This is a genomic window from Sodalis sp. dw_96 (genome assembly GCF_018449575.1).
Classification (GTDB): domain Bacteria; phylum Pseudomonadota; class Gammaproteobacteria; order Enterobacterales; family Enterobacteriaceae; genus Acerihabitans.
Genome location: NZ_JAAVUT010000004.1, coordinates 114,747 through 171,210 on the forward strand (window position 1 = coordinate 114,747; position 56,464 = coordinate 171,210).

Here is a 56,464-nt window from a genome sequence, read left to right on the forward strand (position 1 = left end):
TGGGTTAAAGGAGAAATGAATGATCAAGATCGGCATTGTTATGGACCCCATTTCGTCCATCAACATCAAGAAAGATACCAGTTTCGCCATGCTGCTCGAGGCGCAACGCCGCGGCTGGCAGATTCACTACATGGAAATGAGTTCGCTCTACCTGCGCGGCGGCGAAGCCCGGGCCACCACCCGGCTGTTGGCGGTAAAACAGGATTATGACGACTGGTACAGCTTTCACGACGAGCAGGACATTGAGCTGGGTTCCCTCGACGTCATCCTGATGCGCAAGGATCCGCCGTTTGACACCGAGTTCATCTATGCCACCTATATCCTGGAGCGGGCCGAAGACAAGGGCGCCCTGATTGTCAATAAACCCCGCAGCCTGCGCGATTGCAATGAAAAACTGTTCACCGCCTGGTTTGCCCGCCATACCCCCGATACGCTGGTGAGCCGCCGGGACGACCATATCCGCGCTTTTTGGCAGCAGCACGGGGATATCATTCTCAAACCCCTGGACGGCATGGGCGGTACCTCCATATTCCGGGTGAAACAGGAAGATCCCAATCTGACGGTCATCATTGAAACCCTTACCGGCTACGGCCAGCACTTTTGCATGGCGCAGAATTTCCTGCCGGCCATAAAGGATGGCGACAAACGGGTATTGGTGGTGGACGGTGAACCGGTGCCTTACTGCCTGGCGCGCATTCCTAAAACCGGTGAAACCCGCGGCAACCTGGCGGCCGGCGGCCGGGGCGAGGCCCGTGCGCTGACGGAAAGCGATTGGAAAATCGCCCGCGACGTGGGCCCGGTATTAAAAGAAAAGGGCCTGATCTTTGTCGGTCTGGATATCATCGGCGACAAGCTGACGGAGATAAACGTCACCAGTCCTACCTGCGTGCGGGAAATTGAAGCCGCATTCCCCATCTCCATCACCGGCATGCTGATGGACGCCATTGAAAAAAGGCTGGGCTAGGGAAAAAACTGATTTGCAGTCGGTCGCAAGAGGATTTATCTTGCGACCAGTGACTTATTGGCCATTTACCCGCATACTTGCTCTTCGCCTATTTATTACACTCTTCATATAAAAAAAGTCAGAATGAATTTACAGCATCACTTTCTTATCGCCATGCCCTCACTCCAGGATCCGTTATTCAAACGCTCAGTGATCTATGTCTGCGAACATAACGACGAGGGGGCCATGGGACTCATCATCAATAAGCCGGTGGAGCAATTCACCGTGGAAAGCGTGCTCCTTAAGCTAAAAATCACGCCGACGGACAGGGATCCCGCCATCCGGCTGGATAAACCGGTATTTGCCGGCGGCCCGCTGGCGGACGATAGGGGTTTTATCCTCCACACCCCTTGCGAGGGATTCGGCTCCAGTATCTCTATTTCCGAAGAGACCATGATAACTACCTCCAAAGACGTGCTGGAAACCCTCGGTACGGCCCAACAGCCGCAGGATGTGTTGGTGGCGCTAGGTTACTCCGGCTGGGAAAAAGGCCAGTTGGAAGAAGAAGTGCTGGAAAACGCCTGGCTGACCATCCCCGCCGACAGCGATATTCTGTTCCGCACCCCCATAGCGTCCCGCTGGCGCGAGGCGGCGCGAAAATTGGGTATCGATATACATAATATCGCCAACGAAGCGGGCCATGCATAATGTCCAGTCGAACCATGATGGCGTTTGATTTCGGCACCAAAAGCATCGGCGTGGCCATCGGCCAGGAAATCACCTGCACCGCCCGTCCGTTAACGGCATTCAAAGCGCAGGAAGGGGTTCCCGACTGGCTACAGGTGGAAAAATTGTTACATGAGTGGCAACCGGATGTGGTGGTGGTGGGACTGCCGTTGAATATGGACGGCAGCGAACAGCCGCTCACCCTGCGGGCGCGCAAGTTCGCCAACCGTCTGCACGGCCGTTTCGGCTACGAGGTTGTGCTGCACGATGAGCGGTTAAGCACCGTGGAAGCCCGCGCTGGTTTATTCGAACGCGGGGGATTCCGTGCCTTGAGCAAGGGCCGGGTCGATGCCGGCTCCGCGGTCATCATCCTGGAAAGCTACTTTGAACAGCAGATGACCGGGAACACCCCTCATTCCAGATAAAACACCGGTTTCAATTCCGCGCTCACCGGGCTGTCATCTTCGTTGGACGGCATCACGGCGGTCATGTATTTCCACCAGCGCCGGCATACCTCGGTTTGCGCCACTGCATTCCAGCGCTCCTCCGATTCCATTTCAACATAAGCAAACAGCAGGTGGCGTTTTTCATCCATAAAAATGCTGTAGTGATGAGCGCCGTGGGCCTTGAGGGTTTGCGCCAGCTCCGGCCAAATCGGGTTGTGGCGCTGTCGGTACTCCTCGTGGGCGTCCGGGTTCACCTGCATGATAAAAGCCTTTCTAATCATTTTGCACGTCCAACGCCGCCGCCATCGGGGTCACCTCGAACCGGCGGCCCAGGGCAATCAGTTCCTCCCGGCTGATAGTGTGTTTCTTCCCGCCCATGGAACGAACTTTCACCATGATTTCCGCTGCCTTTTCCGCGGTATCGATAAGCCCGAAAGCATCGTCAAGGGTGGGGCCGCTGGCGAAGATCCCGTGGAACGGCCACAAAACCAGCGGATGGGACTCCATTTGTTTCGCGGTGGCCGTGCCGATGCCGTCGGTGCCCGGCACCATCCACGGCACGATGCCCACGCCGTCGGGGAACACCACAAGGCATTCGGTGCTGCCTTCCCATAATTCGCGGGTAAAGCGGGCGCTGTCCAGATCCAGCACATAGCTCAGGGCAATAAGATTGGTGGCATGGCAATGCATGATCACCCGGTTGCCGCCCTTCGTCACCTGCATGCGCACCACATGGGACTGGAAATGAGACGCCAGTTCGGAGGTGGGCAAACCGCCGGCGGTCAGGCCCCAAAGGATACTGTAGCCGTTACCTTCGGCATTGACCTGCAGCAACACCAGATTGTCCGACGGGGATAACTGCACATTGCGCATAAACTTGCCCGAGCCGGTAACCAAAAAGTAGGTATTGGCCAATTCCGGCACTGCCTGGGTCAGGGATTCCTTACGCGGCTGGGGGCTGAATTCCGTGCGGTACGGCGCCACATCCTCCGGTGTCAGACGCAGGCTGACGTTACCGCCATTGCGCTCATCCCAACCTTTAAGCCACATGTCGGTGGTGGCTTTGACCATTCCCTGTACGAACCAGGAAGAAAGTATGGTTTGCATAACTCATTATCCTCAGCGTTTGCTTAATACGGAACCTTCATATTCACGGACCACCCGCAGCCAATCGCCGCCGACCGGTACGTCGTGAAGTTGGCAATATTTATCCCACACCGCCTGCCAAGGCAGTGATTTGGTTTCTTCCAGCAACGCCAGGCGCGCCGTGTAATCCCCTTGCTGCTCCAGTTCACGTAATTGCCCGGTGGGTTCCACCAGGGCACGCAAGAGCGCCTTTTTCATGTTACGGGTGCCGATGACCCAGGCGGCGATGCGATTAATGGACGCGTCGAAAAAATCCAGCCCGATATGCACGCGATCGAACAGATCGTGGCGGACGATTTCATGGGCTATGGCCTGGGTTTCATCATCCAGCAATACCACATGATCGCTGTCCCAGCGCACCGGCCGGCTAACGTGCAGCAACAGTTGCGGGACAAACAGCATGGCGCTGGAAATCTTGTCGGAAATGACTTCAGTAGGATGGAAATGACCGGCATCCAGGCATAGCGCGATACCGCGGCTACTGGCGTAACCCAGGCAGAATTCACTGGACCCGACGGTATAGCTCTCGGCGCCGATGCCGAACAATTTGCTTTCGACGGCGTCGATATGGTGGCGGCTATCCAGCTTTTCGGCTATGACTTCGTCCAATGATGCCAACAGACGCTGGCGGGGCGCCAGCCTGTCGATGGTAACATCCTTCATCCCGTCCGGGACCCAGATGTTCATCACCGACGGCGTACCCAATTCACGGCCGAAATAGGCGGATATCCGCCGGCTGGCCTGGCAATGTTCAATCCAGAAGCGGCGGATGCCGTCGTCGGCGTGAGACAGGGTAAAACCATCGGCACTAAGGGGATGTGAAAAACAGGTGGGATTGAAGTCCAAGCCCAAATCATGGCCGCGAGCCCACTCCACCCAGCGGGTAAAGTGCTTAGGCTCAATTTCATTACGCTCTACCCGGCCCTCGGCCTCCAGATAAATGGCATGGAGATTTAGCCGTTTCGGCCCTGGGATCAACTGAAATGCCAGCTCCAAATCCCCTCGCAGTTCCCGGGCATTACGCGCTTTACCGGGATAATTGCCGGTGGCCTGAATGCCGCCGGTGAGCGACCCTGTGGGGTTTTCAAAACCGGCCACATCGTCACCCTGCCAGCAGTGCATAGAAACCGGCAAGGTATCCAGTAATTTCAAGGCTGCGTCAACATCGACATTGATATCCGCAAAACGCTGCTTGGCCAATAACCAGGCATTTTCAATGGATTGACTCATATTAAGATTCCTCTGTCAGATGGACAGCGAGAATATTCCCCACGGCCATAACGATTATTTTCCTTATTTTATACGCTAAATAATTCAAGTTGCAGGAAGGCGGCAACGCAGCGAATCCCCAGGAGCTTACTTAAATAAGTGACTGGGGTGAGCGAGGACAAATCTGCCTGGAGCAGATTTGAACGCTGCTTGCAGCGGCCCCGAAGGGGCGAGGCCCATGGAGGGCCGAGTATTGCCAACGCACCTGCAACTTGAAATATGACGGGTATGGCTGGCAGTGTAAGAACTTTGTCCATTAATCACCTTCCGGTGAATGCCACCCCGGATGCCTCGGTGGCAGAATAGCGAAGATGAATGTGAAACAGATCACAAATATGGTAGGCAGCCCCTTTCCTGATGTAAAAAAATATATTGGCGGCTCATCTGTGATCCCCTCCGCAATTTTGATCTTACTATCGCCAATCTTTGAAAAATAACTCGAATGACACAGATGCCAGTCAATAATTTAAGGTTATATTTTAGTATCACGCCTTACTATAAAGTCCCTATAACGGTGAGGTACCGGCAATGACATTACTATGCGGTGAGGATTTTTTTATTTCAAAAGACGCGACGGTGGCCATTGAACCACGCTGGCCTCAGCCTGCATTCCCCGAGCACTACCATGATTTCTGGGAAATCGTACTGGTGGAAAAAGGATCCGGTATCCATGTTCTTAACGATCAGCCTTATGTGCTCGGCAGTGGTACGGTCTGTTTTATCCGTGCCGACGATCATCATCTGTTTGAAAACGTGGATGATTTGAATTTAATTAACGTGCTGTACCGTTCTCCCCACGGGTTTCGCTACCTGACTGATCTCAGCGATTTCTTGCCCTCCCGCGACCTGCCTGACGGCCAGCCGAATTGGCAAATAAACCATGCGCAGATGCAGCAGGCCAAACAGTATATTCGCGCCTTGAGCGATTTGACGGCAAACACCTCGCCGGAAAACATTGCCGCCAGCGAGGGACAGTTTTTGCAGCTGCTGATCATGCTGCGAAACGGCTGCTTCCAAAACCGGGGCGACGGCAACCGGGAGCAGCGCCTGCAAGGTTTGTTACGCTGGCTTCAGCATAACTTTTGCAACGATATCGACTGGATGGCCTTGGCGGAACAGTTCTCCCTGCCGTTGCGCACGCTGCACCGCCAGCTTAAGCAACAGACCGGTATGACCCCGCAGCGCTACCTTAACCGGTTAAGGTTGCTGGAAGCGCGCAAGCAGTTGCAGCAAAGCGATAAAACCATTACCGAAATTGCCCACGCCTGCGGCTTTAGCGACAGTAATCATTTTTCCACACAGTTCCGCCGGGAGTTTTCTTTATCCCCTAAAACGCTCCGAAATGGAGAGCATTGATTTAATGAGTTAACGGTAAATTATGGCAAATGACGCCCGACGCAATATATTGCTCTTTCATACGTGCGATTATTTCCCCTTTGTTTAGGTGCCGGGGAACGTCACGATGTCTAATCTGAAACTGGATACTACCGATTATTTCCTGTCAGATAAAAATGCAATCACTGTCGCGGACCGTCATCCCCAGCCGGCCTTCCCAACCCATTCCCATGAATTCAATGAACTGGTCATCGTCTGGCGGGGCAACGGCCTGCATATTCTTAACGATGTGCCCTATGCCATTACCTGCGGCGATCTGTTTTATGTTAACGCCGCCGACAGACATAGCTATGAGTCGGTCAACGAGCTGGAGCTGGATAACATCCTCTACTGCCGCCCGCGTCTGACGCTGTTTTCCGACTGGGACGCCCTGCTCCCGGGGGAAAATATCCAGCAGGCCCAGCGCTACTGGCGGCTAAGCACACCGGGCATGTCGGTCTTGCGCCGGGAAGTGGACGCCCTGGCACGGGAATGCATGAAAACCGATCCGCTGTCGATTATGCTCAGCGAGGCGCTGTTTCTTCAGGTGGCGCTGTTGCTAAAGCGGTTCCGTCATGCCCCGGACAGTCTGCTGCTTTCCGATGCCGAACAGCTGGATTTATTGCTGATGGCGTTACGCGTGAGCATCAATGAACCTTTCCGTATGGAAAAATTTTGCCAGCAACATCAATTAAATGCCCGCGGTTTGAAAGTGTTGTTCAAGCAGCAGACCGGCATCGGCGTTAACCAGTATTTGCGGCAATTAAGATTATGCAAAGCCATGGACCTGTTGCGTCACGGACAGCAAACCATCGGCGAAGTGGCCGCCCAGTGCGGATTTGACGACAGTAATTATTTTTCCGTAGTGTTTAATCAGTCTTTCGGTATATCTCCACGGCAATATCGCCAGCGATTTCAGAAGAAAAATAACCCATCGCTGAGGGACGGCTAACTTGAAGCATGCATATCTATCTTTAATGGAATAAACCCATCGTCGGTCACGCCGGTTTTCGTCCTCCTCCGTTTATACGGTTATTTCTCGCCATCAGGCAACTATAATAATTATTTTATTTAGAAACGTCCGGCAACATATTTACTGTCTTTATCGTGACAATAAATTGCAAATATTTTAAATAACAACATTTGCCAATATGTAAAAATTCAGCAGGCGGAAAACGCCGATATAAAATGATTTATAATATTGACGATAATATTGGTGACTTTCAGACCTTTAAACTTTCATAAAAAAACTCAGGAAGACGGGGCAGCAACGGTCCGTCGCCGCCCCGCTGGCGGTAACTCTGCTCAAAGGTCTGCATGCCCTGCCCTTTGCCGGTCTGCACCAGCCCCGGCAGCAAATGGGTTTTGCCGTCGCGGATAAGGTTACGCACCGCCGGGGTGGCCACCATCAGTTCAAACAGGCCCATGCGTCCCCCCTCATCACGGACCACCAATTTTTGCGCCATCACCGCCAGCAGGCTATCCGCCAGCACGCCGCGGGCAAAAGCGTGTTCCTGGGCGGGAAACGCGTCCAGCAGACGGTCCACGGCCTGGCAGGCGTGACGGGCATGCAGCGTCGCCAGCACCAGGTGACCGGTTTCAGCGGCGGTCAGCGCCAGCCGGATAGCGGCGGCATCGCGCAGCTCACCCAGCAGAATAACATCAGGATCCTCCCTCAAGGCGGCCTGCAGGCCGCCACTGAAATTTTGGCAATCATCGCCGATTTGCCGTTGCTGAATGAGGCAGCGATCCGAGCGATGGATGAATTCAACCGGGTCTTCCAGGGTAATGATATGTTGCCGGCAATGACGATTAAGATGATCCACCATGGCCGCCAGGGAGCTGGATTTACCGCTGCCGGTGGCGCCGGTCACCAGCAGCAGGCCCTGGGGCTTGGCCAGCAGTTCGGCAACCGTCGGCGGCGCGCCTAATTGAGATAGCGCAGGTATCTGTGAGGGTATCAGCCTGAAGGCGGCGGAAACGCCGCCACGCTGGCGGAAAAAGTGACCGCGCAGCCGCTGACCGCCGGCCAATACCGTCACGCCGTCCGCCTGGCCGAACAGCCTGAGCGCTTCACGGCCGCGAGCGCCGAGATAGCGCTCGCACCAGCCGGTAATAATATCTTCGCCAAGGGGTGGTAACCTCCCCAGTGAGCTCAGCTCGCCGTCGATACGAACGATGGGCGCCAAACCCGGACAAAGGTGCAGATCTGAAGCATTATGCTTTACACTATGGGCCACCAGTTCTTCCATATTCATACGACCTCCTGGAAACATGAACGCTATCGAACAGAATTTACAGCAGGTAACAGCACGGATCTCGGCTACCGCCAGGGAATGCGGCCGCGATCCCGGGGAAGTTTCTTTGCTCGCAGTCAGTAAGACCAAACCTGTGGAAGCGATCGAAGAAGCCATTGCCGCCGGTCAACGGGCATTCGGCGAAAATTATGTGCAGGAAGGCGTCGAAAAAATCCGTTATTTCCAGCAGCGGAAATTTATTCCGCCCCTGGACTGGCACTTTATCGGCCCGCTGCAATCGAATAAAAGTCGCCTGGTGGCGGAGCATTTCCACTGGCTGCACACCCTGGATCGCCTGCAGCTGGCACAGCGCCTAAACCTCCAGCGGCCGGCGGAATCGGCGCAGTTGAATGTGCTGATCCAGATAAATATCAGTGGCGAAGAGAGCAAGTCGGGTATTATGCCCGACAGGCTGCCGGAGCTGGCGGCGATGGTGACTGAACTGCCCCGCTTGCGGTTGCGCGGGCTGATGGCCATACCGGCGGTGGAAAGCGATTATCAGCGGCAATTGGCGGTGTTTCAGCAAATGGCGGCGCTTTTTAACGATCTGCGCCGGCAATTTCCCCATGTCGACACCCTGTCTCTCGGCATGACCGGCGATATGGCGGCGGCGATTGCGGCCGGCAGCACCCTGGTAAGAATCGGTACCGCTATTTTCGGCGCCAGGGATTACGGCGCACCCACAGCATAATCATAATGATGAGGAATAGCATGCAACAGCGCAAAATCGTCTTTATCGGCGCCGGTAATATGGCGCAGGCCATCATCTCGGGCCTGGTGGCGCAAGGGTATCCCGCCGGGCTTATTACCGTTTGCGCGCCGACGCCACAGCGTCGTGATGCGCTGGCGGAACGTTTTTCGGTGCACGCCTGCGCCGATAACAGCACCGCCGCCCAAGCGGCGGACGTGGTGGTATTGGCGGTGAAGCCTCAGTTGATGGCGGACGTCTGCCGTCAACTCTATGAGGACGTGAATTTTTCCGGCAAACTGGTGCTGTCCATCGCCGCCGGGGTGAACCTCAGCCGCTTCCGGGCGCTGCTGGGTGAATCCATTAACCTGGTGCGGATTATGCCGAATACCCCCGCGCTGGTGGGTAAAGGCATGAGCGGGCTTTACGCGCCGGAACAGGTAAGCCAGGCCGATCGCGACTTCACCGCCGGCCTGATGGAGGCGGTGGGTAAAACCTGCTGGCTGGGGAAAGAGAGCGATATCAACGGGGTGATCGCCGCCGCGGGCAGCGCGCCGGCCTATTTTTTCCTGTTGATGGAAGCCATGCAGCAGGAAGCCGTCAAGCAAGGGTTCGACCAGGAGACGGCGGCCATGCTGGTGAGGCAGGCGGCAAGCGGCGCCGCCGAACTGGCTGAAAAAAGTCCCCACATTCCCCTGGGTACCTTGCGGCAAAACGTCACGTCGAAAGGCGGCACCACCTACGCGGCTTTGCAGGTATTCGATGAACGACAGCTGGTGCAAACCGTTGCCGAGGCCATGCGGGCGGCGGTCAAGCGTGCGGAAGAAATGGAAAAACTATTTTGATATTTCGCTACTCCCTTTTTAACGTTATTAAGGACACTTTCTTCTTATGCTGACGCTGACGTTTTTGGTCACCACTTTGATTGACTTATATATCATGGTGTTATTGCTGCGCATCTGGATGCAATGGGTACGCTGCGATTTTTATAATCCGTTTTCACAATTTATCGTCAAAATAACCCAGCCGATTATCGGGCCACTGCGTCGTATCATTCCGTCACTGGGCCCCCTCGACAGCGCGTCGTTGCTGCTGGCCTATATCCTGGCCACGCTGAAATTTCCGCTGCTGATGCTTATTCAGGCCGGAGCCATAGCGGTGGATCCGCTGAATTTGCTGGTGGGGCTGCTGACGCTGCTGAAAGCCGCCGGGCAATTGGTGTTCTGGGTCATTATCATCCGCTCATTAATGAGCTGGGTCAGCCAGGGCCGCAGCCCGATGGATTACGTGCTGTTCCAGCTTAGCGAACCGCTGATGGCGCCGATTAGGCGCATTATTCCCGCCATGGGCGGAATCGACTTCTCCGCCATGGTGGTTATCCTGATCCTCTATCTGCTGAACTATCTGGGGATGGATCTGTTTCAAGGGTTGTGGTATCAGCTGTAAGCGGTAGCCGTGAGGGCCAAGAATATGCAAAAGATCGTATTGGCAACCGGTAATGCCGGTAAAGTCGCCGAATTGGCCGGATTGCTGGTGGATTTCGGCCTGGACGTGGTGGCGCAGACCTCGCTGGGGGTGGAGTCGGCGGAAGAGACCGGCCTGACCTTTATCGAAAATGCCTTGATTAAAGCCCGCCATGCCGCCCGCGTCACCGGCTTGCCCGCCATTGCCGACGACTCGGGGCTGGCGGTGGATTTTCTCGGCGGCGCGCCGGGGATTTATTCGGCGCGTTATGCCGGCCCGGATGCCGATGACCGGCAAAACCTGGATAAGCTGTTAATCGCTCTCAAAGGCGTACCGGAAAACCACCGCGGCGCCAGCTTCCATTGTGTGCTGGTCTATCTGCGCCACGCCGATGATCCCATTCCCCTGGTTTGCCACGGCGCTTGGCGCGGCGTTATCGGGCTTGATGCCGTGGGCGAAGGCGGGTTCGGTTATGATCCGGTGTTCCGGATCCCCGCGCTGGGCCGCACCGCCGCCGAATTGAGCCGAACTGAGAAACAGGGTTTGTCCCATCGCGGGCAGGCCCTGGCGATGCTGCTGGACGGCCTGCGCGATGCGTAGCCTGCCGCCCCTCAGCTTGTACATCCATATCCCCTGGTGCGTACAGAAATGCCCCTATTGCGATTTCAATTCCCATGCGCTGAAGGGCGACGTTCCTCATGAGGAATATGTCAATCATCTGCTGGCGGATCTGGAACAGGATCTGGGCTACACCGGCGGTCGCGACATCGGCACTGTCTTTATCGGCGGCGGCACCCCCAGCCTGCTCAGCGCCGCAGCCATGCAACGTTTGCTGGATGGCGTACGCCGGCGTTTACCGGTGCGCTCCACGGCGGAAATCACCATGGAAGCAAACCCGGGTACGGTGGAAGCCGAACGTTTTCACGGCTACCATCAGGCCGGTATAAACCGGATTTCCATCGGGGTGCAGAGCTTTAATGGCGAGAAGCTTCACCGTCTCGGGCGGATCCATAACGCGGAGGAGGCCCGTGGAGCCGCCCGTCTGGCCGCCGGCCTGGGCTTGCGCAGCTTTAATCTCGATTTGATGCACGGCTTGCCGGATCAAACGCTGGAACAAGCCCTGGACGATCTGCGCCAGGCCATAGCGCTCAATCCGCCGCATCTGTCCTGGTATCAATTGACCATTGAGCCCAATACGCTGTTCGGCTCACGTCCGCCGGTCCTGCCGGACGACGACGCATTATGGGATATCTTCGAGCAGGGAAACCGGCTGCTCGCCACCGCCGGTTATCGGCAATACGAAACCTCCGCCTATGCCAAAGCGGGTTTTCAGTGCGAACATAATCTCAATTATTGGCGCTTCGGCGATTACCTCGGCATCGGTTGCGGTGCGCACGGCAAGCTGACCCAGGCCGACGGCACCCTGCTGCGCACGGTTAAGACCCGCCATCCCCGCGGCTATATGCAGGGTAACTACCTGGAGAAACGCTATGGGGTGGAACCGGCGGATTTGCCCTTTGAGTTCTTTATGAACCGTTTCAGGCTGCTGGAACCCACACCCCGCCGGGAGTTCGGCGCATTTACCGGCCTGGATGAAAAGGTGGTCCGCCCCGCCCTTGATCAGGCGCTGGCGGGTGATTACATCACTGAGAACGACAGCTGCTGGCAGGTCACCGAGAAAGGCAAACTGTTCCTGAACCCGCTGCTGGAAATGTTTATGGAGTAAAACACGCGACCGTTTCTTGAACGGGCTCATGAGCTTTTTGACAGAGTGCCCGGTCAAGACAGGCTGCCAGATCGTAAACACGCCGTGAACCCGTCCCTGGGGGCTCGATCCGCGCCATCCCTGGCGCGGACGGTTTACTCTTCTGGCAGCCTGTCCCGCCTTATTGACTCCGAGTATGTTTGTCCGACGGTTTCTTGAACGGGCGCGTTGCGAGGTTTAAGGCAGGGATTTCATCAAATCGCCGCGCTGCTGCTCAAGCTGGGTCACCCGTTGACAAACCTGATGGCCGAACTGCTGGAAATCCTGATCCTGATTGTTCCATTCTTTCTGAATCGCCTGCTGCAAATGGCCCAGGTTACCCATGACCGCCTGCAATGGGCTGGCGCCGGAGGCGGCTTTCATGGTTTGCTGCACCCCCATCTCGTTCAGGCTGTCCTGCACCACGCCCCCCATGCTGTCCTGGACGATGCGACGCCCGTCCTGCTCAACCCGGGCAATGGCCTGATGATGGAAAGCCAGCCCTTCGGGGCGGTGTTCTATGATGCGGTTCATTTGCTGCTTTAACTGCTGGTCCAGCGTGGACAACCGCTCGCGCACATGGCTATCGCTGCCCAGCTGCTGCACGATAATCCGGTCCAGCGCAACGCGTCCCTTTTCCAAATGGCTGCGGGCGCCCTCGTCTATCCAGGGCAATTGCTCCCGCACCGACGCCTGATAATCCGCCGCCTGGCGCCGCTGTTCGCCGCTCAGGTTCAGCGGCTGTCCGTTACGCGCCACCTCGCCATCGGGAGTGATGGTGATATCGCCGTTGGCCCCCACCACTTTCACCTGCTGCGGGCTAATAAAAATATCGTCCTGCGGCTTAACCGGACACTGGTAATCCGCCTGAGCCTGCCAAGCCGTTAACATCAATAAACCCAGCACCATTTTACGCAACATACCTTCTCCTGAAAATCGACGGCGGAGGATCCCACCCGGGCAAAACACCCTATCAGACCACTTTTTCAAACATTAAATCCCACACGCCGTGCCCTAATCTTTGTCCCCGCTGTTCAAATTTAGTCAATGGCCTGAATTCCGGGCGCGGCACGTAATCATTTTGTGGCGAAAGATTGCGAAAAAGCGCCGCCTGATTCATGACATCAAGCATATGTTCCGCATAAGGCTGCCAATCGGTGGCCATGTGGAAGACCCCCCCGGTCCGTAATTTCCGCCCTACCCGCTCCACGAACGGCCCCTGCACGATACGCCGTTTATGATGCCGGGCCTTATGCCAGGGATCGGGGAAATAGAGCTGAACCAGCGCCAGGCTGTCATCGGGGATCATCTTTTCCAGCACCTCCACCGCGTCATGGCACATCACCCGCAAATTATCGATACCGGCTTCTTCAGCGCTCAGCAAACAGGCGCCGACGCCGGGCAAATGGACTTCGATGCCCAGAAAATCATGATCAGGATGCCCCGCCGCCGTCTGCACCAACGACGCGCCCATGCCAAAACCGATTTCCAGGGTTACCGGCGCCTCACGGCCGAACAGCGATGAAAACACCAGCGGCTCGGCCTGAAAATCGACCCCCATTGCCGGCCAGAACTTATCCACCGCCAGCTGCTGGCCTTTGGTCAAACGGCCCTGCCGCCGGACAAAACTGCGAATACGCCGCAGCGGACGCCCCTGCTCGTCGAATTCGGGGGAGATAACATTATTGGTCATAGTCGTTTCGTATCGTACAAGTTGAAGGGCAAACGCGCATTATGCAAAGATAGCCTTGATTAGCAAGTGGGCGGCCTCGGAAAGTTCCTGTTTACAGGGTGGCAACTCTGTGCTGGAATCGCTGCCTGACGCGTTGACCCCAAGACCTGCCGGAGAGTGAAGCCCCCCAATGATACAAGCGCAACAGTTCGCGCAACAAGTGCTGTACTGGTACCAGCGCTTCGGCCGCAAGACCCTGCCATGGCAGTTGGAGAAAACGCCGTACAAAGTATGGTTGTCGGAAATTATGCTGCAACAGACCCAGGTTGCCACCGTTATTCCTTATTTCGAGCGTTTTTTCGCGAAATTCCCCACGGTGGCCGCGCTGGCGGCGGCGCCGCTGGATGAAGTGCTGCACCAGTGGACCGGCCTGGGTTATTACGCCCGCGGGCGTAATCTGCACAAAGCGGCCCAGTTGATAGCCTCGCGGCACGATGGCGAATTCCCCGCAAGCTATGCGGATATCACCGCATTGCCCGGTATAGGCCGCTCCACCGCCGGCGCCGTATTATCATTGGCGCTTGGCCAACATTATCCTATCCTTGATGGCAATGTGAAGCGCGTATTGGCCCGCTGTTTCGCCATTGAAGGCTGGCCGGGTAAAAAAGAAGTGGAGCAGCGGCTATGGACGTTAAGCGAGCAGGTCACCCCAGCTAAAGACGTGGGGCAATTCAACCAGGCCATGATGGACCTGGGCGCCATGGTGTGCACCCGAACCCGGCCTAAATGCGAGCTTTGTCCGTTGCAGCCGGGCTGCGAAGCCTATGCCACCTCGAGCTGGGCCCGATATCCCGGTAAAAAGCCCCGGCAGGTTTTGCCCGAGAAGACCGCCTGGTTTTTATTATTGCAGTCGGACCAACGGATTTGGCTGGAGCAGCGCCCGGCCGTCGGCCTGTGGGGCGGGCTGTTTTGTTTCCCGCAGTTTTCCCAACGGGAAGAGCTTGCGCTGTGGCTGAAAAGACGCGGTATGGATATCGAACACGGCGAGCAAATGATCGCTTTTCGCCATGCGTTCAGCCATTTTCATCTGGACATCGTGCCCCTGCGCATGGATTTAACCGATGTGCAAGGTTGCATGGATGAAGGCGCCGGACTCTGGTATAACTTAGCGCAGCCACCGTCAGTCGGATTGGCCGCGCCGGTAGAACGCTTATTAAAACAAGTGGGCAAACCACGGCAACCGGCATTACCACCACCTGCCGCCAAAGAGGAATAACAATGAGCAGAACGATTTATTGCACTTATCTTAAACGCGACGCCGAAGGACAAGATTTTCAGCTGTACCCCGGCGAAGTGGGCAAACGCATCTTTGAGAGTATTTCCAAAGAAGCCTGGGCGTTATGGATGTCCAAACAGACTATGCTTATCAATGAAAAAAAACTCAGCATGATGAATCCCGCCGATCGGAAAATACTGGAACAGGAAATGATCAAGTTCCTGTTTGAAGGCCAGGATGTGCATGTCGAGGGCTATACTCCGCCCAGCAAATGACGTCTCTACCCGTCATAATTCAAGTTGCAGGTGCGTTGGCAATACTCGGCCCTCCATGGGCCTCGCCCCTTCGGGGCCGCTGCAAGCAGCGTTTAAATCTGCTCCAGGCAGATTTGTCCTCGCTCACCCCAGTCACTTACAAACGTAAGCTCCTGGGGATTCGCTGCGTTGCCGCCTTCCTGCAACTTGAATTATTTAGGGTATATTTGAGGGCGGAATCAGCCCCTTATGTATTTTTCGTCCCGACACGGCATGTAAGATGAAGAAAATTTTAGCTTTGCTAGTGATAGCACCCATGTTGTTTTCGTGTTCCAGCCACAAAAATGAAGAAAATGAAGCCTATATCAAAGACACTAACGGCTTTGATATATTGATGGGGCAATTTGCCAATAACGTTGAAAATATCTGGGGCATCAATGAAGTCCTGATTGCCGGACCGAAGGATTACGTCAAATACACCGATCAATACCAAACCCGTAGCCATATCAACTTTGACGCGGGCACCATTACGGTGGAAACCATCGCCGCCACCGACCCGGGAGCGCACCTGCGCCAGGCCATTATCAGCACCCTGTTGATGGGTGACGATCCGAGCAGCACCGACCTGTATTCCGACGCCAATGATATCCAGATCAGCAAGGAACCCTTCCTGTACGGACAGGTGGTGGATAATACCGGTCAACCGATTCGCTGGGAGGGACGGGCCGCCAATTTCGCCGATTACCTGCTGCAAACCCGGCTTCAGAGCCGGACCTCCGACATGCATGTTATCTGGTCTATTACCATTCAGCTGGTGCCTAACCACCTGGATAAACGCGCCCATAAATATTTGCCGATGGTGCGCAACGCCGCGCAAAAATATGGCGTGGATGAATCCTTGATCCTGGCTATCATGCAGACGGAATCGAGCTTTAACCCTTATGCGGTCAGCCATACCGATGCCCTGGGCCTGATGCAGGTCGTTCAGCACAGCGCCGGTCGGGACGTGTTCAAGATGCAGGGCAGATGGGGACAGCCAAGCCGCAGTTTCCTGTTTGACCCGGAAAATAATATCGATACGGGGACCGCCTATCTGGCGTTGCTGCAGTCGAATTACCTGGTGGGCATCGCTAACCCCACATCGAGACGTTATGCGGTCATCACGGCCTATAACGGCGGCGCGGGCAGCGTGCTGCGGGTGTTCTCCAGCGACAAGAACCAGGCTTTCGAGATCATAAATGAATTACAGCCAGCCGACGTATATGAAACCCTGGCCACCAAACATCCGTCCGCCGAGTCGCGGCGTTATTTGTATAAGGTGAATAGCCTGCAGAAATACTACCGGCGTTGATGGGGAGCATTAAAATAGCAAAGGGCCGGATAACCGGCCCTTATGTTTAACGGCAGATTACATGACCGTAGAGGCGTTTGATACCGTCCTCTTGCTCTATTGCGTAAACACCCTGTAATTCTGGTGAAAAGCCGGGCAGCAGATTCAGCCCCTCTTCCAGGGCCAGGAAATAACGCTGCGCCGCGCCGCCCCAGATTTCCCCCGGGACCACGCACAATACCCCGGGAGGATAAGGCAGTGCGCCTTCAGCGGCAACGCGCCCTTCGGCTTTGCTGATGGCGACACACTCCACGTCACCGCGCACAAAAGCGATGTTCGCCTCTTGGGGATTCATCGCCACCTGCGGTAAACAATCCCGCCGGAACATATCCCGCTGTAATTGTTTCACATCGAAGCTGACATATAAGTCATGCATTTCCTGGCACAAACGGCGCAGGGTATAACCCTCATAACGCTCGGTATGCTTCTCATAAATGCTGGGCAACACGTCCCGAAGCGGCGCGTCTTGTTCGATATAACGTTCAAACTGCACCAGCGCCGCCACCAGCCGCTGCATTTTCGGACGATCTTCCGCCGGCGTGAGCAGGAACAGGATGGAATTAAGATCGCATTTTTCCGGCACAATGCCATTTTCCCGCAAATAGGTCGCCAGGATGGTGGCCGGTATGCCGAACGCCGAATAATTACCGCTTACCCGGTCAATACCGGGGGTGGTCAATAATAACTTACACGGATCAACAAAATACTGATTATCGGTATAGCCGCTGAACGCGTGCCAGCGCTCACCCGGTTCGAAATTGAAGAACCGCACATCCTTGGACATGGCGTCGGTATCGTAGTCCTGCCAGGGCTTGCCGTTAATGGTTTCAGGGATGAATGGCCGGATAAGCCGGCAGTGCGCCAGCAATTCCTTGCGCGTATCGATTCCCAATGTCACGCAGTCCTGCCACAGACGCCGGCCGCTGGCGCCTTCATGCATCTTGGCGTTGATTTCCAGCGCGGCGAACAGGGGATAGAAGGGGCTGGTGGAGGCATGCAGCATAAAGGCATTATTGAAACGCTTATGGTTGCAAAAGCGTTTTTGCCCTTTGATGTGGGAATCTTTTTTATGGATTTGCGAAGTCTGGGAGAATCCGGCCTGCTGTTTATGTACCGACTGGGTAACAAAAATACCCGGGTCGTGTTCGTTGAGATCCAGTAATAACGGCGAGCATTGCTCCATCATCGGGATGAATTGTTCATAACCCACCCAGGCGGAATCAAACAGGATATAATCGCACAAATGACCGATCTTGTCCACCACCTGGCGGGCATTATAAATGGTGCCGTCATAGGTCCCCAGCTGAATTACCGCCAGACGGAACGGTCGCTGTTCATCGGCCCGCCACGGAGCGACCTCCGCCACCTGTCGCCGAAGATACCTCTCGTCAAAACAGTGCGCATCGATACCGCCGATTAAACCAAACGGGTTACGGGCGGTTTCAAGGTAGATAGGCGTCGCCCCGGCCTGGATTAACGCGCCATGATGCACGGATTTATGATTATTACGATCAAACAGGACCAGATCGCCCCGGGTCAACAGCGCGTTGGTCACCACTTTATTGGCGGACGAGGTACCGTTGAGCACAAAATAGGTCTTATCGGCATTAAACACCTTGGCGGCAAATTTCTGCGCCTCTTTGGCCGAGCCCTCGTGTATCAGCAGATCCCCCAGCTTCACATCGGCATTGCACATATCGGCGCGAAACAGGTTTTCACCAAAAAATTCATAGAACTGACGACCGGCGGGATGCTTACGGAAGAACTGCCCCCCCTGATGTCCCGGGCAGGCAAAGGTACTGTTGCCCATGGCGACATATTTGGTCAGCGTGTCAAAAAACGGCGGCAACAGCGTGCGCTGATAATTATCGGCGGCGGCTTCCAGCATGGCGTCGCTTTCTTGCGAACCGTCCAATACCAGCGTAGAGGTTTCGCTCGGCAGCGTCATATCAACCGATTGAGCCGGGTCTTTAATCGCTACAAAAGCCGGTATCGACAAACCGGTGTTGCGCAGGATATTCAACAGCCCCGCCCGGACATCGTCCGGCGAGACCACCAGCGCGGCCACATCGGTAAAATCAGTCTCAGCCAATAGCACGATTTCCCGTGCTGTTTGCAATTGCCCAACCAGGCTGGCGCTAGCCGCGATCTTCAGTAATTTCATGTCACCGATCCCAAAAGGTTAAGGATGAGTGTATGTGCCGGAAGGCACGTGAAAGGGAGAGAATGTCTCAACCCGCAATAACTATTATGGTTTCCCACTAGAAAATTCGGTACTTACTGGGAAAAACCATTGATGACGGCAACTAATAAACATCAAGAAAAGCAGAGAAGCCCTCTGATTTCAGTCATGCTTAAAAGCTGGTCAGGGGTAACCTCACCGCATGGTGGGCGTGAGCGGGAATCTAATATAGGGATCGATGAGGCAATAGGAGAACGCCATCAGACTGGATTCGCTGATGTGACAACGCAGCAGCATGGAATTGTTCATACCTGCGGCCCCCATTGACCTTTTGCAATAACAAGAGAAATTCGGGCAATAATTGCATTTTTTTACGCTGGGTTCAAGAAAAAATCTTCAAAATAAACAAATTCAAATTTGTGCGTAACTTAATGATAAATAATTAATTTATTCAATCCAGATAAATTATGACATAACTTATTGCTTTAGGGTCTTTTCAGCAGCGGCCGAATATGTCTAAAAGCCGACAGATGTTAACTGAATGAAATCTCGTCAACCGAGCGGGCAAAGGTGATAAAGCCGTTGACGTTACCCCTGTGATACGGTTTAATGCGCCCCGTTGCCCGGATAGCTCAGTCGGTAGAGCAGGGGATTGAAAATCCCCGTGTCCTTGGTTCGATTCCGAGTCCGGGCACCATTTTTGATTAAACCAGCCTAGCAGCTGGTTTTTTGCTTTCTGGATTCTGGACCCTCCATCGAACTGGGTTCGATGAATGCAGAGATCCTCACATGGCCCTAACCGACAGTAAAATCCGCGCTGCAAAAACCCTCGTAAAATCCTACAAACTGTTATGGAAGGAATTGGCAGTACTACCGGTGCATACATAGTACCAAGACCCCAATGCGATTCTGCTCTTTCTTCGCTCATCCCGTCGACCTCTGCCCACATCCGCTTCAGTAGGTCCGCGTCAACCCTTGGGGATCGGACATCACGGTAACAACTCCGCGCCGGATATCCTGGATACCCGGTAACTCCGCCAGGTTAGTTTTACCCACGCGGATCGTGCCAATAACCAACGTATGTCCTACACGCGCACCCAGGTCATACAAGACGATACATTTATCCAGCTCAACGCCGTGATAAACTGGAGTTCCCTTGACCAACTTCACATCGACACCTAAACGGCAAACTTCAGGAAGGACGATGTAACCTGGCCGCATCCCCAGAATGCCGTCGCAGTGACTAGAAATAATATACAGTGGCGGAATCCCTTTAATTGTAGCCCACAATGGGCTACAATTTTCGCGTAGTTAATTGAATGAGGCACGTATTATGGAAACCACTATCCGCTCCCGAGTCGATGATGAACTGAAAAACCAATTCGAAACTATCCTGCAGGACTGCGGCCTTACGGTCAGTACTGCGCTGCGCCTGTTTGCTGAAAACGTGGTCCGCAATGAAGGACTGCCGTTCGAAATTACCCGCAAACCTTCCGCCCGCCTACGTGAGTCAATGCGACAGGCAGAGGCAATTATTGCCAATGAACGTCCGGCTTTTAACAACGTCGATGAACTGATCATGAGCATGAACAATGGGAAGCCATAAGCGGGCGCTACTGCCTTATAAAACAGATCGTACCAAAAACTTCGAAAAAGCTTGGACGCGCCTTAACAAGAAAGGCCGTTATGATATGAATGCTGCCGTGGTGGTTATGAACCTTGCCACCAACCGGCAGCCAATTCCCCCAGAATATCTCGATCATGCGCTAACCGGCGAATGGAGTGGCTTCAGGGAACTGCATATCGGTGGGGATTTCCTTCTTATCTACCGAATAGATTTCGAGAAAGATATCGTCATCTTTACTGACCTGGGTACTCACGCCGAACTATTTGAATAATAATCGCTTTCTGATTAATGCTATTCGATGTGGGGAATCGGGACAACCAAATTAACACCCTGGTAAAAACAGCCCCACTGCGGGTGATCCCCATCGGATGAAATCGAGTTGCGTAGTGGGGCAAGCCACCTGAAAAAGTATGAATGCCTTGAGTACGACGACTCCGATGCCCCCCTACCTTCACCCGCTTTCACCGATAAAGGCAGGGCATTGTTTGTTTTGCTTTAAAGATTCTCTGGTTTGCAGTAACGGGTGTAACGGGGTGAGGGTTGTAGCCATAAGGCAGCCTCCAGTGAGTAACAATAAAAGCGCACACGCGCCTTGTGTCATCAGTGAAGTATTTCAGGAGGTCAATCCCGGCACCTGATTTTGCAGGCGCCGCTTAACGGTACCGTTATCGAGGGTAGGCCGCAAGAGGTTTTACTAAGGTAAACAGGGCGTAACGCTATACTGTAATTCGTTTCGCAAAAACGTAGGAGTGCTCGTAAGCTATGGCGGTGAACTTGCTAGGATTTCAATGCCCAGCGTTCCCATTTTTTTTCAATATGTGATAATTCATTCAGTGCATTTTCGTAAGTCTCTAACGTACACCCTTCATTCAATGAAGCAATAGCAATAGGGCCGCGAAGCATCGAAATGTCCGCCATCGCCAATATCGCATCATCATCGTTAGCCACATCATTTTTTGCAGCGTTAAAAAGGCCTGTGGCACGCCGATTAAACTCACTTTCCGCCGCTTTCAAAACAAAGGAAATTTGTAGCTCAGGTTTTGCAACCGCGGCTTGCTGCGTTGATTGTAGAGGTAATATCTGTGAAGGTTCGGGAGAGGACGTATTTTCCTCAAACCCAGTGCCCGATTTATTAAGCGATTGAATTAAGCCCATCGCAATTTTATCAGCAAATGCCTTTTTAGCCATCACCCCGAATAAATCATTGGAATAAATAGCATCTGGATAAAAACTTACAGCAATAGAGCCTTTAGGCTGGATTAAAATCACAGACAAAAATTCGTTTTTGCCTGGAATCTTGACGTAGCCAATATAAAATTTCGGCGAGGAGTGGCAATCGAACTTTTTCTGCGTACTACCGTATTTTTGAAAATATAACTCAATGATTTCCGGTACTGAGAACGCCGTACCTTTTCCATTATCGAATGCTTCCTGTGAGGACGCGGCTTGTGCGATCCTGTCAGCCGAGGCTAAAGCAACCGTTTTTTTAATAAAAGAAAACACCATAATCACCTGCAAATTCACCAGTATAAAGATATTTTTGCTGTGGACAAGGGATGACTTTTGGGAAAATTTAGATTAGCCCCTGGGTAAGGATGCGGTATCTCCGGTCGTCATAATTCACATTTGTTAAATACATTTGTTAAATAGAGTTCAGACTCTTAAACCGGCAGCGAGAACTGGAAACACGCCCCGCGTTCAGGTTCATCAATGAGCGTAATGTCGCTGTCGTGCAGTTGCAGAATACGGCGGACGATCATAAGACCAAGCCCGCCCGCCCGGTGTTTATTGGCGCTGAGGATCGACGGGCGGACAAACAGGCTGTCTTTAAGCTCCGGAGCGATACCCGGGCCACTGTCTTTAAGCCGCACCATCACCTGTCCTTGATCTTTTCGCAAGGTGATCTCAATGGTGCCGCCTTCAGGGGTATGGCGGATGGCATTATCCAGAAGATTGGTCAGCACTCTTTCAATCATCCCCAGATCCGCGTTAACCAGCGGAATGCCGGGCGTAATGTCGGCCTGCAGTTTCTGCCCGCGCGTCTCGGTGGCCAGTTCAAATTTTTGGAATACGTCCTGCACCAGCTCGCACAGGGAAAACGGCTCTTTCTGCGGTTTTACCACACCATATTCCAGCCGGGCCAGTTCAAACAACTCCTGGGCCAGTCGCCCGACCTTTTTACTCTGCGTCAGCGCAATAGTCAGATAGCGCTGCCTGTCCTCATTGCTCAGATGGTCGGATTTCACCGACAGCGTTTCCAGATATCCATGCAGTGACGTCAGCGGCGTACGCAGGTCATGGGAAATATTCGCTATAAATTCACGCCGCTGCTGGTCCTGCACCATCAGGCTTTGCCATTGCCGGTCAATGCGTTTTGCCAGCGCGACAAAGGCCTGTTGTAACAGCGCCACTTCATCGCGCGGAGCACCGGATGGCGCATCGCTTTTCGCCAGCGTCTGGATGGCCGCCATCCCGCCACTGTCCAGCAGGGCTATTTGCGCCGTCAATTTGCGCACCGGGCGCGTTACCCAGCGGAATGCCAGCGCGCCGGCCAGCAAACCAAACAATGCCACCAGTCCCATGGAACGCAGCGCCATATAAATCGCCGATTGGTATTGCGCATCGCTGCTCAGCGCGGTGTATGCGTCGCCGAGCAGTACGATATAGACATAACCTTTGGTCACGCCGTCCACCTGCAACGGCGCGGCGCTAAAGACCTGAGGGTTTTGCGGCTCACGGGGGTTATCGCCGTAGACCGGCATTGTCGCGCCGTGCAGCAGCGCGTTGATGGGTGTTAAGTCAATCTTCCTCTGTTGCAGTTTTCCTGGCGGCGCCGCGTTGCCGATGATATTGCCGTCTTTATCCAGCAGATACACTTCAACACTCGGGTTGACCGCCATCAGCTGATCAAATAACCTGTGCACCGCTTGCGGATTCAACCCCTCCTGGCTGAGCAACGGGTTATTGGCCGCAATCTGCGTTGCCAGATTGGCCGACAGCCTCTGGATCACCGACTGGCTGTATTGATTACTGGAACGCACCTGCATATAACCGGAAAGCGAGCAGCAGGCGATCAGCAACAGCATGAATACCAGTGTCAATCTTTGCGCCAGCGTGAGATTTTTCATGATTTATCCCTGCGTGCCTTCAGCAGAGGACGCGAATTTATAACCCTTTCCCCACACGGTCAGAATTCGCTCCGGCTCAGCCGGATTAGCTTCTATCTTGATGCGCAGTCGGTTGATATGGGTGTTCACCGTATGTTCATAGCCTTCGTGCTCGTAGCCCCACACCTGATTTAACAGGCTGAGGCGCGAAAACACTTTGCCGGGATTTTTAGCAAAGAAGTACAACAGGTCAAACTCCCGCGGCGTCAACTCAACGTGCTGCTGATTAAGCATGACTTCACGGGCAATCGGGTCAATTGCCAGACCGGAAAAACTCAAGGTTCCGGCGTCCATTTTCATATTGCGGCTCATGGCTTCCTGACGGCGGAAAAGCGCTTTGACCCTCGCCACCAGTTCCAGCATCGAGAAAGGTTTCGCCAGATAGTCGTCGGCGCCCAGCTCCAGGCCGAGTACCCGGTGCACTTCGCTGGAGCGCGCGCTGATAATAACGATCGGCGTATAGCGCGTCATTTGACGGGCGCGGCGGCAGATCTCCAATCCATCGACGCCCGGCAGCATCAAGTCGAGGATTAATGCGTCCCAGCCGCCTTTTTCCAGCAACGTTGCGCCCAGATTGCCGTCGCCGGCGTGGGTAATGTCATAACCTTCATCACGCAGATGCAGGCTGAGTAATTCAGCGATATCGCCGTCATCTTCGACGATAAGGATTTTTTTGCGTTTATCCATTTTTTTCGTCTTCACGCGTGGCTTCCCCATACCGTCCGAGTCTACACAAGCAATTCACCCGGAGTTATCACATTTTATTTAACTTTGCGTGAGGTCTTGGGGAACAAATACGTTCAATACTCGCCACATCACCCGGCGGAAGCTTTATTCCACCGAGGAACAGGCTTTATGTGCGTAAGGCGCTATGCCGTTTTATCTCAATAAAACCCGGAAAAGGAAATACGATGAAAAAGCTAACCCTAATGATGATGTCCGCCGCGTTGATGATGGGTGCCGTGAGCACTACCTATGCCGCTGATACCATGATGAAAAAAGACAGCATGGGCCACACATCCAAAGACTGTGCGAAAAAGGACGGCATGGGTAAGGACTGCATGTCAAAAGATAAGATGTCTAAGGACAACATGTCCAAAGATCACATGAAGCAAGACCAGATGAAAAAAGGCGCAATGGGTTCGTAACGTTTGCGCTTTTTTTCTTTATTTGCAAGCAAAACGCCTCCGGTCATTTCTGGCCAGAGGCGTTTTTAATGAGGTCCAACTCACGTTAGCGCCGCGGCGATGTGCGCTACAAACGCCCTGACCTTGGCCGAATGCTTACGTTCGGGCGGACTCACAAGATGAATGGGGGATTGGGGTGACTCCCAGTCTGCCATGAGCCGCACAACTTCGCCACTTGCCAGCTCAGCGTCGAACAGCCAGGTGGGCGAATAGCCAATACCCATTCCTGTTGTCACAGCGGAGCGGAGCACCTCGCTGCTGTTGGTTTGCATATGCCCCTCAACACGAATACTCCTGGTGGCGCCCTTCGTCGCCGGCGCGCCTGGTCCCGCCGTGAATATCCACAAATTACTGTTGGACATCCCTGTGTAAACAATGCATTCGTGCGCTTGCAGGTCTTCCGGAATGACCGGAGCCCGAACGCCTTTGGGAAGGGATCGCAGGTAATCGCGATTAGCAAGCAGCATACGTTGGGAGGTGCCGATGCGCCGGGCAATCAGTCCGCTGTCCGGCAGGTCGCCGATCCGAACCGACACATCAATCCCCTGCTCAACCAAGTCGATAAATCCATCGTGCAACCGCAGGTCGATTTTGACATCGGGATGCGCCGCCATAAACGCCCTCACCAACGGCATCAACTTTAAACGGCCAAAGCCCACTGAGGCGGCTACCCGAATCCAGCCGCGCAGTTGTCCTTCTCCTGTGATCAGGCCCGACTCGGCCTCCGCAATTTCGGCGACCAACCGTCGGGCCTGCTCGAAATAGCGCTCGCCCTCTTCGGTCAGGGCCAGAGACCGCGTCGTCCTGACGAGCAGCTTTGCCCCCAACGCCTTTTCCAAGGCGGCCACCTGCTTGCTGACAGCGCTCTGAGTAGCCCGGAACTCGTCCGCCACAGCGGAAAAACTGCCTGATTCCACCACTCTCACAAAAGTTCGCATTGCAGAAAGCTTGTCCACGACCGCTCCATTTATTCCATTTACTACTAATTGATATGACAAAAAACAGTCTATATCAACCAAAGGGAATCAGTCAAAGTAGAACCATCAATCACCCAACCGGGAGTTAACATGAACCAAACCACAGTCCTTATCACCGGCGCCCTGACCGGGATCGGCCGGGCAACCGCCTTCGCCTTCGCCAAGCTCGGCGCCAACGTGGTCGTCAGCCGACGGCGCGAGGAGGCTGGCGCAGCGCTGGCCATTGAACTTCGCTTGCTCGGCGGCATTCCAGCAAAACGCGCGGCGACGGTGGAAGAGGTAGCCGAGACGATTGTTTTTATCGCATCCGCTAAAACGCCCTACCTTACCGGACAATCCATCGCAGTCGATGGCGGCTATACCGCGCAATAAGCGCGATCATCATTTCACATCAGTTTTTCAACAACCAAAAGGAGATCGCCATGACCCTTATAAACGTTCCCACCCGCGAAGAAGTCAACGCGACCAACCAAGCCATTTTTGACAACCTCAAAAAAAGCCTTGGCATGGTCCCCAACCTCTTCGCCACGTTTGCCCACTCAGAGACGGCACTCGCCACTTACCTGGCATTTCAAAACGCGAAAAGCAGCGTCTCCGGTAAGGCTCGCGAGGTTGTCAACCTTGTCGTAAGCCAAATTAACGAATGCGAGTATTGCCTGGCCGCGCACACCATGCTCGGAAAAATGAATGGATTCACCGATGAGCAAATCATCGAAATCCGGCACGGCCACGCTAGCTTCGACCCCAAGCTCGACGCACTCGCCCGCTTGACCAAAGGCATCACGCAAAGCCGCGGCCACGTTGATCAAGCCTTGGTCGAAGCATTCTTTGCCGCAGGCTGGACGAAGGGAAACCTTGTGGATGCCATCGTCATTATTGGAGACAAAACGGTGAGTAACTACCTGCACTCGACCACGAAAATTCCAGTGGATTTTCCAGCCGCCCCGAAGCTGGATTGATTTGACAACGCCATGAGAGCGCAAAGCAAAGCACGATTCCAGTTCACTCCCGGCAAGCGACCACTACCAATGTAAAAGGTCTTGCGCTGGATATTTCCGGAGGACTGCGTGCTGTCTGCATTGGCGTTCTCAATACCGTTTACGCACGCTGGGGAATAGACTAAATAAACATAGGTATCCTCCCGCTCTCCCTTAGTCGCTTAAGGCCAAGCATAGGCCTTTTCTCTCATTTACCCGAGGATCCAAAAACCTCTATATAGGGATAAAACGCAGGTTCAAATTCCACCCGCAGGTAAAATTCCCGCGCCTCATCAGACAGCGCATGAATTAACATTCCACAAATACCGATAGTTTCCGCTATCTCAATTACCCGTAGCCAGGCATCCCGCACCAGTGACAGCCCGACGCCCTTACCGTGCAATGATTTATTTACCGCCAACGGCCCAACGCTACCATCCAGAACGGATCAAGCATATTGCGGCAAAAATCGTCCTGGTTTGACAGAAACACTGTTCGTCGCTGTTTTGGCGGGTTGGTTTTTCTTCCAAGCCACATACTCTTCGGGCATGCAAACAGCACATGGTCGATAGCCGGCGGCAATAGCCGCAGCTTCATTCAGAAAGAAGACGCGGTGCTTCACATAGCCGCCAAGGGCAATAGCTTGCAGTGCCGCACGGCAGTAGAGGCGGCCATATAGCTTGCCGCCGCGATGGCCCCCAAAGATGCCGGGTACGGAGCTGAGATATGGCTTGCCGTCGGATCCAATCAATGTGTAAGTTTTTTCCGTATCAGGCATGGCCGCAGTTCTCCCCCAACATCACCGAGCATCGTGAAATGTCAGTTCCACACCGATACGTTGACCCCGGCGCACGCGGCTAATAGCATGTTTCAGGTTGACCCGGTAATAACCTTTGGTTCCTTTGAACGGGCGTCCGGCTGTACTGATGATCGCCGCATCACCGAGATTTAGCGGCAGCACCATGGGGCGTGACTGCATGCGCGGGCGCTGTTCCGTCATCACGAATTCCCCGCCATGGAAGTCCTTTCCCGGCTCGGACAACAATGCGACGATTTGCAGTGGAAACACCGGCTCGCCGGCGCTGCGCTGATGAAGCGCCATATAGTCCTCGGCACCAAGCCGGTTCAAATGGGATTGCGCCTGCGCCTGACCGGCTTTCTGATTGCACCGGTGGAAATCTACCACTTCCGCCGGATAGCGGCGGCCGACGCCCAGTATTTCGCTCCATTGATTGGCAATGACAGCCAGGCGGCGATAGAACACCGTACGCCACGTTTCCAATGGCGTCGGGAGATTGGCATTGAAGTAGAACAGTTCGCCGCGCCCCAGGTCTGCCGATGCCGGCGAAACGCAATGTTCGGCGCTCATGGTTTCAGTTAGATGCGCCAGTTCGCGTGCCGTACCCGCGTGCAACAAGCCGGGCAACATAGCGTAGCCTTCGATGTCCAGCTGCGCGAAAATGCCATCCCAATCCAATCGATCAATATTCGTGTGGTTTGCGGCCATTTGAAGGTTCTCCTTTAGCTCTTGGCTTCCCGGCGCAGCAGCTCGCGCTTGCGATCCACGCCCCAGCGATAGCCGGCAATATCGCCATTGCGCCGTACGACGCGGTGGCAGGGAATAGCCACGGCCAGGTGGTTCGCGCCGCAGGCCTGCGCGACAGCGCGCACCGCTTTGGGCGATCCGATGCGCTCGGCGATCTCCGTGTAGCTCACGGTTGCGCCGGGGGGAATTTCACGCAGCGCCAGCCAGACACGCTCCTGGAAGGCCGTGCCCTGCACATCCAGCGGAAGATTCAGGCCGAGAGCCGGCGCTTCGATGAAGCCCACGACCTGGGCCACCAAGAGCTCAAACTCATCGTCACAGCCAATGAGCTGCGCCTTGGGAAACTGATCCTGTAGACCGCGCACCAGAGCGTCCGGGTCATCGTCCAACAAGATGGCGCAAATACCGAGCTGACTCTGCGCGACCAGAATGGCCCCCAGCGAACATTGCCCCACCGCGAAACGAATGACCGCGCCTAGGCCACCCGCCCGGTAGTCCCGTGCGCGCATGCCCAATAGTTGATCGGATGTTTCATAGAAGCGGCTATTGGAATTGAAGCCGGCATCATAGATAGCGTTCGTGATAGAGGCTTTTGGGGCGCTCAACTCCTCCCGCAGCTTGCGGGCGCGGTAGGCCGAGCCATAGCCCTTGGGCGTCAGGCCCGTTTCAGCCTTGAACAAACGATGAAAATGAAACGGACTCAACTCGACCTCGGCGGCCAGGACGTCGAGTTGGGGCGGCGTTTCCGACGTTTCGATCAGCCGGCAGGCGCGCGCCACCAGCACGGCGCGCTCGGACGCGGCACTGGTCTGGTCGCCGTGCGCGCGGCGGCTCGATCGATAACCCGCCGCTTCAGCCGCCTCTGCCGAATCGAAGAACTCCACATTCTCGCGCTTCGGTAGCCGCGCCGTGGAACTGGGATGGCAATACACACCAGTGGTTCGCACGGCATAAATGAAGTGTCCGTCTGCGGCTGCATCCCGTGCCCGCACCGCCTCCCAGCGAGCATCGTCCGTGTCGTAAGCAGTCGTCGTTTTCATGGCGGTCATCCTGAATGCGTTAATCACAGCGACAGTATAAGCGGGACTTCAGTCGCAAGAACTCTGATTCTTGCGAATGAATTTCATCGGCCGGGAACCGGCATCATTGGTATTGAAAAAATCGAGAGTTTCCCTATTCGTCTCATTTGGCATCGTGGAAAATGAGGCCCACGGTGTGGCGCTGGCCGCTGCGAATGCGGCTTACGCCGTGCCGCATGGCCACCCTGCGCACACCGCGCAAGCCCATGGCCGGCCGTTGATTGACCGTGAATACCACCGCGTCTCCCTGGCGCAGCGCGACCACATCGGCTCGTTGGCCCTTGGTTGAAAGCTCCGTCATGACGAACTCGCCACCGTCGAAATCCCTGCCGGGCTCCGACAACAGAATGGCCACCTGCAACGGAAAGACATGCTCACCGTAGAGATCCTGGTGAAGACAGTTGTAGTCGCCCTCACCGTATTCCAGGATCAGCGGTGTGGGCCTGGTTTGGCCAGCTTCGTGGCACCGCTGCAAAAATGCGTCCAGTTCATCCGGGTACCGGGTGTCGATGCCCAATTGCAGATTCCAGCGATTGGCAATCGGTGCCAGCCGCGCATACAACACATGGCGAAGCCGGTCAAGCAGCGGCGGCAACGGGTACGAGAAGTATTTGTATTCGCCGCGCCCAAACCCGTGGCGAGCCATAACGATTCGTGTGCGGTAGCCCTCATCCTGGGCATAGCGCGAAGCAAGCACATCGCACTGCTTCGCAGTCAGGAGGCCGGGCAGTACGGCATTTCCGTGGGTATCGAGCGAACGCTCCATACCCGCCCAGTTATATGTCGCGGGCTGCATGGCGCCGCATTGACTCGGCGCGGTGTTCATACAGCTGACTTCTCGGCCGATTCTTCGGCCAACAGCGCACGCTTGCGCTCGATACCCCAGCGATAGCCGGAAATTGAGCCATCGCTGCGTACAACGCGATGACAGGGAATGGCGATGGCCAGCACATTGGCTGCGCAGGCGCCCGCCACGGCCCGAACGGCTTCCGGCGCGCCGATATTTCTCGCCATCTCGCTGTAGCTGCGCGTTTGCCCTGCAGGTATGCCGCACAGCGCCCGCCAAACCTTTTGCTCGAACGCGGTCCCGCCGATGTCGAGGTTGATCACGGCCTCGGGCACGCTCTTGTCGATGAAGGCAATGACCTGATTGACTTCATGCTGAAGCGACGGTTGGCAAGCTTGCAGTTCGATTCTCGGGAACGCCTCGCCGAGTTGGTCACGTAGCGCTTGCTCATCTTCGCCAAGAAAGATCGCGCAAATGCCGCGCTGGCTCCGGCCAATGAGAACCTTACCCAACACCGTCTGACCGGCGGCGAAGCGAATAGGACCTTCCACCGGGCTGCCTGGAGCACGGAAGTTATACGTGAATGTGGAAAAGGAACGAGTTTTCATGGTGCGTCACCTACTTTGTTAAAGAGTGGGACTAGTTTAGAAGTCCACGCATCCCTTTAAACTCCGCTCCTTGCGGTTGAATTTCTTATTATAAAGATACCGCTTACCCGTCGGGAAATAACCGGGTATGTATGTTCACGGGAATTTATTCGCGCCATTCTCAGTAAAATTTTGGATACTCGGCCTCAGCGAGGCGTGCGAAATCCCTGGCTTGTCCAAGCGTAATAGCCAACGACAAAGATGAGAACGATTATTGCAACGACTGGACTGGCAAACCAGCCGATGGCCGCCGCAATGATGCAGAAAACAATCCCAATGACCGGCCGAAGGATTTGATTGGAGAATTCTGTACTTGGAAGATGGGGTTTAATGAATTCCGGGTGGCGGCGTAAATGATAGAAAGCCGGAATCCACGCTGCCGACATGAAACAGACAATCATCGCATAAAGGATGACCGCCGTTTTTTGATCCATGAGGTTTCCGTCTCGAAAAGCACTTACAAGCACACCTGTGGGGAAAGGGATCAGAGACGCCGTGCCGATTATTCCGAGGTTGATCCAGTTGAGTACCGGATCAATCTTGCATATTCGCTCGAACATATAATGGTGATTGAGCCAAATTATTCCTACGTAAATAAATGAAACGACGTAAGCAACATAAGAAGGCCATTCCAGTAATAGTTCTTCCGCCAGTTTTCCCGGGCCAGCGCCGGGACGGTGTATTTCGAGAACAAGAAGCGTAATGATGATTGAAAATGCCGCATCGCTGAACCCCTCCACGCGGCTCGGCCCGGCAAGCCTCTGAAGATTTGTGGTGGCTGGTTTGCGTTCGAGTTTAAACATCGTGCTTGAATTCCACATGAAAATGTTCGATACCGAGACTAAGAAATTTACCGATGCATTCGATTCAATACGCTCTGTTTCCTGCTCTGGAACTCTAAAATTCACTGGCGCCGTCGATAACTTTCAGCACTGTGGTGCCGCTGAAATGCATCTTGCGGCCGGTTGCGGCGGGCAAACCACCAACCAGAAAATCGTCGAATGCCGGGCCCGTGTGGGTACCGCCACCTTCCCACTGACCGACGACGTAATCGCCTTCGCCTATCAGGTCAGCCGTGCCCTCGAAGTTGAGGTCAGGGAATGCGGCTCGGAAGTCGGTCATGAAGGACTTGATATCCTCGCGGCCCTGGCGAGGTTCGTGCAGTGAGTACTTGAGCAGCATGTTCGGCGCGGCGATCTCATCGATCACCGCGAGATTGACATTCTTGCCCCAGAATTCCGTGAACCAGCGACCGACGACGGCCTTGTTCTGCTCTTCTTTGCTCATTGAAAGTTCCTCACAAATAGTTTCAGGAGGGTCATCAAATGCATTCGATGACCTGAGCAAGAGAATATGCATCCGTTCGCTGTTAAGAACTCCGATTCTTGCTGTCTAAAAAAATCCGAAGTCTTTGCAGCTGTGCCGGCGGAGCGCTACGCGTTCCCTGACATTGGCGCACTGAACATCGCAGAGATCGAAACCGACCATTTGGCGCAGCTCATCAAGACCATCGACGACAATGGCGTTTATGACGTGGCCGGGAGAACCATTTTTCTGACATTCTTCATCAGGAAGTCAATAAACACTCTGGCTTTGGGGGGCATAAGATAATTGGGCGGCGATATGATGTAAGCGATATCTTTTTGCGGCGGGATAACTTCATATTCAGGAAGAACCACGACCAGTTCGCGAGACTCGATCAACCTCTGCGCGACAAAGTTCGGCAAGATACCGATACCGAGACCTTGCAGCAAAGCATCCAACATCGCATCGCCATTATTAGTCACCAGCCGTGGCTGTATTACAATCTGATATTCCTGACCATTTCCCGCAAAACAGCATGTGGCTCCAAATCCTCTGTCCTTAGGCATGAATATGGAATGCTGTTCAAGCTCATCCAGGGTATCCGGCAGAGTCTTTCCATATTTTCTGGCGCACACCAGGACATAATTGACCGGCATCAGCGTCCTGGCGACCAAGTCTTAAAATTGATAGCGGCCAGTTCATCAAAGACTACGGAACGCCAGAGGATATTGCAGATGCAGTTTATTTCATCGCCTCTGACCGATCCAAATTCATGACCGGTGCAACCTTAGTGATTGATGGTGGATGGTCAGCCGGGAAAACGATATAAATATTTGTCACACAGGCCGGCTGGCGGCGACCGAAAGCGATCGCCGTTGGCGTTCGTACATTACAATAATTATCACCCGCATAGCGCTTTAGGAATCGCCCACCAAGAGAATATCGGCGCACGGGGAAACCATCAACCTAAGCGGGAATAGGTGCACGTATATAGGGGGTCAAAACCACACGATCAATGACATGGATGCACGACCGCAACGATGTAGCTTTAGGATAACGGATAAAATTTATCGGAAGCTCCAGTGCACGCTTATGACAAACACTGAAGGAAGTATTATCCCACTTTCAACAGCGAAGAAATCTGTAAAATTATATTGAACTGCATGATAAATATAGGGTGACCATCCTATTCCGGTCGCTTTCCTGAAATCGTTATACGAACCGTGATCACCGCAGTGACTGAACGCGTCAAAAAAGAATTCGCCTGTATAACCATATATCCCCTTAAAAGACCAGCCTGAGTCACCTGTTATCCAGTCCCTTCTCACTCCCATTGCGATACAGCGGTCACCGAAACTATTGTCCAGCGTTCCAAGTAATACACTGTATTTTGAATCCTCAGAGAACTTCCGCTCAACAGAAATGAACTTATTATCAAAAAATTCATTATATTGCCCGTAGTTACCCGTCAGGTGATAAACAAACGAACCGGTGTTGGCGGAATATAAGTTTATTTCACTAGCATGGGCCTCGGCGGCGGCGATGAGTATAAGAAAATATAAAGCTTTGCTTAAGTTTTTGAACATTTTAATAATCTCATTGATTACAAAAATTATAGTTTTTAACTCATAGCAGCGATAACAATATCCAGAGGCGAGAAATAATCCTATAATACGTATTCTAAGATATAGTTTAAATTTGTACAGAGAAAAAGCTTTATAATATTATTTAGATTCTGTCTGATACGGCGCGGTACAAACCTGCTGTCAGCCGTGGGTTAACGACTTTCAGGATGTGATCAGCATATCTCTCCGGCCGGTAATCGGCCCCCCTTGGTTCATAGTGGCACAGCATGGCTTTATAAAAAAAACGGGACATTTTTAGTTTGTTATAAAATTTTAATTTCATGCTCTCTTCAGCTATTCCATACATCAGCATATTTAATTAGTCATGATTCACTAATAAATATCAAAATATAAAATATATTATCATTAGCAGGACAGTTCAAAAGAAGAGATTTACATGATTTATCTTATTTTCGACTGTGTCAGTGCAAACCGCCAGGTTACCTTTAATGAGGAATTCCAGGAGATTGCCTGGGTAAGTCCAGCCGGGCTCCATGATCTTGATCTGAATGAGGCTACCCGCATCACCTTCAAGCAAAAAGGTCTTCTTTTATAGCTTTCGAACCTGCTCTTATTTTGCGCGCCGGCCCAGTTCGGTGCGTTTCTATAACCGTTCCCAAGGTTGTCAAATCGGCTTTGCCGAAAGCGCGGAAAAATATTAACCAACTGGTATTAAACGGCAGTGAGTTCGCCGGCCGCGGCTGGCGTATTCATTTATTCCGGAGATCAATCAGGCGAGTTGACTCTGATGAAGCTCGATGAACTGAGGTAACGTTATCAGAGGCCGACCTATGATCTGCTCACCTGTGTCATCGAGGCCTTCCAGCAGCCCCTCCTGCTGATCCTGTCGGATGGCGGAGAAATGTGAACGCATGGTTTCGTTATCGGGCATACCAAGCAACTTCAGGAAGTTGTCGACAGTGACCTGTTCGAAGCGGATTTCCTTATTTAACACAGAGCTCAGCACCTGCGACAATTCAAGGTGGCTGTACTCGACCGGCCCATGAAGAGGATAGATCTTGCCAACGTGCTTATCGGGATTCTCGAGTATCCCGGCAACGACACGAGCAATGTCGGCGGCGGCAATAGGCGCAAAGCGGCTGTCCGGATCAAATGGCGTCACATATCTGCCTTCTCGGATTAAGTGTGCGGCGTACAGAAGCCACTCGGCAAAGAGCGTCACCCTAAGATGTATCGTCGGTACGCCGGACCAGGTTAATACCTGCTCTGATAACCAGTGATTAAGTGTCTGCGGGCTGGTGGCATCCGGCCGCGACTGCTTTTGAGACATGTTGACAATCAACTCAAGGTGCGCCTCTTTTGCCGCCTGTGCGAAGATCGCCGTTGCTTCGACCAGCCCGTTACCCAACGGATAACATAGATAAGCGGCGGACACACCTTCGAGAGCGGCACGAACCTGTTTGAGCTTTAACATATCGGCGACCACAACTTCCGCGCCCAGCGCACGTAATTTCTCAGCACGCTCATCATCACTCCGCACAAGGGCGCGTACAGAATGGCCGCTCTCCCGGAGAAATCCTACGGTTGGCGCACCCGTGTCGCCGGCAGCGGCGGTAACTAAAAATGTTTTCATTGTTCAAGGCTCCGGATTAAAAGAGTCCACACGGACTCGGGTGGGTGACACGGCAGCGTTCAGGTAGGTAACGCAGCGCTCAGACAAGCGACGGACACAGTTTTGTTACCATAAATATTCATGTCCGTTACCTTTTCTAGGTTGACTCACCCTCAGGTGATGTTTTCGACTACGAATAAACTTATTCCGTGCGCGGTTTTTCGATTGCGTCAGCAAGCCTCAATGCGTTGTCTATGCCGTCTTTCAGGAACTGAGTTGACAACTCTCTGTCCGGAACGATGCGAGAGAGCTGAAGAGTACCGGCCATCACAGCCCAGATTGCCCCTGCAACCCGCATTCTGGTCTCTGCGGTAGCCTCTTGAGACAAACAGTCTGCAATTCGCCGGATAAAGTCTATGGTTTTGCCGGCAATCATTGCCCGCGTATCTTCCGGGCGATTCTTCAGTTCCGATGCCAGTGATGCCACCACGCACCCTGCCCCTGGCGCATCCCGATGTTCGACGCTCAAATAACGGTGTAAAATCAGCCCGAGAGTGATTTTTGCGTTGTCATCGGAGCCGCCGAAAATGCTGCAAAATGTTTCGTCCGCCGCGCTACCGACAGCTTCCCGAATCAACTCCTCCTTGGATGTGAAGTGGCTGTAGAACCCTCCTACGGTCAGTCCCGCGCGCCCCATCAATGCTGCAACACCGACCTTTTCAATGCCTTCTTCGCGGAAGCGCTGTGACGCGACCTTTACAATATGTTTGTGCGTTTCTTCTTTGTGATCTCTTGCGTAACGCATGAAACTGCCCTCATCTTTCCTATCATTACCCCTATAGAATTATGATCATAATATAACAAAGAAGCATTATGTCATCATCTATTTTGATCTGTGCCGGAGACAGCGTGCTATAGGTGCCGCGAGATCCTTTATACGGCAAGATGGACGTCAGTAATCGAAGAGGAACGATTTCCCGTTGCTACGGATCCGTCCCGTATGTGGTGCGCCGAAATGAGCCGGAAACACCTGGGCGTTTCGTTCTGTGCAATGGCTGAGGACGTACTTGCGCGACGCAATAGCCTGTCCGGGATCCATGCAGAATCGGCTGTTCCACTCAGGCTGATAGATCTGTATGGGATGATGTAATACGTCACCGATAAATACCCCCTCATCCCGCCCGCTTATCAGGCGCAACATGATATGGCCCGGAGAATGGCCCGGAGTGGGTTCGATCAAAAGAGTGTCACTCAACTGATCCGTCATACTCACTACATGGGCCTGATTCGCGGCTATCACAGGCAGCACCGAGTCGGTGAAGACATCCCCTGGCTCCTCCGGGAGGTGTGGATTTTTCGATGGATCCCAGAAGTTCAGTTCTTCACGGGAGAATACGTACTTCGCGTTGGGAAACGTCGGTACCCATCGCCCGTCGACTAAACGGGTATTCCAGCCAACGTGGTCGACATGAAGATGCGTGCAAAGGACATAATCAACATCCTCGGGCTCAACACCCGCACTCCTGAGCCGATGGAGATAGGGCTCGTTCAACTGATGGAAGTGTGGTGATTCCGGTCGGTGCTTTTGGTTACCACAGCACGTGTCGACGAGAATGATATGGTGTGGTGTACGTATCAACCAGGAGTGCACCGACATGATGATCTGATTGGTTGATGGCTGGTAAAAATCAGGCGCCATCCAGTGGCCGTGTTCTTCGAGGACGGCGGGATCCCAGAAATCGAACAAGTCCTCCGGCCTAAAACTTGGTCCGAGAAGCTCTTCTATTCGCGTTACGGTGACTTGTCCGATCTTCCAGGTTGTCCCGGTATGCATTTTCACGGTTGGCTTTCCTCTTTTTTAGCTGTTGAAAAATTCAGGTTCCAGATGAGCCGGGACCGTTATGTCACTTTGGCTGTGGAGACATCGCTTCTGGAAGACCGGGGCCACATGGCGCCTGAAAGCTCTGTAGCTACGCAGATGACCGCTGATATGACCATTGCGGCCATGACAAGGGTAAACAGGCCGGTTTGGGAAATGTTGAAGACCGTCACGGCCACCCACCCTCCGCCGGCGGCGATCAGCAAGCGCACCGTGCCCGCCAGAAAAATCCGCCACATATGACCACTACCCTGCGCGGCGAAGCCGAGGGCAAAAACAATGCCATTCGCGGCATAAACAGGCGCTACAACGCGCAGATAAAGCGACCCCGTTTCCATAATTGCCGCATCATGGGTAAACAAACCGAGCCATAAACCGGGGAAAATCGCGGCGAGCATGCCGATCGTTTCGGTGATGACTACACTCGCCGCAACCCCGATCCACGCAATTCGCCTCGCTCGGGCAACCTGCCCCGCGCCTACATTGGTGCCGACCATTGTCAGGATGGCAGTTCCCATTCCGAACAGAATTGGAATGAGGACATAGTCAAGTCTGGAGGCAGTTCCGTAACCTCCGATTGCATTGACGCCGAACTTGCCGACAGCCCCGGTGACGAGCAGCACCATGACGTTCAGCTGGATAGTGCCGAGCGCAGCCAATACACCGACTTTCAGAATGTCGCGGAATAAATGCCAGCGCAGAGGGGAAAGTGTCAGACGCAAACCAGATCGTCCGCTGGCCATATATCGCAGCAAAACAAAGGCAGCCAGCCAGTAGTAAATGCTGACGGCAATACCGGCTCCTGCGAGCCCAAAGCCGTGAAAAGACCCAAACCCGAAGATAAACAGGGGTGAAAGCGGTACCAGAACCATAGCCCCGACAAACGTCACCATCGCTGGCACCTTCACATTCCCGACTCCCCGAAGAACAGCGGACAGTAGATTGACGATCCAGATCGGTATGGCTGCCAGGAAGACGAAAATCGAGTAAGTCTGTGCAGACAGGAGAGCCTCGCCGGTCCCTCCCAACGCGGCATACAGATAGGGGTCCATTCCAATAACCAGGATTGAAAATGCCAGCCCGAAGGCGATGGCGACAACGACCGCATGCATAATGAGAGCATTAACGTCGTCATGTCTGCCCGCACCAGCGGCACGTGCAACGGCAGAGGCTACACCGCCGCCTATCCCGCCGGCGGCCATCATCGTCATGAGCATCCAGAGCGGAAACACCAGCGAGACACCCACTAAGGCTGGCGTGCCCAGAAACGACACATAGTAGGTCTCGGCAACATTCACCAGCGTCTGTGCCACAAGAACGCCCATCGTTGGAAGTGCGAGGCGCATCATCGTTGAAAAAACAGGTCCGTTCAGCATCGCTTCCCGCGTTTGCAGCTTCGCGGCCTCGCGTTCGTTCTGGATCTCCACTTTCTATTCTCCATCATGGCATGGCTTCGGCTGCGGACTAATCGACACAATGCAGCATCTGCATCGCTCAACGCCTTTATATTATGATCATAATCCTATAGACTATAAAACCTGAACGCAATAGGGGTCGCTTTAATTGATATTCAGACCGCTTTAGCGGCTTTAAAACACTGACAATTAACGCCAATGCATTAATCAGAAAAATTGAGGAGATAGTGGATTATGAAGAAGATTTGGCTTTCGCTGGCGGGCATGATTCTGGTATTTAGCGCATCGGCCGCACAGTTTACCGACGGTAAACAGTACATTACTTTGGATAAACCGGCTGCCGGCGAGCCGCAGGTATTGGAATTTTTCTCTTTCAATTGCCCGCACTGCTATGAGTTTGAACAGGTTATTCATGTTTCCGACAACGTGCGGGAAAAGCTGCCGGAAGGCACCAAGATAACTAAATACCACGTTGAATTTCTCGCGCCATTGGGTAAAGAACTTACTCAGGCGTGGGCGGTGGCAATGGCACTGGGCATAGAAGATAAAATCTTATCCCCGATGTTTGAAGCTGTTCAGAAAACCGGGACCGTGCGGAACAATGCCGATATCCGAACAGTGTTTATCGATGCGGGTGTGAAGCCGGAAGAGTACGACGCGGCGTGGAACAGCTTTGTGGTAAAATCTTTGGTTGCCCAGCAAGAAAAAGCGGCGGCTGACCTTCAGCTCCAGGGGGTACCGGCTATGTATGTTAACGGTAAATACCTGCTGAATATGCAGGGAATGGATACCAGCAACATGGATATCTTCGTTCAGCAGTATGCGGCCACAGTGAAATACCTGGTCGAGAAGAAATAAATAGAATTAAGCCGGTCAATGACTCAAGGTAAATAGTTATACGACTGGTTAGTTATACCAACAGATAGTAGTTTTGCCTCCTCCGCTTGCCTAACATTAAGCCCGTTGATCGCGTTTGCCGCCCGATAGCTTTCAACGGTCACTTCACAAGTGACGTAACAATCAGGTTACTTTTAGCCTCACCCCAAAATTATTTTTATGACAACCCGTAGGTTTGAAGACTTTACGGTTGCTAATATGAAGCCGCGTGGCAGTATGGTCATTATAATGATAACGACATTAAGGCCTGGTCGACATCGATTCATGCGGGATATACCTTCGATTCAATTGTCTGGTCGCCGCGCGTCGGGATTAAAACCGGCATCGCCAGCGGCGATAAACACCCTGGCGACTGTAAGCTGAATACCTTTAACGCTATGTATCCGAAATTGCCTTATCTGACGGAAAACGGCATTGTGGCGCAGGCCAACCTGATAGACGTTTCACCTTCACTTTCAGGGGGAGAACTGCCCGCCCATAACCCAAATCATTCGATATATATAATAAGCCATATTTTGGAAAAAACTATTTTAGTCAATCTTCACTAAACGGTTAACTAAAACAATTATGGATAACATTACTTTATAACTTAACTTTAGCTCATTAATTCCTGCAATCATATTAGTAATGATTTTATGCATGAGCTTGAACTTTTTTCCGCCGTAAAGGCGAATGCCGGTCTCGACTTCATTACCCCGCTGCGCAAGGTGTTAGACAGCCATTGGTATGTAATGGGCAACGAGGTGCGGTCGTTTGAAAATGAATTCGCCGGCTATCTTGGCGTAGAGCACTGCATTAGCGTCGCCAATGGAACGGATGCGTTGGAACTCGCCCTTAGGGGCTTGAACGTGCAAGCGGGCGCGCGCGTCGTCACGGTAGCCAACGCCGGGTTTTATGCCAGCAGCGCAATTTATGCCATAGGCGCCAGGCCGGTTTATATCGACGTTGATTCAGCGACGTTAACCCTTTGCCCCAAAGCATTGGCGGCGGTGCTTGACTCCTCGCTGGCCGCCATCATCGTTACGCATCTCTACGGCCAGCTTGCCGATATTGAAGAGATCGTCCGCCTGGCATCGGCCGCGGGCATACCGGTGTTGGAAGATTGCGCACAAGCCCATGGCGCCCGGCGCAATGGCAAACGGGCGGGCAGCTTTGGCGCCGTGGCCTGTTTTAGTTTCTATCCTACTAAAAATCTGGGCGCTTTGGGTGATGGCGGGGCGGTGGTCACGAATAAACACGACATGGCGGCGCGCATACGTCAACTACGCCAATATGGCTGGGGGCAAAAATATCAGGTAACCCTTGCCGGTGGGCGCAACAGCCGTATGGATGAGATACAAGCGGCTGTTTTGCGTATCAAGCTGCCTTATCTGGATAGTTGGAACGAACAACGCCGATTCATAGCCAAACGCTATAACGCAGCGTTTAATACGTTCGATATGCGTTTACCTTACTCGACAGCGGCAGACTATGTTGCGCATCTTTATGTTATTCGGCTGGCGAACCGTCCGCCATTTATCAACGCGCTTAAACTCAAAGGGATAAAGACGGATATCCATTACCCCATTCCCGATCACCGCCAGCCAGCCTACCCCGCAGAGCATCCCTATCCGCTGACCGTCACCGAGCACGCCTGTGAAACCGTTGTTTCATTGCCTTGCCACCCCGGCATGACCGGTGATGATGCCGATCGCGTGATTACTTCGGTTACGGCCTATTTTGAGCAGGAGGGATGAATATGCTGACGCTGGTCATTCCCGTTTACCGTAACGAAAATAATCTTCCCGACTTGCTGGCCGCCATAGCCGGCTTGAATAACCAGCTCGATAAGGCTCTGGATGTGGTTTTTGTGGTGGACGGCAGCCCCGATCGTTGTTACGAGCTGCTGCATAAACAGCTGCCTTTGCAGCCTTTTCGGTCAACGTTGGTGCTGCTGTCGAAAAACTTCGGATCCTTTATGGCCATCAGAACCGGCTTGCAGCATGGCAAAGGCGAACGTTTCGCCGTCATGGCCGCGGATTTGCAAGAGCCGCCAGAGCTGATCCTGGTCATGAATCAGGTTCTGCTGCATCAGAATATCGATGTTGTCGTTGGTGCGCGTGAGGGCCGCCAAGATCCCTGGATGAGCCGTATGGCCTCGAAAATATATTGGGGTTTGTACCGCCGTTACGTCATTCCGGAAATTCCCGCGGGGGGCGTGGACATTTTTGCCTGTAACAAAACGTTCCGCAACCGGCTACTTACCCTGGAGGAACACCACAGTTCACTCATGGCACAGATCTTTTGGCTCGGTTACCGCCGCCGGTTGGTGACTTACTCTCGCCAGCGGAGACTCCACGGGCAATCCGCCTGGACCCTGGGAAAAAAAATCAATTACATGATGGACAGCATATTTTCATTCACCGACCTGCCTATCAAATTATTGATAAGGGTTGGCGCATTGGGTTCCGGCATGGCGGTGTTGCTGGGAATGTTGACTTTATTCGTCAAATTTACCGGCACGACTGAAATACCCGGCTATGCCATGATTATGCTAACCATCACCTTTTTAGGTTGTTTGATCCTCCTTGGTCTGGGCACCGTCGGTTCTTATGCATGGCGCACTTACGAAAACAGCAAAAATCGGCCTTTAGCCATCCCGATGCGGGTAGAAGCTTTTGGAGACGCAGATGAATAGCACCAAAAATTTCTTTGTCCATAATCAGGCTATATGTGAGTCAGAGGACATCGGCAAAAATACGCGCATCTGGGCGTTTGCTCATATCTTACCGGGGGCGCGCGTGGGCAACGATTGTAATGTGTGTGACCATGTATTCATTGAAAATGACGTACAGATAGGTCATAGAGTTACAGTGAAATGCGGTGTCCAGGTATGGGATGGCATTATCATTGAAGACGATGTATTCATCGGACCCAATGTCACCTTTACCAACGATCCTTTTCCTCGCAGCAAAATCTATCCGCAACAATTTGCTCGAACGGTCATTCGCAAGGGCGCTTCCTTGGGTGCCAACAGTACTATCTTGCCGGGCCTGACAATCGGCACAAACGCCATGATCGGCGCAGGCGCTGTCGTTACGCGTTCCATTCCCGCCAATGCCATTGTCGTCGGCAACCCAGCCAAGATCATTGGTTATGTTGATGCCCGGCCCGTTCGCAATGAGCAAATAACCGTTGCGGGTAAGGTTTCAATGCAGTTGGAAACCATGGTGAAAGGCGTGACCTTACATACCATGAAAAAATTTGCCGATATTCGCGGTAGCTTGTCTGTGGGTAATTTTGGCCACGCGATTCCGTTCAAGCCGGTACGTTATTTTATGGTTTACGATGTGCCCACCGCACAAATCCGGGGAGAACACGCGCACCGAATTTGTCATCAATTTATGGTTGCGGTGAAGGGGTTAGTGCATGTCGTGGCTGATGATGGAATAAATCGCCAGGAGTTTATACTCGACGAACCCAGCCAGGGCGTTTATCTGCCGGCGATGACCTGGGGCATTCAGTACCGCTACTCGCCAGATGCCATTTTGATGGTATTTGCCTCGCATCATTACGACGCGACTGACTATATACGGGACTATGACGAATTCAGAATGCTCACCGGATGCTCCAGAAACACTTTGCCATGACGTTGGCCCCATGGACATTGCTCAAACCGGGTTTTATCAGATTTCTGGTTTCAGGCGGAATTAACACCGCCCTGACCTATGGAATTTTTTTGCTGCTGCTGATGGCTTACAGCTATATCGCCAGCTTCACAGCAGCGTATGTGGCGGGTATTTTTTTTGCTTACATGATGAATCGATTTTTCGTGTTTAATCATCATCAAGGGCTGAAATCAATTCTCTGGCTGCCTTTGGTTTATGTGTTGCAGTATGCGTTAAGCACGATCATTTTATGGTGCTGGGTTGAGAAACTGGGTTTAACCGTTCGATTAGCCCCGCTGGCTGCGATTGCCATCACGCTTCCGGTAACGTATTTTTTTTCCAAGCTGCTGTTCCAGCATGTTGACAGGTCTTAGGCTCAGCCACCGGAAATATCAACTCAGTGACGCCTGCTTAGCCAGCACGTCACGAGTTATAATGACACCTATTTACCACAAACCGGAGCATAACGACTCATCATTAAGGATTGTTTGAAATGGAAAAGCACGACAACGTTATTCACTCTAAAAAATCATGGTTATACTTGGCATTAAATAAAGTCGATCGATCATTAGCCGCATTTGCCAGGCAGGGACGAATTGATGGCTTCAACCTGAGTGAATTAGGCATATTAATTTTTATCGGCGCGGTGTTTTACGGCTATTTTTTATCAACACTCTCATTATTAATTGATAACGATGCCGCGGCCCTTCGGCAAGATCCCTCTGTGTGGGTTGGTCAAGGAAGATGGTTCACTTATCTGGTGGAGAAATTTCTGTTGCAGCAACCTTCGGTACCGTTTGCTCCTTACGTTATTCTGATCATCGCATTTGCCGCTTCTTACATGGCGCTTATCAGGGCACATGGCTATATAGGAAGCTGGAAGACATATATTATCTATCCCGTTTTTTGTGCATTTCCAACCTGGTGGGCCATCGCGACGTTTTACTCCAATATACCCGCTTTGGCAATAGGCCTATTTTTGATCAGTTTAAGCGCATATGTTTATTTTGGCGCGGGTTTTACGGGAAATCTTGCCATTCATAATTCCTATACCAGAATAATTTTTGTCATATTGATGCTGGCTTGTGCGATTGCCGCTTATCAATCCCTAATTTTAATGTTTGCCGCTTACGCTTGCGGTATATTATTAGCAAGATGTTTGCGTATTGGCGGATTATGCCGGATTTCACGTAAATCTCTGGCAATGACTCTAGGTAAAACAATACTCCTGATAACCATTGCAATCATTTTTTATGAGATTATCAATAAACTCACTCAAAAACTTTTCGACAGTGACAGTAGCTATATCGCTAAGGCCTTTTTTAATTATGATAAGACTATAACGCATCCTTTTCTAGTGCTGTCTGCGATATTAAAAGAACAAATGGCTATTTACGGCGGATCTGCAAAGAGATATGGCGCCACGTTAGCAATCAATGGCCTCGTAATAGGTTTGGCTACTATAGTTATCTTACGCACCCATTGGTTTAAAGCTCCGGTAAATTTCATATTATGGCTGGGTGTGTTGCTTTCACCATTTATTTTTCATTTAGTCACGGGGGGCGAGCCATTACCGATGCGCACGCTCATTCCCATCGCGTATGTTAGCTGGCTGTCATGTATGATCCTGTTATCCGGTAAACGTCCCATTGCCATTTTAGCAAGTATCATTCTGGTTGGGTTATTACAGATAAAAATTATGGGCGTGACTTCCCAATATATAGCTTCAGCTACAATAGTACAATCTCATGATAGGATCATGATTGCAGATATTTATAGCAGGATCGGAGGATTAACTGACAATTTTGACCCTGATGCGCCTTTAAAAATGGATTTGTACGGTCGAAAAGGCTTTAACACCCTTTACGCAAATGCTTGGCAGGGAACCATGCAGGGTTCGTTTTTTTCATGGGATGAGGATCTTCTTTATCGTGTCACCAATTTAATGAATATTTTGGGCTACAAAAATATAGTCATACCGAGCAACGCGGAAAGGAAAGCCCTCAACCCTGTTTTTGATAACATGTCTGTCTGGCCCGCTGCCGGCTCGGTTAAAAAAGCCGGTGATATTTATCTGATCAAGCTAAGTAAAGTTCCAGATCCAGTGCATGCTTTATAATCCTATAAATTCTGCCGCAGCCTCCTCTATAGCGCTGATTAGGCAACGTATGACCCCACCGATCTCCTACGGGTTAAAACTTACAAAATCTGCCGGTGGGTTCAAGTCGCTAAAAATTCAGGTCTGACATAACGTCTGGATTAATGCCCATACCGCGGTTGCCGCCGTGGAGAGCGAACGATCGCGACGACGTGTCAACTGTAGTCGCCGGTTCTCTATCGGCCATAACTGACGTACTGCCAGGCAGGAACCTTCAAGGGAAGATAAAGCCAGTTGCGGGATGACGGAAACACCGATACCCGACTGTAGAACCCGAAATATTGTGGTGACATGCCCAAGTTCCTGAATGACGCGAGGAGTGACGCCATGACGAATCAATGCACTGTCAATTAAGGGGCGACTGCCCGAGGCATAATCAAGCAACACCAGCTCTTGATCCTGCAGGTCGCGCCAATTCACCTCTTTAAGACGTGCAATCGGGTTGCTCTCAGGCAATACCAGACAAAAGGGTTCCTCCATGAATGTCTCCGTGTACAGGTCAAGGGGAACCGTGGGTTCGATAATCACGCCAAAATCGACTTCGCCATTCAACACCTTCTGAATAGTCTGTTGTTGTACCTGATCATGTATTATCAGATTGATATGCGGAAAGTTTTCAACAATCTGCGTAATGCAGCCAGGCATAATTCCCGCTGAAATGGTCGGGCTGGTGGCCACGTGCACCAGTCCGCGGCGTCGTTCGCCCCGACTCTGGGCATTACACAGTGTGGCTTCGAGTTCACCCATGACACGAAGGAGTTCTCCCGCCAGGCCAGCCCCCTCCTGCGTCAACAGGACCTCCCGCGTGGTACGATCAAATAGTCTGACCCCCAGTTCGTTTTCCAGCTCACCGATACTGTGACTCATGGCGGATTGCGTCAGAGAAATCATGTTGCCCGCGCGGCTGAAGCCGTGATGCTCCGCAACCGCTAAAAAAATCCGTAACTGCCTAAGAGATATATTTGAAATATTCATGATTTTTAATCATCGATAGATAAAAAAAAAACATTTCCACATTCGGTTTCCAACGGTTCTAATAAACACCAGAAACAGGATGAAGGGCCATTGAACTTTCAATGTTAATTTAATAATTATTAAAATTATTGGAAATAGATCTCATATTCACTTAATAAAGCCCGGAGGATGAATAAAATATTTTAAACAGAGTGAGGAAACCCATCAGTAACAGATCGACTGCATCTGGTTATTGATCCGCTACAGATGGATAACAATATAAACCATAAACTTGATATACCAAGAATATATTAAGTTATTCGGACCCGTTTTGTAAAACCGTTTAAGAAATATCCGGGCATATACAGACCTTCGTGTTTCAAACAATAGAACAGGGCACAGTCTAAGACGGCAGGATATTGTATTAATAAAATTATGACTATAAGAGTGAGTGCAACACGTTGCGAATAAGCAGTCATTGCCTTCGTTGAATGTTTCTTCAAGTGTTCCACTCTGAACCCTACTTTTTAAGATTTCCTAAGTTAGGAGATAATGTAATGAGTGAAACTGTAACCACTAAGAATCATACAGATAAAGAAATACTGGGATTTAATCGATGGTGGCTTTTTGCATTGGCTTTCTTGGCAATGTCCGTTATTAGTCCTTATGAATATGCCTGGTCGGTGATTGCACCGCATTTTGCCAAAATTTATGGCTGGGAGCCAACTAAACTTTCGTTGATGTTTACTACATTTGTGATCTTTCAGGCGTTTGGCACATTACCCGGAGGGATTTTACGCGACAAGTTTGGACCAAAAATCGTTTCTGTCGTCGCCGGCATTGTTTCGGGGATGGGCATTCTGATCTGTGCATTTGGACAAACTTTTTCTTATACAGTCATTCTTATTGTCTGGTGTATCGGTTGTTTCTTCTGCGGGTTCGTCTACAACGCTGCGGTGACGACCTGCAACAAGTGGTTCCCTGACCATAGAAACATCACAATAGGCATTATATCCGCTGCCTTCTCCTGGGGTGCAATCCCTTTTATTTTTCCGATTCAAAATATTCCGAATAGTGCTCCAGACAGCTCATTTTTTACTGTGATTTACGTTATGACCGCGATTATTGCTGGCGTCATTATCATTACCGGCCTTTTTATGAAAGATCCGCCGAAGGGGTGGAACCAGTTCGCGCCGTCGATGACATCCAAGAAAAAATCGGTAAAACGTCCTTGCGAGAAGCAATACAGTATGGGTGAAGCAATGCGCACCTGGCAGTTTTGGTTATTGGTTGCCTCTTTCGTTTTAGCGTCTTCGGCAGGTTTGACCTTTATTTCAAATAGCATCAAATTTGCCTCGGCGTTCCACTTTAGCGTGACTGCGGGAACCGTTGTCACCGTCGGGATTGCCATTACCAGTGGTCTAAGCAGAGTGGTTGGCGGATGGATCGCGGATAAAATTGGCGCCGATAAAACGATGACGATTTTTTATATCCTATGCGGACTGTTTTCACTTGTGGCACTGGTTTTTGGGGAAGCCGGCAGTTCAACGGGGTTCATCAGCAGCTGTATTATATCGATCTTCTTCTGGGGGGCGCTGTATTCACTGTTTGCGTCAATAGTCGGTTATTATTACGGCGAAGTCGCTTCCGGATCCAATTATGGCATGCTTTATGCCACGGCTAAGGGTTTAGGCGGAATATACGGCGGCGTATTGGCCTCCTTTTTGATTTCTACCTATGGCCATCCTTTCACCATCATCGTCTCTTCCGTCATGGCTTTACTTTCTGGATTCATTCTTATTCCGCTATGGAAACATCCTCCGGTATGGAAGGAAACGAGTGGGATATTAATTACAAGCCATATCAATCACAACATTTGAAGAACCTTGTTATTACCTAACTTAATAACGCAGAAAATTTAAGAGAGTCACTATGCCTTCTATCCTCGAAATTAAACCCGAAACTGACGCGGTTTCAGAAACTCCCGTATTAATTGACGGATTTCATCTCTTCCTCAATGCGCTCAAGCTGAACGATATTGATACCATCTTCGGCTTGCCGGGGATCCCGATTACCGACCTTCTGCGGATGGCTCAGGCTGAGGGGATGCGCGTTATATCCTTTCGTCACGAGCAGCACGCCGGTAACGCGGCGGCCGCCGCCGGTTTCCTTTCCGCCAAGCCCGGCATCTGCATGACCGTCTCAGCGCCTGGCTTTCTGAATGGCTTGACCGCGCTCGCCAATGCCACCACCAACTGTTTCCCGATGATCCTGATAAGCGGCTCAAGCGAGCGCGAAATAGTCGATTTGCAGCAGGGCGATTACGAAGAGATGGATCAATTGGCCATCGCCAAGCCGCTATGTAAGGCAGCCTTCCGCGTGTTGCGCGCGCAAGATATCGGCGTGGGGATTGCCCGAGCCATTCGTGCCGCCGTATCCGGTCGTCCCGGCGGGGTCTACCTGGATCTGCCCGCCAAACTGTTCTCGCAAACCCTGCCGCTTGATGCGGGACTCAACTCATTGATTAAGGTGGTAGACCCCGCACCGAGCCAGCTACCCGGACCTGACTCGGTTGCTCGCGCGCTTAATCTGCTCAAGAACGCCAAGAGACCGCTTATTCTGCTGGGCAAAGGTGCGGCCTATGCGCGCGCCGATGCCGATATCCGCGCATTGGTCGAAAAAACCGGCATTCCCTACTTACCGATGTCCATGGCCAAAGGCCTGCTTCCCGATACGCATGAGCTGTCGGCAGCCGCCACGCGCTCTTTCGTATTGCAAGAAGCGGATGTGGTTCTGGTGATAGGCGCCCGCCTGAATTGGTTGCTCTCCCACGGTAAAGGCAAGACTTGGGGACAGGAAAAAGGGCCGAAGAAATTCATCCAGATTGATATCGCTCCCACTGAAATAGACAGCAATGTGGCCATCGACGCACCGCTGGTAGGCGACATCGGTTCCTGCGTAAGCGCCTTGCTGACCGGCATCGGCGGCGACTGGGCCAAACCCTCCGCTGACTGGACCGGCGCCATCGCTGAGCGCAAGGCAAAAAACTTCGGCAAGATGGCGGCAACACTGGCGGCGCGACCTACGCCCATGAGCTTCCAAAGTGCGCTGAGCGTGGTGAAAGAGATTGTGAAGGACAATCCTGAAGCCATTGTCGTCAGCGAAGGCGCCAACACCCTGGATTTTGCCCGCAGCATTGTGGACATGTACTTGCCGCGCAAGCGTTTGGATGTGGGCACCTGGGGGATCATGGGTATCGGTATGGGTTTCGCCGTCGCGGGCGCGGTGGTGACCGGCCAGCAGGTTATCGCTATCGAAGGCGATTCAGCCTTCGGTTTCAGCGGCATGGAGGTTGAAACCCTCTGCCGATACCACTTGCCCGTATGTATCGTCGTGTTCAACAACAACGGCATTTACAAGGGTACTGACCAGAATACCTCCGGCGGCAATGATCTGGCGCCCACTGTGTTCGTCAAGAATGCCCGCTACGAAATGATGATGCAGGCCTTTGGCGGCGTGGGTGTGTACGTCACCACGACCGACGAGCTGCACACAGCCATGGTTGAAGCCATTGCCTCCGGCAAGCCGACGCTGATTAATGCCGCCATTGACGAGACCGCCGGTACCGAAAGCGGCCGCATCACCAACCTGAACCCCGCTAAAGCTCTCAAGAAATAAGCGCTACGGTGATAAAAGAACAACACACTACGGAGATTTATTTATGAGTAACAACAAAGACCTGCCTTTGGCGGGTGTCAAGATTATCGACTTCACGCATGTTCAGGCGGGTCCTGCTTGCACACAGATGCTGGCTTGGTTCGGCGCGGACGTTATCAAGATTGAACGTCCTGGCTCGGGTGACATCACCCGTAACCAATTGCGAGACATTCCGAACGCCGACGCGCTGTATTTCACCATGCTCAACAGCAATAAGCGCTCTTTGACCCTGGACACCAAGAAGCCCGAAGGAAAAGAAGTACTGATTAAGCTGATTAAAGAGTCCGACGTGATGGTTGAGAACTTTGGTCCCGGCGCGCTGGATCGCATGGGCTTTACCTGGGAATACATTCAGGAACTGAACCCTCGCATGATTCTCGCTTCAGTTAAGGGTTTTAGTGAAGGTCACCATTACGAACACTTGAGGGCCTACGAGAATGTTGCCCAATGCGCTGGCGGCGCGGCCTCCACCACCGGATGGTGGAAGGGTGAGAATTCCGGGCCGACCATTTCGTCAGCGGCGTTGGGTGACAGCAACACCGGCATGCACTTAGCCATCGGTATCCTTACCGCCTATATTGGTCGCCAAAAGACCGGCAAAGGGCAGAAAGTCGCCTGCGCAATGCAAGACGCCGTACTTAACCTTTGCCGGGTCAAGATGCGTGACCAACTTCGTTTGGACAAAGTCGGCTACCTTGAGGAGTATCCGCAGTACCCCCATGAGCCTTTCACGGACGTCGTGCCACGCGGCGGTAACGCCGGCGGCGGCGGCCAGCCTGGTTGGATTCTCAAATGCCAGGGCTGGGAGACCGATCCCAACGCTTACATCTATTTCACCGTGCAAGACCTGGTATGGACCCCGATTTGCGATGCGATAGAACGTCCTGAATGGAGAGAAGATCCTGCCTATACAACGCCAAAGGCGCGCCAGCCGCACATCATGGAAGTTTTCGGCGCCATTGAGAATTTCATTTTGACCTCGGGCAAAGACAAATACCAGGCTGTGGATTATTTCGGTAAATTCGGCATTCCCTGTGCGCCGGTGATGTCAATGAAGGAACTGCTGCACGATAAATCGCTGCTGGCGAGCGGTTCCATCGTCGAGGTGCCGCACAAAGTGCGCGGCAGTTATTGGACCGTCGGCTGCCCCATCAAGTTCTCGGATCTCAAGCCTGAGGTCACCTCCTCGCCGCTCTTGGGTGAGCACACTGACGAAGTGCTGGCTGAACTGGGCTACTCGAAAGAGCAGATAACGGTCATTCACACAGCCAAAGCAGTGTAAGTGCTATGACACTCTCTTTAGAACAGTTCCTGAAGGTGATGGGCGATGCGGTCGTTATTTCCGATGTCCGCGGAACCATCACCGCCTGGAACCCCGCCGCCGAACGTCTGTTCGGCTTCACCGAGAGCGAGGCGTTGGGGTCCTCGCTCGATATTATCATCCCGGAAAGACAGCGCGAGCGACACTGGACCGGCTATTACCAGACCATGCTTACCGGCATCACAAAATACGGCACTTCCCTGCTTAATGTGCCGGCATTGACGCGGGACGGCAGCACCATATCCATCGCCTTTACCGTGGCATTGATACCCGGAGAGGACGCTGGGGCAAACGGCAGGCCGGCGTCAATCGCCGCCATCATCCGTGATGACACCTCCCGCTTTAACGAGGACCGCGCGTTGCGCAAACGTCTGGCTGAGACCCAAGCCGCGTTGGACAGAGCTACCCCCATAAAGTGAGCGGGCCGAAATAATCTACACGAATAAATCTGAGGGATATTTTATGAGCAAGGCATTGGACGGGATCAGGATTATTGATTTTACCCATGTACAGTCTGGCCCGAGCTGCACCCAGTTGCTCGCCTGGATGGGCGCGGACGTGATCAAGATCGAACGCGTCGGCGAGGGCGACGCGACACGCAAGCAATTACGCGACATTCCCGACGTGGACAGCCTTTATTTTACGATGCTGAACCACAACAAACGGGCCATCACGCTTAACACCAAAACGCCTGAAGGCCTTCAGGTATTAAATAGCCTCATCGAACGTTGTGATGTGCTGGTTGAAAACTTTGCTCCCGGCGCGCTGGACCGCATGGGTCTGACCTGGGAGTATATTCACGCCGCCAATCCACGCATGATCCTCGCCTCGGTCAAGGGCTTCGGGCCGGGCCGCTACCAGGACTGCAAATCCTATGAGAACGTGGCGCAATGCGCTGGCGGCGCCGCGTCAACCACCGGCTTCGACGATGGCTTACCCGTTGTCACCGGCGCGCAAATCGGCGATTCCGGTTCGGGTCTGCATCTCGCCCTTGGCATTGTCTCCGCCCTTTTCCAACGACACGCCACGGGACGCGGGCAAAAAGTGTCGGTATCAATGCAAGACTCTGTGCTCAATTTATGCCGTGTCAAACTGCGTGACCAGCAAAGGCTGGAACGTACCGGCGTGTTGGATGAATACCCACAATTTCCTGATGGTCATTTTGGCGAGGCTGTGCCGCGCGCCGGCAATGCCTCCGGCGGCGGTCAGCCGGGATCAATTCTCAAATGCAAGGGCTGGGAGACCGACCACAACGCTTACATTTACTTCATCACCCAAGCAGCGGTCTGGCCGGCTGTGTGCCGAGTGATTGGCGAGGAGAGTTGGGCTGAGGACGAAGCCTACAAGACCCCCTCCGCCCGCCTGCCGAAATTGACATCGATCTTTCAGCGAATTGAGCAGTGGACCATGACCAAAAACAAGTTCGAGGCGATGGAGATCCTTAATCGGTATGACATCCCCTGCGGCCCGGTTCTCTCGATGAAGGAGATCGCCAATGACGACGCCCTTCGCGCCAGCGGCACTATCGTCGAGGTCGATCATCCGGAGCGTGGCAGGTACACGACGGTCGGCATGCCGATCAAGATGTCGGACAGCCCGGTGAACATTACCCGTTCTCCCCTGCGCGGCGAGCATACCGATGAGGTTCTGCATGAGTTGGGCTATGGCGACCGGGACGTGGCGGCACTGCGCATCAAGAACGTGATCTGATCACGGTTGCGGCAGACGTCCCTGGCTGCAATGGATTTTGCCGGCAAAAAACGTTACCGGCAAAAAAATAAGAGAGGGCGATACCGGGCTATAACGCCTTGCGCAGCGTAATATTGATGCGGTGCGGTCCCACCAGGGAATGAAAACCTTCCTTGACGGGCAGGATGCCGTGATAATTAAGCCTGGACGGCCCGCCCCAGACCACCACATCGCCGTGCGCCAGCGGGATGCGCTGCGTCCTGTCGCTGCGCTGCAGGCCGCCGAATTGGAACACCGCCGGCAATCCGAGGGAAACCGATACAATGGGCGCGCCGAAATTGTTTTCGTCCTTGTCTTGATGCAGGGAGAGTTTGCTGCCCGGATCGTAGCGGTTCATCAGGCAGGAATCCGGTACATAATGACCAAAACCCGCCTGCAGCGCGGCCTCATCCGCCAGCGCCATCAGAATATCCGGTATCGGCGGCCAGGGTTTGCCGGTACGGGCATCCCGTTCTGAATAACGATAGCCGCGCTTATCGCTGGTCCAGCCATTGCCGCACCAGCTCATCGCCACCGACATGGTATACCCCCCCGGCGTGATCATATGCCGCCACGGCACCTGGGCCACGACGCCGTTGACCGCCGCCAGCAGCTCCGGCCCGTAATCGCGCACAAAACCATGCAGTACCATCGCCCCGGGGGCGATTGATTCATGCCAAGGCGGCGGCAGCGCGTCTTCAAAAAGATCGATTGTCATCATCAGAACCTGTACATATAGCCAGTATTTATTTTAGCTATTGGTCGCTGGATGTCCAGTACGGTTCAAAAACTTTCGGAATGACATCGGGGGGTGATGGGCCTTCTGCCTTTGACATGCTCGATTCATGCCTCGGTGAACGCGGGCTTACCGTGCGGTGGGGCGCTCTGTCGGGCAGAAAAACCATGCCCGATTCGACCCGGCCTCGGCAAACGCGGTTTCCCTTTAACACATCGGGTGCAAGCTTCGGTTAATGCTGTTGAGGTACAAAAAGGTTTGATCAGGCCGGATTGGAACGATGGGTGGGTGGGGTCCAAATCAAGAGCGGCCAACCGCACTGGACACTAGATGATGATTTGCATCCGGTATGGCGCCCTTGAATGATTCTCGGTTTAACCTTATTTGGTGCTGGTGGCGTAGTAGGCCTCTTTGCAGACATGCAATTGGCTGATCTGTATAAGCCGGCCGGCAAGATCGTAAGAGAGACGTTCTACCGCCAATACCGGTTCCCCCGGGGCGGCGCCGAGATGCCGGATATCCTGATCATCGGCTAAGGCCGCGCAGATTTTCTCATCGATGCGCATAATCAGAATATTGAACATGCGATCGAGAAAGCTGGAAATGCTTACCGGACGATGAAGGGTAATCAATTGGCTGGCTTTGGGACACACATCTTCCCTGATGGTGGCCCTTTCTATGAGCATGGGCGTCTGGTTCGCGGCGCGCAGACGAATCATGCGCGCCACCGGGGCACCCACCTCAATACCAAAGGACTTGGCTTCCTGCGCTGAAGCCTTGCCCTGCGTGCTTTCAAGATAAACCGATTCCTCCGTTCGGACATCGTCCCGGGAGTAAAATTTAAGAAAGCGAAAGGGTTTGATGCCCCCTCCCCTGTTGGTGGCGATAGTGGTGCCGCGACCCCGCTGGCGCACCACCAGGCGTTCCTGCGCCAATTGCTCAATGGCCTTGCGGGCAGTGCCGACGCTGACGGAATATTCATTTGCCAACGCCGTTTCACTGGGCACCAGCTCCCCCGGACGCCATTCGCCGCTTAGAACCCGCTGTACAAGATTCTCTTTCATTTTTTGGTAAAGCGGTATCTTTGCCGGCGTGGCTAAAGCGGCAAGACGATTCGATTTAACTTTCATATTGAAATTAATGCCTTATAAAGGATCTTCGCTATCCGGGCTGCTTAGCCGGCGCAATCCGTCGTGACCTCTGACTGATGGTTATCAAAAGCGGGCAGCGACAGAAAACGGCCATCGGTGGAATCATCCGGGCAAGCACAATTGCAGCGCAATGGTGCTAAAACCCTATATTAAAACATATAATGTTTTAATAAACAAAAAATTAACTTTCATGACCTTTTGCCTAAAAGATGAGTTTGACCTGAGTCTCATAGAGGCTGAAAGAGGAATTTAGCGTCCATTGCCAATAGCGATGGAGAACGGTGAAGGGGAATGCGGCAAGAAGCAGTTAAGCAGGTCTATGGCCAAAATCTATGAGATAACGCGGGGTTTACCGCCGTCTTGCCTATTACCAGGCTTTGGTTATCCGCCTCACCTTGAAGAGCTTCCGTTTGTAGCTCAACCTTACATAGGGATTTAAAATAAAGGAGAAGGTCCTCACATTTGCCAGGCACTGTTTCATTCCTCCGCGATCGGTCCATAAAGCAATAATATCATGATAGCGGTTGATGAATTCTATCCAGTGGCACATTTGCAATGACTTATATTCACTCCCAAGAATTGAATCCATTCTCTCCAGGGAAATTTTATACAGCTTGATTTTTCCTTCATCCATTATGGCTGATAAAGAGCCCGCTCTTTTAACATACAAATAAGGCCCGACACTTGAGTAATATATTCTGTTGCAATGCTGCAAAACCTCCAGGAAAAGGAAGGAATCTTCGTAACAAACAAAGTCCGGAAAGTGGTGATCTTTGAGAATTTCGCTTTTAATAAACTTTCCGATGAAATGCGCCTGGAAAGATTTATGGATGAGATATTCCCTAATAGCCCGATTTTGACCGATTGCTCGCGCTGCAAAGCGGTTAATTTCGCCTTTGGAAGGCTTTATCTGTACTTCATTTAACTTCGTGATCAACATATCGGGCTGGTGTGAACTGAGAAAATCCAGGATTTCCGTAAATGATGTCCGCAACAGCAAATCATCGCCATCCAGCATAGTGATATATTGACCACTGCATTTTTGCACGGCAAAATTTCTGACCATCCCGATGTTTTCATAGGATACGTTAAATTTTTTTATATTTGTGCTACCAAGAGCAAACCGATCGTAGATCTTCTCGCTATCATCCGATGAGGAATCATTGATGAGTAATATTTCACATAGATTGAAATTTTCTCCCAAGGCAGATCTCAGGGAATGAAGGCACGCCTCAAGATATTCCCCGCTATTATGTGCTGTTACTACAATGCTCAGAAGTAATGATTTCATTTTAAAATATTCTATTAGTAAGTTTTTTTAAAGATTAGGTCTTCATTTTTAACATTTTATTATATACACTTAAACAAGATGATATTATTTACAAAAAAAATAGATGCTTATCTTTAATTATTTCAGATTAAAGTTGTTAATTTTGTCTATTTTTTTTCCGCTTTTTTTGGCGGTGAATTGTCGTTGAAAATACTGTGTAGCC

At 52.6% G+C, this 56,464-nt stretch carries 59 protein-coding genes, 1 tRNA gene and 4 pseudogenes (1 of these 64 running past the window's edge); 34 read left to right on the forward strand and 30 right to left on the reverse strand.

Going from position 1 to position 56,464, the window contains the following annotated elements:
* The 4 genes from rsmE to ruvX all read left to right on the forward strand — a co-directional run.
* Positions 1–8 carry the 3' portion of a 16S rRNA (uracil(1498)-N(3))-methyltransferase gene (gene rsmE, locus HB631_RS08195; protein WP_213990663.1) on the forward strand. Its footprint begins 724 nt before the window's first position, so 8 of the gene's 732 nt are visible here — the last part of the coding sequence; its start codon lies beyond the left edge, outside the window; it ends in the stop codon at positions 6–8.
* Positions 9–19: 11 nt separating this feature from the next.
* On the forward strand, positions 20–964 hold the full coding sequence (gene gshB / locus HB631_RS08200) for a glutathione synthase (RefSeq protein ID WP_213990664.1): 945 nt from the start codon (positions 20–22) through the stop codon (positions 962–964).
* 123 nt (positions 965–1,087) lie between these two features.
* Complete coding sequence (locus HB631_RS08205) at positions 1,088–1,651, forward strand: YqgE/AlgH family protein (protein ID WP_213990665.1); 564 nt, start codon at positions 1,088–1,090, stop codon at positions 1,649–1,651.
* The gene (gene ruvX / locus HB631_RS08210) at positions 1,651–2,094 is read left to right on the forward strand and encodes a Holliday junction resolvase RuvX (RefSeq protein WP_213990666.1); all 444 of its coding nucleotides are present in this window, start codon (positions 1,651–1,653) and stop codon (positions 2,092–2,094) included. Before HB631_RS08205 ends, ruvX begins: the two co-directional genes overlap by 1 nt.
* Here ruvX and rhaM read toward each other — a convergent pair.
* From rhaM to HB631_RS08225, 3 genes are read right to left on the reverse strand one after another with little or no spacing between them, the layout of a single operon-like run.
* Entirely contained in the window at positions 2,082–2,396 is a 315-nt protein-coding gene (gene rhaM, locus HB631_RS08215) for an L-rhamnose mutarotase (protein ID WP_213990667.1), read from the reverse strand. The genes ruvX and rhaM overlap by 13 nt on opposite strands.
* On the reverse strand, positions 2,389–3,222 hold the full coding sequence (gene rhaD, locus HB631_RS08220) for a rhamnulose-1-phosphate aldolase (RefSeq protein ID WP_213990668.1): 834 nt from the start codon (positions 3,220–3,222) through the stop codon (positions 2,389–2,391). The genes rhaM and rhaD overlap by 8 nt, the downstream gene beginning before the upstream one ends.
* A gap of 12 nt (positions 3,223–3,234) precedes the next feature.
* On the reverse strand, positions 3,235–4,491 hold the full coding sequence (locus HB631_RS08225) for an L-rhamnose isomerase (protein ID WP_213990669.1): 1,257 nt from the start codon (positions 4,489–4,491) through the stop codon (positions 3,235–3,237).
* 567 nt (positions 4,492–5,058) lie between these two features.
* Here HB631_RS08225 and rhaS point away from each other — a divergent pair.
* Both rhaS and rhaR read left to right on the forward strand, forming a co-directional pair.
* Positions 5,059–5,886, forward strand: coding sequence for an HTH-type transcriptional activator RhaS (gene rhaS, locus HB631_RS08230; RefSeq protein WP_213990670.1), 828 nt, complete (start codon positions 5,059–5,061; stop codon positions 5,884–5,886).
* 106 nt (positions 5,887–5,992) lie between these two features.
* Positions 5,993–6,856 carry an HTH-type transcriptional activator RhaR gene (gene rhaR / locus HB631_RS08235; protein WP_213990671.1) on the forward strand — a complete coding sequence of 288 codons (864 nt, stop codon included), beginning with the start codon at positions 5,993–5,995 and terminating at the stop codon, positions 6,854–6,856.
* A 271-nt stretch (positions 6,857–7,127) separates the two neighbouring features.
* On the opposite strand, the gene HB631_RS08240 is transcribed toward rhaR, so the two are convergent.
* Positions 7,128–8,162 carry a PilT/PilU family type 4a pilus ATPase gene (locus HB631_RS08240; protein WP_213990672.1) on the reverse strand — a complete coding sequence of 345 codons (1,035 nt, stop codon included), beginning with the start codon at positions 8,160–8,162 and terminating at the stop codon, positions 7,128–7,130.
* A 16-nt stretch (positions 8,163–8,178) separates the two neighbouring features.
* Between HB631_RS08240 and HB631_RS08245 the strand changes: the two genes are divergently transcribed.
* Genes HB631_RS08245 through hemW form a run of 5 tightly spaced genes read left to right on the forward strand, consistent with a single transcriptional unit; the run spans position 8,179 to position 12,079 of the window.
* Positions 8,179–8,892 (forward strand): YggS family pyridoxal phosphate-dependent enzyme, encoded by a 714-nt coding sequence (locus HB631_RS08245; protein WP_213990673.1) that lies wholly within the window; start codon positions 8,179–8,181, stop codon positions 8,890–8,892.
* A gap of 20 nt (positions 8,893–8,912) precedes the next feature.
* Positions 8,913–9,734, forward strand: a complete 822-nt coding sequence (proC, locus tag HB631_RS08250; protein WP_213990674.1) for a pyrroline-5-carboxylate reductase — start codon at positions 8,913–8,915, stop codon at positions 9,732–9,734.
* A gap of 46 nt (positions 9,735–9,780) precedes the next feature.
* On the forward strand, positions 9,781–10,335 hold the full coding sequence (locus HB631_RS08255) for a YggT family protein (protein WP_213990675.1): 555 nt from the start codon (positions 9,781–9,783) through the stop codon (positions 10,333–10,335).
* 24 nt (positions 10,336–10,359) lie between these two features.
* Complete coding sequence (rdgB, locus tag HB631_RS08260) at positions 10,360–10,953, forward strand: RdgB/HAM1 family non-canonical purine NTP pyrophosphatase (protein ID WP_213990676.1); 594 nt, start codon at positions 10,360–10,362, stop codon at positions 10,951–10,953.
* Positions 10,946–12,079, forward strand: coding sequence for a radical SAM family heme chaperone HemW (gene hemW / locus HB631_RS08265; protein WP_213990677.1), 1,134 nt, complete (start codon positions 10,946–10,948; stop codon positions 12,077–12,079). Before rdgB ends, hemW begins: the two co-directional genes overlap by 8 nt.
* A gap of 216 nt (positions 12,080–12,295) precedes the next feature.
* Here hemW and HB631_RS08270 read toward each other — a convergent pair whose 3' ends face one another.
* Both HB631_RS08270 and trmB read right to left on the reverse strand, forming a co-directional pair.
* On the reverse strand, positions 12,296–13,018 hold the full coding sequence (locus tag HB631_RS08270; RefSeq protein WP_213990678.1) for a DUF2884 domain-containing protein: 723 nt from the start codon (positions 13,016–13,018) through the stop codon (positions 12,296–12,298).
* A 52-nt stretch (positions 13,019–13,070) separates the two neighbouring features.
* Complete coding sequence (gene trmB / locus HB631_RS08275; protein ID WP_213990679.1) at positions 13,071–13,790, reverse strand: tRNA (guanosine(46)-N7)-methyltransferase TrmB; 720 nt, start codon at positions 13,788–13,790, stop codon at positions 13,071–13,073.
* Between the two features lie 169 nt (positions 13,791–13,959).
* On the opposite strand from trmB, the gene mutY reads away from it, so the two are divergent.
* From mutY to mltC, 3 genes are all read left to right on the forward strand, one after another.
* Positions 13,960–15,045, forward strand: a complete 1,086-nt coding sequence (gene mutY / locus HB631_RS08280; protein ID WP_213990680.1) for an A/G-specific adenine glycosylase — start codon at positions 13,960–13,962, stop codon at positions 15,043–15,045.
* Between the two features lie 2 nt (positions 15,046–15,047).
* Positions 15,048–15,320 (forward strand): oxidative damage protection protein, encoded by a 273-nt coding sequence (locus HB631_RS08285; RefSeq protein ID WP_213990681.1) that lies wholly within the window; start codon positions 15,048–15,050, stop codon positions 15,318–15,320.
* A gap of 259 nt (positions 15,321–15,579) precedes the next feature.
* Positions 15,580–16,650 carry a membrane-bound lytic murein transglycosylase MltC gene (gene mltC, locus HB631_RS08290; protein WP_213990682.1) on the forward strand — a complete coding sequence of 357 codons (1,071 nt, stop codon included), beginning with the start codon at positions 15,580–15,582 and terminating at the stop codon, positions 16,648–16,650.
* 46 nt (positions 16,651–16,696) lie between these two features.
* Here mltC and HB631_RS08295 read toward each other — a convergent pair whose 3' ends face one another.
* Positions 16,697–18,853, reverse strand: coding sequence for an ornithine decarboxylase (locus HB631_RS08295; protein WP_213990683.1), 2,157 nt, complete (start codon positions 18,851–18,853; stop codon positions 16,697–16,699).
* A gap of 639 nt (positions 18,854–19,492) precedes the next feature.
* Here HB631_RS08295 and HB631_RS08300 point away from each other — a divergent pair.
* Positions 19,493–19,568: transfer RNA gene (locus HB631_RS08300), tRNA-Phe, on the forward strand.
* A 240-nt stretch (positions 19,569–19,808) separates the two neighbouring features.
* Here the strand turns inward: HB631_RS08300 and HB631_RS08305 are convergent.
* Positions 19,809–20,011, reverse strand: a pseudogene (locus HB631_RS08305) (hypothetical protein); the annotation flags it as partial.
* A 193-nt stretch (positions 20,012–20,204) separates the two neighbouring features.
* On the opposite strand from HB631_RS08305, the gene HB631_RS08310 reads away from it, so the two are divergent.
* Positions 20,205–20,477 (forward strand): type II toxin-antitoxin system RelB/DinJ family antitoxin, encoded by a 273-nt coding sequence (locus HB631_RS08310; protein WP_213990684.1) that lies wholly within the window; start codon positions 20,205–20,207, stop codon positions 20,475–20,477.
* On the forward strand, positions 20,464–20,769 hold the full coding sequence (locus tag HB631_RS08315) for a type II toxin-antitoxin system YafQ family toxin (RefSeq protein WP_213990685.1): 306 nt from the start codon (positions 20,464–20,466) through the stop codon (positions 20,767–20,769). Before HB631_RS08310 ends, HB631_RS08315 begins: the two co-directional genes overlap by 14 nt.
* Positions 20,770–21,275: 506 nt before the next feature.
* Here the strand turns inward: HB631_RS08315 and HB631_RS08320 are convergent.
* The 3 genes from HB631_RS08320 to HB631_RS08330 all read right to left on the reverse strand — a co-directional run bounded on the left by HB631_RS08320 (position 21,276) and on the right by HB631_RS08330 (position 24,352).
* On the reverse strand, positions 21,276–22,004 hold the full coding sequence (locus tag HB631_RS08320) for a hypothetical protein (RefSeq protein ID WP_213990686.1): 729 nt from the start codon (positions 22,002–22,004) through the stop codon (positions 21,276–21,278).
* Positions 22,005–22,159: 155 nt separating this feature from the next.
* The gene (locus HB631_RS08325; RefSeq protein WP_213990687.1) at positions 22,160–23,626 is read right to left on the reverse strand and encodes a HAMP domain-containing sensor histidine kinase; all 1,467 of its coding nucleotides are present in this window, start codon (positions 23,624–23,626) and stop codon (positions 22,160–22,162) included.
* Between the two features lie 3 nt (positions 23,627–23,629).
* A complete protein-coding gene (locus HB631_RS08330) occupies positions 23,630–24,352 on the reverse strand; it encodes a response regulator transcription factor (RefSeq protein ID WP_213990941.1) in 723 nt (240 codons plus the stop codon).
* A gap of 224 nt (positions 24,353–24,576) precedes the next feature.
* Here HB631_RS08330 and HB631_RS08335 point away from each other — a divergent pair, with 224 nt between their 5' ends.
* A complete protein-coding gene (locus HB631_RS08335) occupies positions 24,577–24,813 on the forward strand; it encodes a pentapeptide MXKDX repeat protein (protein WP_213990688.1) in 237 nt (78 codons plus the stop codon).
* Between the two features lie 80 nt (positions 24,814–24,893).
* Here HB631_RS08335 and HB631_RS08340 read toward each other — a convergent pair whose 3' ends face one another.
* A complete protein-coding gene (locus tag HB631_RS08340) occupies positions 24,894–25,808 on the reverse strand; it encodes a LysR family transcriptional regulator (protein ID WP_213990689.1) in 915 nt (304 codons plus the stop codon).
* Between the two features lie 111 nt (positions 25,809–25,919).
* Between HB631_RS08340 and HB631_RS08345 the strand changes: the two genes are divergently transcribed.
* On the forward strand, positions 25,920–26,201 hold the full coding sequence (locus HB631_RS08345) for an SDR family oxidoreductase (protein ID WP_213990690.1): 282 nt from the start codon (positions 25,920–25,922) through the stop codon (positions 26,199–26,201).
* 50 nt (positions 26,202–26,251) lie between these two features.
* The gene (locus tag HB631_RS08350) at positions 26,252–26,788 is read left to right on the forward strand and encodes a carboxymuconolactone decarboxylase family protein (protein WP_213990691.1); all 537 of its coding nucleotides are present in this window, start codon (positions 26,252–26,254) and stop codon (positions 26,786–26,788) included.
* Positions 26,789–27,014: 226 nt separating this feature from the next.
* Here the strand turns inward: HB631_RS08350 and HB631_RS08355 are convergent.
* From HB631_RS08355 to HB631_RS08395, 9 genes and pseudogenes are all read right to left on the reverse strand, one after another.
* Positions 27,015–27,236, reverse strand: a pseudogene (locus HB631_RS08355) (hypothetical protein); the annotation flags it as partial.
* 18 nt (positions 27,237–27,254) lie between these two features.
* Positions 27,255–27,584, reverse strand: a complete 330-nt coding sequence (locus HB631_RS08360; RefSeq protein WP_213990692.1) for an Ada metal-binding domain-containing protein — start codon at positions 27,582–27,584, stop codon at positions 27,255–27,257.
* A gap of 21 nt (positions 27,585–27,605) precedes the next feature.
* Positions 27,606–28,313 (reverse strand): 2OG-Fe(II) oxygenase, encoded by a 708-nt coding sequence (locus HB631_RS08365; RefSeq protein ID WP_213990693.1) that lies wholly within the window; start codon positions 28,311–28,313, stop codon positions 27,606–27,608.
* 14 nt (positions 28,314–28,327) lie between these two features.
* The gene (gene ada, locus HB631_RS08370; protein WP_213990694.1) at positions 28,328–29,392 is read right to left on the reverse strand and encodes a bifunctional DNA-binding transcriptional regulator/O6-methylguanine-DNA methyltransferase Ada; all 1,065 of its coding nucleotides are present in this window, start codon (positions 29,390–29,392) and stop codon (positions 28,328–28,330) included.
* Positions 29,393–29,534: 142 nt separating this feature from the next.
* Positions 29,535–30,257, reverse strand: coding sequence for a 2OG-Fe(II) oxygenase (locus tag HB631_RS08375; RefSeq protein ID WP_255556872.1), 723 nt, complete (start codon positions 30,255–30,257; stop codon positions 29,535–29,537).
* Positions 30,254–30,826 (reverse strand): methylated-DNA--[protein]-cysteine S-methyltransferase, encoded by a 573-nt coding sequence (locus tag HB631_RS08380; protein ID WP_213990695.1) that lies wholly within the window; start codon positions 30,824–30,826, stop codon positions 30,254–30,256. The genes HB631_RS08375 and HB631_RS08380 overlap by 4 nt, the downstream gene beginning before the upstream one ends.
* Before the next feature lie 185 nt (positions 30,827–31,011).
* Entirely contained in the window at positions 31,012–31,668 is a 657-nt protein-coding gene (locus HB631_RS08385; RefSeq protein ID WP_213990696.1) for a TMEM175 family protein, read from the reverse strand.
* 94 nt (positions 31,669–31,762) lie between these two features.
* Entirely contained in the window at positions 31,763–32,152 is a 390-nt protein-coding gene (locus HB631_RS08390; protein WP_213990697.1) for an ester cyclase, read from the reverse strand.
* 239 nt (positions 32,153–32,391) lie between these two features.
* Positions 32,392–32,844 carry a LysR substrate-binding domain-containing protein gene (locus HB631_RS08395; RefSeq protein ID WP_255556873.1) on the reverse strand — a complete coding sequence of 151 codons (453 nt, stop codon included), beginning with the start codon at positions 32,842–32,844 and terminating at the stop codon, positions 32,392–32,394.
* An 8-nt stretch (positions 32,845–32,852) separates the two neighbouring features.
* Between HB631_RS08395 and HB631_RS08400 the strand changes: the two genes are divergently transcribed.
* On the forward strand, positions 32,853–32,999 hold the full coding sequence (locus HB631_RS08400; protein ID WP_213990943.1) for an SDR family oxidoreductase: 147 nt from the start codon (positions 32,853–32,855) through the stop codon (positions 32,997–32,999).
* A gap of 238 nt (positions 33,000–33,237) precedes the next feature.
* Here HB631_RS08400 and HB631_RS08405 read toward each other — a convergent pair whose 3' ends face one another.
* Entirely contained in the window at positions 33,238–33,756 is a 519-nt protein-coding gene (locus HB631_RS08405; RefSeq protein ID WP_213990699.1) for a hypothetical protein, read from the reverse strand.
* Between the two features lie 412 nt (positions 33,757–34,168).
* On the opposite strand from HB631_RS08405, the pseudogene HB631_RS08410 reads away from it, so the two are divergent.
* Positions 34,169–34,351: pseudogene (locus HB631_RS08410) on the forward strand (nucleoside triphosphatase NudI); the annotation flags it as partial.
* Positions 34,352–34,525: 174 nt separating this feature from the next.
* On the opposite strand, the gene HB631_RS08415 reads toward HB631_RS08410, so the two are convergent.
* The 4 genes from HB631_RS08415 to HB631_RS08430 form a co-directional block, all read right to left on the reverse strand.
* Positions 34,526–35,389: an NmrA family NAD(P)-binding protein gene (locus HB631_RS08415; RefSeq protein WP_213990700.1), complete on the reverse strand. Its 864-nt coding sequence runs from the start codon at positions 35,387–35,389 to the stop codon at positions 34,526–34,528.
* A 181-nt stretch (positions 35,390–35,570) separates the two neighbouring features.
* Positions 35,571–36,173, reverse strand: coding sequence for a TetR/AcrR family transcriptional regulator (locus HB631_RS08420; protein WP_213990701.1), 603 nt, complete (start codon positions 36,171–36,173; stop codon positions 35,571–35,573).
* A gap of 147 nt (positions 36,174–36,320) precedes the next feature.
* Positions 36,321–37,202, reverse strand: coding sequence for an MBL fold metallo-hydrolase (locus HB631_RS08425; protein ID WP_255556905.1), 882 nt, complete (start codon positions 37,200–37,202; stop codon positions 36,321–36,323).
* Positions 37,203–37,267: 65 nt separating this feature from the next.
* Positions 37,268–38,674, reverse strand: coding sequence for an MATE family efflux transporter (locus HB631_RS08430; RefSeq protein ID WP_213990703.1), 1,407 nt, complete (start codon positions 38,672–38,674; stop codon positions 37,268–37,270).
* A 222-nt stretch (positions 38,675–38,896) separates the two neighbouring features.
* Between HB631_RS08430 and dsbA the strand changes: the two genes are divergently transcribed.
* From dsbA to HB631_RS08465, 7 genes and pseudogenes are all read left to right on the forward strand, one after another.
* Positions 38,897–39,520, forward strand: coding sequence for a thiol:disulfide interchange protein DsbA (dsbA, locus tag HB631_RS08435; protein ID WP_213990704.1), 624 nt, complete (start codon positions 38,897–38,899; stop codon positions 39,518–39,520).
* Positions 39,521–39,771: 251 nt separating this feature from the next.
* Positions 39,772–40,107, forward strand: a pseudogene (locus HB631_RS08440) (alginate export family protein); the annotation flags it as partial.
* A gap of 87 nt (positions 40,108–40,194) precedes the next feature.
* A complete protein-coding gene (locus HB631_RS08445; RefSeq protein ID WP_213990705.1) occupies positions 40,195–41,295 on the forward strand; it encodes a DegT/DnrJ/EryC1/StrS family aminotransferase in 1,101 nt (366 codons plus the stop codon).
* A gap of 2 nt (positions 41,296–41,297) precedes the next feature.
* Positions 41,298–42,236 carry a glycosyltransferase family 2 protein gene (locus HB631_RS08450; RefSeq protein ID WP_213990706.1) on the forward strand — a complete coding sequence of 313 codons (939 nt, stop codon included), beginning with the start codon at positions 41,298–41,300 and terminating at the stop codon, positions 42,234–42,236.
* Positions 42,229–43,188: a WxcM-like domain-containing protein gene (locus HB631_RS27290; RefSeq protein WP_213990707.1), complete on the forward strand. Its 960-nt coding sequence runs from the start codon at positions 42,229–42,231 to the stop codon at positions 43,186–43,188. The genes HB631_RS08450 and HB631_RS27290 overlap by 8 nt, the downstream gene beginning before the upstream one ends.
* Positions 43,164–43,580, forward strand: coding sequence for a GtrA family protein (locus tag HB631_RS08460; RefSeq protein WP_213990708.1), 417 nt, complete (start codon positions 43,164–43,166; stop codon positions 43,578–43,580). The genes HB631_RS27290 and HB631_RS08460 overlap by 25 nt, the downstream gene beginning before the upstream one ends.
* A gap of 119 nt (positions 43,581–43,699) precedes the next feature.
* Positions 43,700–45,325, forward strand: coding sequence for a glucosyltransferase domain-containing protein (locus HB631_RS08465; protein ID WP_213990709.1), 1,626 nt, complete (start codon positions 43,700–43,702; stop codon positions 45,323–45,325).
* Between the two features lie 117 nt (positions 45,326–45,442).
* Here HB631_RS08465 and HB631_RS08470 read toward each other — a convergent pair whose 3' ends face one another.
* Positions 45,443–46,339: a LysR family transcriptional regulator gene (locus HB631_RS08470; protein WP_213990710.1), complete on the reverse strand. Its 897-nt coding sequence runs from the start codon at positions 46,337–46,339 to the stop codon at positions 45,443–45,445.
* A 536-nt stretch (positions 46,340–46,875) separates the two neighbouring features.
* Here HB631_RS08470 and HB631_RS08475 point away from each other — a divergent pair.
* The 5 genes from HB631_RS08475 to frc (HB631_RS08495) are packed head-to-tail and all read left to right on the forward strand — an operon-like array spanning position 46,876 to position 53,066.
* Positions 46,876–48,198 (forward strand): OFA family MFS transporter, encoded by a 1,323-nt coding sequence (locus HB631_RS08475; protein ID WP_213990711.1) that lies wholly within the window; start codon positions 46,876–46,878, stop codon positions 48,196–48,198.
* A gap of 52 nt (positions 48,199–48,250) precedes the next feature.
* Positions 48,251–49,996: an oxalyl-CoA decarboxylase gene (gene oxc / locus HB631_RS08480; protein WP_213990712.1), complete on the forward strand. Its 1,746-nt coding sequence runs from the start codon at positions 48,251–48,253 to the stop codon at positions 49,994–49,996.
* 43 nt (positions 49,997–50,039) lie between these two features.
* Entirely contained in the window at positions 50,040–51,317 is a 1,278-nt protein-coding gene (gene frc / locus HB631_RS08485) for a formyl-CoA transferase (protein ID WP_213990713.1), read from the forward strand.
* Between the two features lie 5 nt (positions 51,318–51,322).
* Positions 51,323–51,775 carry a PAS domain S-box protein gene (locus tag HB631_RS08490; protein WP_213990714.1) on the forward strand — a complete coding sequence of 151 codons (453 nt, stop codon included), beginning with the start codon at positions 51,323–51,325 and terminating at the stop codon, positions 51,773–51,775.
* Positions 51,776–51,818: 43 nt separating this feature from the next.
* Positions 51,819–53,066 carry a formyl-CoA transferase gene (gene frc / locus HB631_RS08495; protein ID WP_213990715.1) on the forward strand — a complete coding sequence of 416 codons (1,248 nt, stop codon included), beginning with the start codon at positions 51,819–51,821 and terminating at the stop codon, positions 53,064–53,066.
* A gap of 88 nt (positions 53,067–53,154) precedes the next feature.
* Here frc (HB631_RS08495) and alkB read toward each other — a convergent pair whose 3' ends face one another.
* The 3 genes from alkB to HB631_RS08510 all read right to left on the reverse strand — a co-directional run bounded on the left by alkB (position 53,155) and on the right by HB631_RS08510 (position 56,262).
* Entirely contained in the window at positions 53,155–53,802 is a 648-nt protein-coding gene (gene alkB, locus HB631_RS08500) for a DNA oxidative demethylase AlkB (RefSeq protein ID WP_213990945.1), read from the reverse strand.
* A 398-nt stretch (positions 53,803–54,200) separates the two neighbouring features.
* The gene (locus tag HB631_RS08505) at positions 54,201–54,950 is read right to left on the reverse strand and encodes a GntR family transcriptional regulator (RefSeq protein ID WP_213990716.1); all 750 of its coding nucleotides are present in this window, start codon (positions 54,948–54,950) and stop codon (positions 54,201–54,203) included.
* 388 nt (positions 54,951–55,338) lie between these two features.
* Positions 55,339–56,262 carry a glycosyltransferase family 2 protein gene (locus HB631_RS08510; protein ID WP_213990717.1) on the reverse strand — a complete coding sequence of 308 codons (924 nt, stop codon included), beginning with the start codon at positions 56,260–56,262 and terminating at the stop codon, positions 55,339–55,341.
* Positions 56,263–56,464 lie beyond the last annotated feature (202 nt).

Coding starts and splice junctions, on each gene's coding strand:
- gshB (WP_213990664.1), top strand. CDS start 20: ATGATCAAGATCGGCATTGTTATGGACCCCATTTCGTCCATCAACATC.
- HB631_RS08205 (WP_213990665.1), top strand. CDS start 1,088: ATGAATTTACAGCATCACTTTCTTATCGCCATGCCCTCACTCCAGGAT.
- ruvX (WP_213990666.1), top strand. CDS start 1,651: ATGTCCAGTCGAACCATGATGGCGTTTGATTTCGGCACCAAAAGCATC.
- rhaM (WP_213990667.1), bottom strand. CDS start 2,396: ATGATTAGAAAGGCTTTTATCATGCAGGTGAACCCGGACGCCCACGAG.
- rhaD (WP_213990668.1), bottom strand. CDS start 3,222: ATGCAAACCATACTTTCTTCCTGGTTCGTACAGGGAATGGTCAAAGCC.
- HB631_RS08225 (WP_213990669.1), bottom strand. CDS start 4,491: ATGAGTCAATCCATTGAAAATGCCTGGTTATTGGCCAAGCAGCGTTTT.
- rhaS (WP_213990670.1), top strand. CDS start 5,059: ATGACATTACTATGCGGTGAGGATTTTTTTATTTCAAAAGACGCGACG.
- rhaR (WP_213990671.1), top strand. CDS start 5,993: ATGTCTAATCTGAAACTGGATACTACCGATTATTTCCTGTCAGATAAA.
- HB631_RS08240 (WP_213990672.1), bottom strand. CDS start 8,162: ATGAATATGGAAGAACTGGTGGCCCATAGTGTAAAGCATAATGCTTCA.
- HB631_RS08245 (WP_213990673.1), top strand. CDS start 8,179: ATGAACGCTATCGAACAGAATTTACAGCAGGTAACAGCACGGATCTCG.
- proC (WP_213990674.1), top strand. CDS start 8,913: ATGCAACAGCGCAAAATCGTCTTTATCGGCGCCGGTAATATGGCGCAG.
- HB631_RS08255 (WP_213990675.1), top strand. CDS start 9,781: ATGCTGACGCTGACGTTTTTGGTCACCACTTTGATTGACTTATATATC.
- rdgB (WP_213990676.1), top strand. CDS start 10,360: ATGCAAAAGATCGTATTGGCAACCGGTAATGCCGGTAAAGTCGCCGAA.
- hemW (WP_213990677.1), top strand. CDS start 10,946: ATGCGTAGCCTGCCGCCCCTCAGCTTGTACATCCATATCCCCTGGTGC.
- HB631_RS08270 (WP_213990678.1), bottom strand. CDS start 13,018: ATGTTGCGTAAAATGGTGCTGGGTTTATTGATGTTAACGGCTTGGCAG.
- trmB (WP_213990679.1), bottom strand. CDS start 13,790: ATGACCAATAATGTTATCTCCCCCGAATTCGACGAGCAGGGGCGTCCG.
- mutY (WP_213990680.1), top strand. CDS start 13,960: ATGATACAAGCGCAACAGTTCGCGCAACAAGTGCTGTACTGGTACCAG.
- HB631_RS08285 (WP_213990681.1), top strand. CDS start 15,048: ATGAGCAGAACGATTTATTGCACTTATCTTAAACGCGACGCCGAAGGA.
- mltC (WP_213990682.1), top strand. CDS start 15,580: ATGAAGAAAATTTTAGCTTTGCTAGTGATAGCACCCATGTTGTTTTCG.
- HB631_RS08295 (WP_213990683.1), bottom strand. CDS start 18,853: ATGAAATTACTGAAGATCGCGGCTAGCGCCAGCCTGGTTGGGCAATTG.
- HB631_RS08310 (WP_213990684.1), top strand. CDS start 20,205: ATGGAAACCACTATCCGCTCCCGAGTCGATGATGAACTGAAAAACCAA.
- HB631_RS08315 (WP_213990685.1), top strand. CDS start 20,464: ATGGGAAGCCATAAGCGGGCGCTACTGCCTTATAAAACAGATCGTACC.
- HB631_RS08320 (WP_213990686.1), bottom strand. CDS start 22,004: ATGGTGTTTTCTTTTATTAAAAAAACGGTTGCTTTAGCCTCGGCTGAC.
- HB631_RS08325 (WP_213990687.1), bottom strand. CDS start 23,626: ATGAAAAATCTCACGCTGGCGCAAAGATTGACACTGGTATTCATGCTG.
- HB631_RS08330 (WP_213990941.1), bottom strand. CDS start 24,352: ATGGATAAACGCAAAAAAATCCTTATCGTCGAAGATGACGGCGATATC.
- HB631_RS08335 (WP_213990688.1), top strand. CDS start 24,577: ATGAAAAAGCTAACCCTAATGATGATGTCCGCCGCGTTGATGATGGGT.
- HB631_RS08345 (WP_213990690.1), top strand. CDS start 25,920: ATGAACCAAACCACAGTCCTTATCACCGGCGCCCTGACCGGGATCGGC.
- HB631_RS08350 (WP_213990691.1), top strand. CDS start 26,252: ATGACCCTTATAAACGTTCCCACCCGCGAAGAAGTCAACGCGACCAAC.
- HB631_RS08360 (WP_213990692.1), bottom strand. CDS start 27,584: ATGCCTGATACGGAAAAAACTTACACATTGATTGGATCCGACGGCAAG.
- HB631_RS08365 (WP_213990693.1), bottom strand. CDS start 28,313: ATGGCCGCAAACCACACGAATATTGATCGATTGGATTGGGATGGCATT.
- ada (WP_213990694.1), bottom strand. CDS start 29,392: ATGAAAACGACGACTGCTTACGACACGGACGATGCTCGCTGGGAGGCG.
- HB631_RS08375 (WP_255556872.1), bottom strand. CDS start 30,257: ATGAACACCGCGCCGAGTCAATGCGGCGCCATGCAGCCCGCGACATAT.
- HB631_RS08380 (WP_213990695.1), bottom strand. CDS start 30,826: ATGAAAACTCGTTCCTTTTCCACATTCACGTATAACTTCCGTGCTCCA.
- HB631_RS08385 (WP_213990696.1), bottom strand. CDS start 31,668: ATGTTTAAACTCGAACGCAAACCAGCCACCACAAATCTTCAGAGGCTT.
- HB631_RS08390 (WP_213990697.1), bottom strand. CDS start 32,152: ATGAGCAAAGAAGAGCAGAACAAGGCCGTCGTCGGTCGCTGGTTCACG.
- HB631_RS08405 (WP_213990699.1), bottom strand. CDS start 33,756: ATGTTCAAAAACTTAAGCAAAGCTTTATATTTTCTTATACTCATCGCC.
- HB631_RS08415 (WP_213990700.1), bottom strand. CDS start 35,389: ATGAAAACATTTTTAGTTACCGCCGCTGCCGGCGACACGGGTGCGCCA.
- HB631_RS08420 (WP_213990701.1), bottom strand. CDS start 36,173: ATGCGTTACGCAAGAGATCACAAAGAAGAAACGCACAAACATATTGTA.
- HB631_RS08425 (WP_255556905.1), bottom strand. CDS start 37,202: ATGCATACCGGGACAACCTGGAAGATCGGACAAGTCACCGTAACGCGA.
- dsbA (WP_213990704.1), top strand. CDS start 38,897: ATGAAGAAGATTTGGCTTTCGCTGGCGGGCATGATTCTGGTATTTAGC.
- HB631_RS08445 (WP_213990705.1), top strand. CDS start 40,195: ATGCATGAGCTTGAACTTTTTTCCGCCGTAAAGGCGAATGCCGGTCTC.
- HB631_RS08450 (WP_213990706.1), top strand. CDS start 41,298: ATGCTGACGCTGGTCATTCCCGTTTACCGTAACGAAAATAATCTTCCC.
- HB631_RS27290 (WP_213990707.1), top strand. CDS start 42,229: ATGAATAGCACCAAAAATTTCTTTGTCCATAATCAGGCTATATGTGAG.
- HB631_RS08460 (WP_213990708.1), top strand. CDS start 43,164: ATGCTCCAGAAACACTTTGCCATGACGTTGGCCCCATGGACATTGCTC.
- HB631_RS08465 (WP_213990709.1), top strand. CDS start 43,700: ATGGAAAAGCACGACAACGTTATTCACTCTAAAAAATCATGGTTATAC.
- HB631_RS08470 (WP_213990710.1), bottom strand. CDS start 46,339: ATGAATATTTCAAATATATCTCTTAGGCAGTTACGGATTTTTTTAGCG.
- HB631_RS08475 (WP_213990711.1), top strand. CDS start 46,876: ATGAGTGAAACTGTAACCACTAAGAATCATACAGATAAAGAAATACTG.
- oxc (WP_213990712.1), top strand. CDS start 48,251: ATGCCTTCTATCCTCGAAATTAAACCCGAAACTGACGCGGTTTCAGAA.
- frc (WP_213990713.1), top strand. CDS start 50,040: ATGAGTAACAACAAAGACCTGCCTTTGGCGGGTGTCAAGATTATCGAC.
- HB631_RS08490 (WP_213990714.1), top strand. CDS start 51,323: ATGACACTCTCTTTAGAACAGTTCCTGAAGGTGATGGGCGATGCGGTC.
- frc (WP_213990715.1), top strand. CDS start 51,819: ATGAGCAAGGCATTGGACGGGATCAGGATTATTGATTTTACCCATGTA.
- alkB (WP_213990945.1), bottom strand. CDS start 53,802: ATGACAATCGATCTTTTTGAAGACGCGCTGCCGCCGCCTTGGCATGAA.
- HB631_RS08505 (WP_213990716.1), bottom strand. CDS start 54,950: ATGAAAGTTAAATCGAATCGTCTTGCCGCTTTAGCCACGCCGGCAAAG.
- HB631_RS08510 (WP_213990717.1), bottom strand. CDS start 56,262: ATGAAATCATTACTTCTGAGCATTGTAGTAACAGCACATAATAGCGGG.